Source organism: Variovorax sp. PCZ-1, from assembly GCF_018413605.1.
Taxonomy (GTDB): Bacteria; Pseudomonadota; Gammaproteobacteria; order Burkholderiales; family Burkholderiaceae_C; genus JANMDU01.
The window spans coordinates 286266-342213 of sequence record NZ_JAHCDN010000002.1; the positions used below are offsets into that span (position 1 = coordinate 286266).

Annotated in this window: 57 protein-coding genes and 2 tRNA genes (1 of these 59 running past the window's edge); 29 read left to right on the top strand and 30 right to left on the bottom strand. The window is 55.1% G+C overall.

Annotation, left to right across the window (positions count from 1 at the left end):
- The 6 genes in view from KIH26_RS11455 to rfbB are tightly spaced (at most 4 nt apart) and all read right to left on the bottom strand, a layout consistent with a single transcriptional unit that may run on beyond the window.
- Nucleotides 1-99 carry the beginning of a class I SAM-dependent methyltransferase gene (locus tag KIH26_RS11455; protein WP_213445334.1) on the bottom strand. Its footprint begins 747 nt before the window's first position, so only the first 99 of its 846 coding nucleotides appear in the window; its start codon is at nucleotides 97-99; its stop codon lies off the left edge, out of view.
- Entirely contained in the window at nucleotides 83-1423 is a 1341-nt protein-coding gene (locus tag KIH26_RS11460; protein ID WP_213445336.1) for an ABC transporter ATP-binding protein, read from the bottom strand. The genes KIH26_RS11455 and KIH26_RS11460 overlap by 17 nt, the downstream gene beginning before the upstream one ends.
- Nucleotides 1413-2231 carry an ABC transporter permease gene (locus tag KIH26_RS11465; protein ID WP_213445338.1) on the bottom strand — a complete coding sequence of 273 codons (819 nt, stop codon included), beginning with the start codon at nucleotides 2229-2231 and terminating at the stop codon, nucleotides 1413-1415. Before KIH26_RS11465 ends, KIH26_RS11460 begins: the two co-directional genes overlap by 11 nt.
- Entirely contained in the window at nucleotides 2231-2782 is a 552-nt protein-coding gene (gene rfbC, locus KIH26_RS11470) for a dTDP-4-dehydrorhamnose 3,5-epimerase (RefSeq protein WP_213445339.1), read from the bottom strand. The genes KIH26_RS11465 and rfbC overlap by 1 nt, the downstream gene beginning before the upstream one ends.
- 4 nt (nucleotides 2783-2786) lie before the next feature.
- Complete coding sequence (gene rfbA, locus KIH26_RS11475) at nucleotides 2787-3677, bottom strand: glucose-1-phosphate thymidylyltransferase RfbA (protein WP_213445341.1); 891 nt, start codon at nucleotides 3675-3677, stop codon at nucleotides 2787-2789.
- Nucleotides 3674-4744, bottom strand: a complete 1071-nt coding sequence (gene rfbB, locus KIH26_RS11480) for a dTDP-glucose 4,6-dehydratase (protein WP_213445343.1) — start codon at nucleotides 4742-4744, stop codon at nucleotides 3674-3676. Before rfbB ends, rfbA begins: the two co-directional genes overlap by 4 nt.
- Before the next feature lie 80 nt (nucleotides 4745-4824).
- Here rfbB and KIH26_RS11485 point away from each other — a divergent pair, with 80 nt between their 5' ends.
- From KIH26_RS11485 to priA, 7 genes are all read left to right on the top strand, one after another.
- Entirely contained in the window at nucleotides 4825-5463 is a 639-nt protein-coding gene (locus tag KIH26_RS11485; protein WP_213445345.1) for a lysophospholipid acyltransferase family protein, read from the top strand.
- 16 nt (nucleotides 5464-5479) lie between these two features.
- Complete coding sequence (locus KIH26_RS11490) at nucleotides 5480-6466, top strand: phosphatidate cytidylyltransferase (protein WP_213445346.1); 987 nt, start codon at nucleotides 5480-5482, stop codon at nucleotides 6464-6466.
- Between the two features lie 87 nt (nucleotides 6467-6553).
- Nucleotides 6554-7102 carry a crossover junction endodeoxyribonuclease RuvC gene (gene ruvC / locus KIH26_RS11495; protein WP_213445348.1) on the top strand — a complete coding sequence of 183 codons (549 nt, stop codon included), beginning with the start codon at nucleotides 6554-6556 and terminating at the stop codon, nucleotides 7100-7102.
- Nucleotides 7103-7190: 88 nt separating this feature from the next.
- Nucleotides 7191-7823, top strand: a complete 633-nt coding sequence (locus KIH26_RS11500; protein ID WP_249661171.1) for a c-type cytochrome — start codon at nucleotides 7191-7193, stop codon at nucleotides 7821-7823.
- 185 nt (nucleotides 7824-8008) lie between these two features.
- The gene (locus tag KIH26_RS11505; RefSeq protein WP_249661172.1) at nucleotides 8009-9235 is read left to right on the top strand and encodes a c-type cytochrome; all 1227 of its coding nucleotides are present in this window, start codon (nucleotides 8009-8011) and stop codon (nucleotides 9233-9235) included.
- Nucleotides 9236-9282: 47 nt separating this feature from the next.
- Nucleotides 9283-10416, top strand: a complete 1134-nt coding sequence (gene hemE, locus KIH26_RS11510; protein ID WP_213445352.1) for a uroporphyrinogen decarboxylase — start codon at nucleotides 9283-9285, stop codon at nucleotides 10414-10416.
- A gap of 359 nt (nucleotides 10417-10775) precedes the next feature.
- Nucleotides 10776-12869 carry a replication restart helicase PriA gene (priA, locus tag KIH26_RS11515; RefSeq protein ID WP_213445353.1) on the top strand — a complete coding sequence of 698 codons (2094 nt, stop codon included), beginning with the start codon at nucleotides 10776-10778 and terminating at the stop codon, nucleotides 12867-12869.
- 170 nt (nucleotides 12870-13039) lie between these two features.
- Here priA and pdeM read toward each other — a convergent pair whose 3' ends face one another.
- The 7 genes from pdeM to KIH26_RS11550 all read right to left on the bottom strand — a co-directional run bounded on the left by pdeM (nucleotide 13040) and on the right by KIH26_RS11550 (nucleotide 19664).
- Nucleotides 13040-13717: a ligase-associated DNA damage response endonuclease PdeM gene (gene pdeM, locus KIH26_RS11520; protein WP_213445355.1), complete on the bottom strand. Its 678-nt coding sequence runs from the start codon at nucleotides 13715-13717 to the stop codon at nucleotides 13040-13042.
- Between the two features lie 41 nt (nucleotides 13718-13758).
- A complete protein-coding gene (slmA, locus tag KIH26_RS11525) occupies nucleotides 13759-14397 on the bottom strand; it encodes a nucleoid occlusion factor SlmA (RefSeq protein WP_213445357.1) in 639 nt (212 codons plus the stop codon).
- Between the two features lie 34 nt (nucleotides 14398-14431).
- Entirely contained in the window at nucleotides 14432-15982 is a 1551-nt protein-coding gene (locus tag KIH26_RS11530) for an ATP-binding protein (RefSeq protein WP_249661175.1), read from the bottom strand.
- A gap of 9 nt (nucleotides 15983-15991) precedes the next feature.
- The gene (locus KIH26_RS11535) at nucleotides 15992-16699 is read right to left on the bottom strand and encodes a response regulator (protein WP_213445359.1); all 708 of its coding nucleotides are present in this window, start codon (nucleotides 16697-16699) and stop codon (nucleotides 15992-15994) included.
- Nucleotides 16700-16808: 109 nt separating this feature from the next.
- Complete coding sequence (gene argB / locus KIH26_RS11540) at nucleotides 16809-17708, bottom strand: acetylglutamate kinase (RefSeq protein WP_213445360.1); 900 nt, start codon at nucleotides 17706-17708, stop codon at nucleotides 16809-16811.
- Nucleotides 17709-17751: 43 nt separating this feature from the next.
- Nucleotides 17752-18564, bottom strand: a complete 813-nt coding sequence (locus KIH26_RS11545) for an ABC transporter permease (protein WP_213445362.1) — start codon at nucleotides 18562-18564, stop codon at nucleotides 17752-17754.
- Between the two features lie 173 nt (nucleotides 18565-18737).
- The gene (locus KIH26_RS11550) at nucleotides 18738-19664 is read right to left on the bottom strand and encodes an ATP-binding cassette domain-containing protein (protein ID WP_213445364.1); all 927 of its coding nucleotides are present in this window, start codon (nucleotides 19662-19664) and stop codon (nucleotides 18738-18740) included.
- A 51-nt stretch (nucleotides 19665-19715) separates the two neighbouring features.
- Here KIH26_RS11550 and asd point away from each other — a divergent pair, with 51 nt between their 5' ends.
- On the top strand, nucleotides 19716-20555 hold the full coding sequence (asd, locus tag KIH26_RS11555; RefSeq protein ID WP_213445366.1) for an archaetidylserine decarboxylase: 840 nt from the start codon (nucleotides 19716-19718) through the stop codon (nucleotides 20553-20555).
- Nucleotides 20556-21242: 687 nt separating this feature from the next.
- Here the strand turns inward: asd and KIH26_RS11560 are convergent.
- The 4 genes from KIH26_RS11560 to KIH26_RS11575 all read right to left on the bottom strand — a co-directional run bounded on the left by KIH26_RS11560 (nucleotide 21243) and on the right by KIH26_RS11575 (nucleotide 24553).
- Nucleotides 21243-22031 carry a hypothetical protein gene (locus KIH26_RS11560; RefSeq protein WP_213445368.1) on the bottom strand — a complete coding sequence of 263 codons (789 nt, stop codon included), beginning with the start codon at nucleotides 22029-22031 and terminating at the stop codon, nucleotides 21243-21245.
- A 63-nt stretch (nucleotides 22032-22094) separates the two neighbouring features.
- Complete coding sequence (locus tag KIH26_RS11565) at nucleotides 22095-22493, bottom strand: type II toxin-antitoxin system VapC family toxin (protein WP_213445369.1); 399 nt, start codon at nucleotides 22491-22493, stop codon at nucleotides 22095-22097.
- A complete protein-coding gene (locus tag KIH26_RS11570) occupies nucleotides 22484-22744 on the bottom strand; it encodes a hypothetical protein (RefSeq protein WP_213445371.1) in 261 nt (86 codons plus the stop codon). The genes KIH26_RS11565 and KIH26_RS11570 overlap by 10 nt, the downstream gene beginning before the upstream one ends.
- A gap of 273 nt (nucleotides 22745-23017) precedes the next feature.
- Nucleotides 23018-24553: an AMP nucleosidase gene (locus KIH26_RS11575; protein ID WP_213445373.1), complete on the bottom strand. Its 1536-nt coding sequence runs from the start codon at nucleotides 24551-24553 to the stop codon at nucleotides 23018-23020.
- Nucleotides 24554-24592: 39 nt separating this feature from the next.
- Here KIH26_RS11575 and KIH26_RS11580 point away from each other — a divergent pair, with 39 nt between their 5' ends.
- The 3 genes from KIH26_RS11580 to KIH26_RS11590 all read left to right on the top strand — a co-directional run bounded on the left by KIH26_RS11580 (nucleotide 24593) and on the right by KIH26_RS11590 (nucleotide 28278).
- Nucleotides 24593-25309, top strand: a complete 717-nt coding sequence (locus KIH26_RS11580) for an SDR family oxidoreductase (protein ID WP_213445375.1) — start codon at nucleotides 24593-24595, stop codon at nucleotides 25307-25309.
- A 168-nt stretch (nucleotides 25310-25477) separates the two neighbouring features.
- Nucleotides 25478-27019 (top strand): cation:proton antiporter, encoded by a 1542-nt coding sequence (locus KIH26_RS11585; RefSeq protein WP_213445376.1) that lies wholly within the window; start codon nucleotides 25478-25480, stop codon nucleotides 27017-27019.
- A gap of 8 nt (nucleotides 27020-27027) precedes the next feature.
- Entirely contained in the window at nucleotides 27028-28278 is a 1251-nt protein-coding gene (locus KIH26_RS11590) for a YbdK family carboxylate-amine ligase (RefSeq protein ID WP_213445378.1), read from the top strand.
- Nucleotides 28279-28334: 56 nt separating this feature from the next.
- Here KIH26_RS11590 and KIH26_RS11595 read toward each other — a convergent pair whose 3' ends face one another.
- A complete protein-coding gene (locus tag KIH26_RS11595; RefSeq protein WP_349627871.1) occupies nucleotides 28335-29465 on the bottom strand; it encodes an anhydro-N-acetylmuramic acid kinase in 1131 nt (376 codons plus the stop codon).
- A complete protein-coding gene (locus KIH26_RS11600; RefSeq protein WP_213446029.1) occupies nucleotides 29455-30771 on the bottom strand; it encodes a M23 family metallopeptidase in 1317 nt (438 codons plus the stop codon). The genes KIH26_RS11595 and KIH26_RS11600 overlap by 11 nt, the downstream gene beginning before the upstream one ends.
- 219 nt (nucleotides 30772-30990) lie before the next feature.
- On the opposite strand from KIH26_RS11600, the gene tyrS reads away from it, so the two are divergent.
- The 5 genes from tyrS to dtd are packed head-to-tail and all read left to right on the top strand — an operon-like array spanning nucleotide 30991 to nucleotide 33996.
- Nucleotides 30991-32256 carry a tyrosine--tRNA ligase gene (gene tyrS / locus KIH26_RS11605; protein WP_213445382.1) on the top strand — a complete coding sequence of 422 codons (1266 nt, stop codon included), beginning with the start codon at nucleotides 30991-30993 and terminating at the stop codon, nucleotides 32254-32256.
- On the top strand, nucleotides 32253-32750 hold the full coding sequence (locus KIH26_RS11610; protein WP_213445383.1) for a DUF3592 domain-containing protein: 498 nt from the start codon (nucleotides 32253-32255) through the stop codon (nucleotides 32748-32750). Before tyrS ends, KIH26_RS11610 begins: the two co-directional genes overlap by 4 nt.
- A 24-nt stretch (nucleotides 32751-32774) precedes the next feature.
- Nucleotides 32775-33026, top strand: a complete 252-nt coding sequence (locus KIH26_RS11615) for a D-aminoacyl-tRNA deacylase (protein ID WP_213445385.1) — start codon at nucleotides 32775-32777, stop codon at nucleotides 33024-33026.
- A complete protein-coding gene (locus KIH26_RS11620; RefSeq protein WP_213445387.1) occupies nucleotides 33023-33529 on the top strand; it encodes a hypothetical protein in 507 nt (168 codons plus the stop codon). The genes KIH26_RS11615 and KIH26_RS11620 overlap by 4 nt, the downstream gene beginning before the upstream one ends.
- Before the next feature lie 23 nt (nucleotides 33530-33552).
- The gene (gene dtd / locus KIH26_RS11625; RefSeq protein ID WP_213445389.1) at nucleotides 33553-33996 is read left to right on the top strand and encodes a D-aminoacyl-tRNA deacylase; all 444 of its coding nucleotides are present in this window, start codon (nucleotides 33553-33555) and stop codon (nucleotides 33994-33996) included.
- A 263-nt stretch (nucleotides 33997-34259) separates the two neighbouring features.
- On the opposite strand, the gene KIH26_RS11630 is transcribed toward dtd, so the two are convergent.
- The 6 genes from KIH26_RS11630 to KIH26_RS11655 all read right to left on the bottom strand — a co-directional run bounded on the left by KIH26_RS11630 (nucleotide 34260) and on the right by KIH26_RS11655 (nucleotide 39076).
- Nucleotides 34260-34335, bottom strand: a tRNA-His gene (locus KIH26_RS11630).
- 41 nt (nucleotides 34336-34376) lie between these two features.
- Nucleotides 34377-36308 (bottom strand): SurA N-terminal domain-containing protein, encoded by a 1932-nt coding sequence (locus KIH26_RS11635; RefSeq protein WP_213445390.1) that lies wholly within the window; start codon nucleotides 36306-36308, stop codon nucleotides 34377-34379.
- 76 nt (nucleotides 36309-36384) lie between these two features.
- Nucleotides 36385-36460, bottom strand: a tRNA-Val gene (locus KIH26_RS11640).
- Between the two features lie 24 nt (nucleotides 36461-36484).
- Nucleotides 36485-36757 carry an HU family DNA-binding protein gene (locus KIH26_RS11645; protein ID WP_213445392.1) on the bottom strand — a complete coding sequence of 91 codons (273 nt, stop codon included), beginning with the start codon at nucleotides 36755-36757 and terminating at the stop codon, nucleotides 36485-36487.
- Nucleotides 36758-37081: 324 nt separating this feature from the next.
- Nucleotides 37082-38167, bottom strand: a complete 1086-nt coding sequence (locus KIH26_RS11650) for a tartrate dehydrogenase (RefSeq protein WP_249661177.1) — start codon at nucleotides 38165-38167, stop codon at nucleotides 37082-37084.
- Between the two features lie 18 nt (nucleotides 38168-38185).
- The gene (locus KIH26_RS11655) at nucleotides 38186-39076 is read right to left on the bottom strand and encodes an alpha/beta fold hydrolase (RefSeq protein WP_213445394.1); all 891 of its coding nucleotides are present in this window, start codon (nucleotides 39074-39076) and stop codon (nucleotides 38186-38188) included.
- Between the two features lie 87 nt (nucleotides 39077-39163).
- Here KIH26_RS11655 and KIH26_RS11660 point away from each other — a divergent pair, with 87 nt between their 5' ends.
- A complete protein-coding gene (locus tag KIH26_RS11660) occupies nucleotides 39164-40078 on the top strand; it encodes a LysR family transcriptional regulator (RefSeq protein WP_213445396.1) in 915 nt (304 codons plus the stop codon).
- Nucleotides 40079-40140: 62 nt separating this feature from the next.
- On the opposite strand, the gene KIH26_RS11665 is transcribed toward KIH26_RS11660, so the two are convergent.
- The 5 genes from KIH26_RS11665 to KIH26_RS11685 form a co-directional block, all read right to left on the bottom strand.
- The gene (locus KIH26_RS11665) at nucleotides 40141-41076 is read right to left on the bottom strand and encodes a DMT family transporter (protein ID WP_503005202.1); all 936 of its coding nucleotides are present in this window, start codon (nucleotides 41074-41076) and stop codon (nucleotides 40141-40143) included.
- A complete protein-coding gene (gene pgsA, locus KIH26_RS11670) occupies nucleotides 41076-41645 on the bottom strand; it encodes a CDP-diacylglycerol--glycerol-3-phosphate 3-phosphatidyltransferase (RefSeq protein ID WP_213445398.1) in 570 nt (189 codons plus the stop codon). Before pgsA ends, KIH26_RS11665 begins: the two co-directional genes overlap by 1 nt.
- A gap of 38 nt (nucleotides 41646-41683) precedes the next feature.
- Entirely contained in the window at nucleotides 41684-42265 is a 582-nt protein-coding gene (locus tag KIH26_RS11675) for a hypothetical protein (protein ID WP_213445400.1), read from the bottom strand.
- On the bottom strand, nucleotides 42252-44213 hold the full coding sequence (uvrC, locus tag KIH26_RS11680; RefSeq protein WP_213445401.1) for an excinuclease ABC subunit UvrC: 1962 nt from the start codon (nucleotides 44211-44213) through the stop codon (nucleotides 42252-42254). The genes KIH26_RS11675 and uvrC overlap by 14 nt, the downstream gene beginning before the upstream one ends.
- 116 nt (nucleotides 44214-44329) lie before the next feature.
- Nucleotides 44330-45220 carry an SDR family oxidoreductase gene (locus KIH26_RS11685; RefSeq protein ID WP_213445403.1) on the bottom strand — a complete coding sequence of 297 codons (891 nt, stop codon included), beginning with the start codon at nucleotides 45218-45220 and terminating at the stop codon, nucleotides 44330-44332.
- Between the two features lie 109 nt (nucleotides 45221-45329).
- Between KIH26_RS11685 and KIH26_RS11690 the strand changes: the two genes are divergently transcribed.
- The 12 genes from KIH26_RS11690 to KIH26_RS11745 all read left to right on the top strand — a co-directional run bounded on the left by KIH26_RS11690 (nucleotide 45330) and on the right by KIH26_RS11745 (nucleotide 55912).
- Nucleotides 45330-46154, top strand: coding sequence for a helix-turn-helix transcriptional regulator (locus KIH26_RS11690; protein ID WP_249661178.1), 825 nt, complete (start codon nucleotides 45330-45332; stop codon nucleotides 46152-46154).
- A gap of 163 nt (nucleotides 46155-46317) precedes the next feature.
- On the top strand, nucleotides 46318-47955 hold the full coding sequence (locus tag KIH26_RS11695) for a carboxyl transferase domain-containing protein (protein ID WP_213445407.1): 1638 nt from the start codon (nucleotides 46318-46320) through the stop codon (nucleotides 47953-47955).
- A 9-nt stretch (nucleotides 47956-47964) separates the two neighbouring features.
- Nucleotides 47965-48474, top strand: a complete 510-nt coding sequence (locus KIH26_RS11700; RefSeq protein ID WP_213445408.1) for a DinB family protein — start codon at nucleotides 47965-47967, stop codon at nucleotides 48472-48474.
- 46 nt (nucleotides 48475-48520) lie between these two features.
- Nucleotides 48521-49594 carry a DUF4410 domain-containing protein gene (locus KIH26_RS11705; protein ID WP_213445410.1) on the top strand — a complete coding sequence of 358 codons (1074 nt, stop codon included), beginning with the start codon at nucleotides 48521-48523 and terminating at the stop codon, nucleotides 49592-49594.
- A gap of 4 nt (nucleotides 49595-49598) precedes the next feature.
- A complete protein-coding gene (locus KIH26_RS11710) occupies nucleotides 49599-50375 on the top strand; it encodes an enoyl-CoA hydratase/isomerase family protein (protein WP_213445412.1) in 777 nt (258 codons plus the stop codon).
- 27 nt (nucleotides 50376-50402) lie between these two features.
- On the top strand, nucleotides 50403-51113 hold the full coding sequence (locus tag KIH26_RS11715; protein WP_213445414.1) for a DUF4126 domain-containing protein: 711 nt from the start codon (nucleotides 50403-50405) through the stop codon (nucleotides 51111-51113).
- A gap of 5 nt (nucleotides 51114-51118) precedes the next feature.
- On the top strand, nucleotides 51119-53167 hold the full coding sequence (locus KIH26_RS11720) for an acetyl/propionyl/methylcrotonyl-CoA carboxylase subunit alpha (protein ID WP_213445415.1): 2049 nt from the start codon (nucleotides 51119-51121) through the stop codon (nucleotides 53165-53167).
- Between the two features lie 11 nt (nucleotides 53168-53178).
- Nucleotides 53179-53478: a hypothetical protein gene (locus KIH26_RS11725; protein ID WP_213445417.1), complete on the top strand. Its 300-nt coding sequence runs from the start codon at nucleotides 53179-53181 to the stop codon at nucleotides 53476-53478.
- The gene (locus tag KIH26_RS11730) at nucleotides 53475-54392 is read left to right on the top strand and encodes a hydroxymethylglutaryl-CoA lyase (RefSeq protein WP_213445419.1); all 918 of its coding nucleotides are present in this window, start codon (nucleotides 53475-53477) and stop codon (nucleotides 54390-54392) included. Before KIH26_RS11725 ends, KIH26_RS11730 begins: the two co-directional genes overlap by 4 nt.
- Nucleotides 54393-54463: 71 nt before the next feature.
- Nucleotides 54464-54961, top strand: a complete 498-nt coding sequence (locus KIH26_RS11735) for a YbaK/EbsC family protein (protein WP_213445421.1) — start codon at nucleotides 54464-54466, stop codon at nucleotides 54959-54961.
- Nucleotides 54962-55034: 73 nt separating this feature from the next.
- Nucleotides 55035-55274 carry a DUF1289 domain-containing protein gene (locus tag KIH26_RS11740; RefSeq protein WP_213445423.1) on the top strand — a complete coding sequence of 80 codons (240 nt, stop codon included), beginning with the start codon at nucleotides 55035-55037 and terminating at the stop codon, nucleotides 55272-55274.
- On the top strand, nucleotides 55271-55912 hold the full coding sequence (locus KIH26_RS11745) for a 2-hydroxychromene-2-carboxylate isomerase (RefSeq protein ID WP_213445425.1): 642 nt from the start codon (nucleotides 55271-55273) through the stop codon (nucleotides 55910-55912). Before KIH26_RS11740 ends, KIH26_RS11745 begins: the two co-directional genes overlap by 4 nt.
- Nucleotides 55913-55948: the final 36 nt, after the last annotated feature.

Consider the following 55948-nt stretch of genomic DNA (forward strand, 5'->3'; position numbering starts at 1 on the left):
TTGATCCGCCTGAGGAGAATCAAGATCAATATTATTCCATCCTGTCAAAATGTTTGACCCACATCCTAGGTGTAATTTCAGATTAGATATTGTCATCATTCAGTTCTCTGATTCTTAAGGAGTTACTCCAATATGCAGCAGCATAAATTTGCGGATGTCCTGCACTTGAGAGTACAAATTTGGTAGAAATAGGAACAAAGTCTATAACGTCTACCTCTCCAATAGCCATGTTGATTGGCTCCGACAGCATTGAAGAGATCACATAAGCTCCTTCACGAAGAAAAGCCGTGAATTCCCATTCCACAACATATATGTTACCTACTCTTGGATCAACTATATTCCTATCACCCTCTAAAGCCGTATCAGAGTAAATAATATCTTTACCATTCTTATCGCGTATGTGATAGGCCAAACCTAAGCTTGACACGCTTTTATGAATTCGGAGGACTTGTCTAAGAACTACTGTTTGTCCAAACTCAACAGTGTCTATGATTTGCCCGTCTTTGTTTGCTAAAGACACATTGATGAATTCTGCTACGCCGTTACTTATGCGCTGAAAGTAAGCATGCGACTTAAAAGCCTCAATACCGTCATTTAATTCAGAGCTATCGCTAGCAACTACTTTTGTATCAACCGGCATACTTTTGCCGGCTCGCTGGCTGTGTACTAGAGCAGTATAGTACTTCTCTACTGCTGTATTCACCTCCCCAAGATACAGACTTCGACCAGAATCTAACAATAAGGCGCGGCTGCAAAGAGATTTTACGGAGGCTGTATCGTGACTAACAAATAATACGGTAGAGCCTGATGCGATAATATTTTGTATCATCTTGGCGCACTTGGCCTGAAAATAAGCATCGCCTACGGATAGGGCTTCATCGACTACCAAAATATCCGGTTCGACGTGGATAGCCACTGAAAATGCCAATCGAACCATCATCCCGCTGGAGTAAGTTTTCACAGGCTGATCGATGAATTCACCAATATCTGCAAAAGCTATAATTTTGTCTAGACGTTGATCAATTTCCTCATTGGATAAGCCCAAAACAGCTGCATTCATGTGAATGTTCTCTAGGCCAGTAAACTCAGGGTTAAAGCCGGAGCCAAGTTCAAGTAGGGCTGCGATACGTCCTTTCGTTTGAATACTGCCTGTCGTAGGTGTGAGAGTTCCACATATCATTTGCAGCAAAGTTGATTTGCCGCTGCCATTACGTCCGATAATGCCTACTGTTTCCCCCTTTTTGACCTCAAATGAGATATCTTGTAGTGCCCAAAATTCCTTGTAGTAGCGTTTGCGCTCGTAGCCAAACAGACTTTGCAGTCTTGGAAATGCAAACTGCTTGAGTCTGTCGTTAGGCTGAGCATACATAGCAAAGCACTTGCTCAGATTTTCAACTCTAATAGCAATTTCTTTAGAGGACATCGGCGAAGCCCTTCCTAGTTTTTTGAAACCAAGCAAAGCCAAGCCAGCAAATAACAGCCGATGTGATCCAAGCTATGCCTAGTGTCAGGGCATCTGGTATCTTTCCCCAATAAAGTACATCTCGGCTAATTTCGATAATAGGTGTTAACGGATTGGCATAAAAGAGATAGCGATATGTTGCGGGTATAGCTTTGAGTGGAAAAAAAATGGGGCTTAGAAACATCAGTGCCGTAATCGCTACGCCAATGAATTGCCCTACATCGCGCAAGTAAACGCCAAGTGAGGATAAAAACCAAGACATGCCTACTACTAGAAAAACTAGCGGTAGGATAACTATGGGTAAGAAAACGATTGTCCAGTGCGGCAAACCAAAAAATAGAAGATATGCAGCTAACCAGACTAGCATGCTTATACAGGCGTGAAACACTGCGTTAGCAACGATTACCCAGGGCAGTATTTCTAACGGAAAAACCACTTTTTTGACATAATTAACGTTAGACACAATTAAGCTCGGTGCACGGCTGATGCTTTCTGAGAAGATTGAAAAAACTATCAGCCCAACAAAAAGTATTAGTGCGAATTCTGTCTTCGAATCGCTAACAGGATTCCAGCGTGCTTTGAAGACCTCGCTGAAAATAAACGTATAGACGGCTAGCATGCACAACGGTAGTACAAAAGACCATGCAATACCAAGAAACGAGCCTTTATACCTGAGCTGCACTTCGCGTTTAACGCAAACTAGAATCAGTTCTCGATTGCGTATTAACGAACTCAGCATTTCAGATGGTGAAGCGGGAAATTGTTTCATTAATTGAATGTATCTGCATCAAACAAGCCTGATGCGGTTCGATCTTTGTCGGAGAGTAGGATTTGCAAGCCAGACGGCCAATCGACTCCTATACTTGAGTCGTTCCAGGCGATACTGCGTTCAAATTGTGCGGCGTAAAAGTCTGTGGTTTTGTACAAAAACTCCGCAGTGCCAGAAAGCACGAGAAACCCATGAGCGAATCCTTCTGGAACCCATAGCTGTTTCTTGTTCTCTGCACTTAAGTGCACGCCCACCCATTTCCCGAAATTGGGTGAGCTTTTGCGGATATCAACCGCTACGTCAAAGACCTCTCCTTGTGTGACTCGTACGAGTTTACCTTGGGGTTGGTGCAGTTGATAGTGCAGGCCACGCAATACGCCTTTGGAGGATTTAGAGTGATTGTCTTGAACGAAATTGCGTTCTAAGCCTGTGGCTTGTGCAAAATCGCGAGCACTAAAACTTTCGAAGAAAAAGCCGCGCTCATCGCCGAAGACTTTGGGTTCGAGGATGAGGACTTCGGGTAGTGCGGTTGGCGTAACTGTGTAAGGCATAAATCTATTTCAATAAACCCAAGAGGTACTGGCCATAGGCGTTTTTCTTCAATGAGTCTGCTAAAGCGTGTAAACGATTGGCATCAATCCAGCCAGAGCGGTAAGCAATCTCCTCTGGGCAGCACACTTTAAGACCTTGGCGGTGCTCAATGGTGGCAATGAATTGACTGGCTTCCAGTAGACTTTCATGCGTGCCGGTATCAAGCCAAGCGTAGCCGCGTTGCATGATCTGCACATTCAGCTGTTCCATTTGTAGGTAGGCATCGTTGACTGCAGTAATCTCTAACTCGCCGCGCGCGCTGGGCTTGACCGATTTGGCAATCTCGACAACTTGCTTGTCATAAAAATACAGACCGGTCACAGCATAGTTGCTCTTGGGAACGGCGGGCTTTTCTTCAATGCAGTTGGCTTTGCCCTGTGCATCGAACGCTACGACGCCGTAGCGCTCGGGGTCTTTGACATGGTAGGCGAAGACTGTGGCTCCTTGGGCTTGTTGGTCAGCCGCACCAAGTAAATGTTGAAAATCATGGCCGTAGAAAATGTTGTCTCCAAGCACGAGAGCGCTGGGGGAGTTGCCAATAAACTTTTCACCGATGATGAAGGCCTGTGCTAGACCATCGGGGCTGGGTTGGATGGCGTATTGCAGGTTAATGCCCCACTGGCTGCCGTCACCCAAGAGTTGTTGATAGCGCGGCGTGTCTTGCGGGGTGCTGATGACGAGAATATCGCGTATGCCTGCGAGCATGAGGGTGCTCAAAGGGTAATACACCATGGGCTTGTCGTACACCGGAAGCAGCTGCTTGCTGATGGCGAGAGTGGCGGGGTGTAAGCGTGTGCCTGAGCCGCCGGCGAGGATGATGCCTTTACGGTTCGTAGGCTGGCTTGCGGTGCTCATGCTGCATCCTTGTATTGTTTTTGCAGCCAATCGCGATAGCTGCCGCTTTGTACGTGGGCTACCCAGTCTGGGTTGTCAAGATACCATTGCACAGTTTTGCGAATACCACTGTCGAAGGTGTCAGCGGGTTTCCATCCCAGTTCTTGGTGGATTTTGCTAGCATCGATGGCGTAACGGCGGTCATGGCCTGGGCGATCTTGCACATAAGTGATTTGGGTGCTGTAGCTTTTGCCGTCTGCGCGAGGGCGCAGTTCATCAAGTAAAGCGCAAATGGTTTTGACAATTTCTATGTTGGGCTTTTCGTTCCAGCCGCCGATGTTGTAGACCTCACCAGGACGACCCGCTTCCAGTACGCGGCGGATGGCGCTGCAATGGTCTTTGACGTAGAGCCAATCACGGATTTGCATACCATCGCCATACACGGGCAGGTGTTTACCAGCCAAGGCGTTAACGATCATCAGAGGGATGAGCTTCTCGGGGAAGTGGTAGGGGCCGTAGTTGTTGGAGCAATTGGTTGTCAGCGTGGGTAGGCCGTAGGTGTGGTGGTAGGCGCGCACGAGATGATCGCTGGCAGCTTTGCTGGCGCTGTAGGGGCTGTTGGGCTCGTAGGTGTGTTTTTCGGTGAAGGCGGCGGCACTTGGAGCGAGTGAACCATAGACTTCGTCCGTAGAGACATGCAGATAGCGAAAACTTGATTTTCGCTCGGCCGCTAGGCTTGACCAGTAGCTGCGAACAGCTTCGAGCAAGCGGAAGGTGCCAACAATATTGGTTTGGATGAATGCTTCGGGGCCGTGGATTGAGCGATCGACATGGCTCTCGGCAGCGAAGTGCACGACTGCGCTGGGCTGGTGCTGCTGAAGGAGGGTTGAGATGCGCTCGGAGTCGGCAATATCAGCTTGCACGAAGATGTGATCGGGATCATCAGCCAAGCTGCTGAGATTCTCTAAATTGCCCGCATAAGTGAGAGCATCAACATTCACAACGGCTTGGCTTGAGGCAGCCCGCCAGTCCAACACGAAATTAGAGCCAATGAAGCCTGCTCCGCCAGTCACTAGAATTTTGCTCATATGCACCACTTAATTTATTTGTCATATTTTAAGGGAGATCGATGAGATAGCGGGCGCTTGCCAGCGGTTAACATCCTGAGATGCTTGCAAAACTGATGAGTTTGTTTTTATTGGGTTTGGTGCGCCTGCTTACAGGTGCACAGGCGCGCTGGCATGGGTGCCCGCCCAAGGCGGAGCAGCGCATCTATTTTGCCAATCACCAAAGCCATGCTGATTTGGTGATGATTTGGGCTGCTTTGCCCTCCGAGCTGCGTGGCATCACGCGGCCGATTGCAGCCAAGGACTATTGGACGAAAACGCCTTTTAAGCATTGGCTCACAAGCAGGGTATTCAATGCGGTGTATGTGGAACGTGAGCGCAAGCCTGATGAGAGCGGTGTGTTCAGTGATCCGCTCGCGCCTTTGATCGAAGCGCTGGCCAATGGTGATTCGATTATTTTGTTTCCAGAGGGCACACGTGGCTATGAAGAACTGCCTCAGCGCTTTAAGAGCGGCTTGTATAACCTAGCGCTCAAATTCCCCAACGTCGTGCTCGTGCCAGCTTGGATCAACAATATTCAGCGTTTGCTACCCAAAGGCGAAGTGGTGCCCGTGCCGGTATTGTGCAGCGTGACGTTTGGCGCGCCTATGCAGGTGATGCAAGCGAGTGGCCAAGTAGAAGACCATGCCGCCTTCGCTGAACGCGCGCGCGATGCTGTGATTGCTTTGCGTGACGTATGAGGCGAGGTAAGAAGCGATGAATCAATATCTGCGCACGCTTTCAGCCTCCCAGCAGGTGGGACTGCTTTTCATTGTGGTGTTTGGCCTGCTTTTGTTGACTTCGCTCGTGCTGTTTGCTTTGGCATTTCGTGAGCGTGAATCCGATCAGGGCAAGGTATGGGCTGAGGAGATCAAGCGACTGTCTGGGTTACTTCAGACTTCATGGATGGTGGCCTTGGTGTTTTGGCTGGGCTGGGTGCTGGGCGAGACAGTAGCCACCTGGCTGTTTGCCATCATTGCGTTCTTTGCGCTGCGAGAGTTCATCACGCTTTCACCCACGCGACGCGGCGATCATCGCAGCTTGATTCTGGCTTTCTTTATTGTGTTGCCAATTCAATTTGGGCTTGTGATCACGGAGCATTTTGAATTGTTCACGGTGTTCATCCCGGTCTATGTGTTTTTGGCAATTCCCGTCGTGAGCGCACTGGCTAACGACCCGCAGCGCTTCTTGGAGCGCAATGCCAAGCTGCAATGGGGCATCATGGTCTGTGTGTATGGCATGAGCCATGTGCCAGCGCTGCTGCTGCTGGATTTTCCGCGTTGGAATGAAGCTAAAAATGCTTTTCTCGTCTTTTTCTTGGTGTTTGTTGTGCAGGTGTGCATGGTGGTGCAACATGTCATGCAGCGTTGGCTGAAGAAAAAGCCGCGCGCACCGCTGATCAGCACGAGCTTTACTTGGACGAGTTTTGCGATTGGCGTGGTAGCAGGCGGCTTGGTGGGCGGCTTGCTGGCAGGTATCACGCCGTTCAAGCCTGGCCAAGCTCTTGGTATGGCTTTGATTGCGTGCACGGCGGGTAGCTTAGGGCATTTGGTGATGAAGGCCCTAAAGCGCGATCGTGGTGTGACGAATTGGAGTGGCGCTCCCTCCGTCACAGGTGCGACGGGCTTGCTTGATCGTGTGGATGCCTTGTGCTTTGCCGCACCCGTGTTCTTTCATTCGGTGCGCTGGTATTTCGGTTTATGAGCAATTTTTATAAGCATTTTGAGCGTATCGCCGGCGTAGATACTGCGCGGAGTGCTATGTATTTCATAGTAGGCTTGGCTCTCTGAGATGCGCATACTCGGCATCGATCCTGGCTTGCAAACCACGGGCTTTGGTGTGCTGGAGATCCATGGCGGGCATTTGCATTACATCGCCAGCGGCACGATCACCACCACACACCTGGATCGTGGCAACTTGCCAGCGCGGCTCAAAGTTTTGTACGACGGCGTACGCGAAGTCGTGGCCACTTATCAGCCTGAGCAAACTGCTGTCGAAATTGTTTTTGTGAACGTGAACCCACAGGCCACGCTCTTGCTTGGCCAAGCACGCGGCGCATGCGTCACGGCACTCGTCTCGCTCGATAGGCCCGTGGCTGAATACACGGCCTTGCAAATGAAGCAGGCCGTGGCAGGGCATGGCAAAGCGGCCAAGACTCAGGTGCAAGAGATGGTGATGCGACTGCTCAAACTGCCTGGTTTACCCGGCAAAGATGCCGCTGATGCGCTTGGCTTGGCCATCACGCACGCTCACGCTGGGCAGGCGAGAGCTCGCTTAGCTGCAGCCACACAACTTGCACCGCGCGCGCATGCGGCTTACAAAGCAGGGCGCAGTTATTAAGCGACACGGCTATCATCGGACAGTGAGATTCGTTTTCTTTTTTCTGCTCTGGGTCGCGTGTGGCTTGGGTCCTGCGAACGCGCAAAACATGGCCAAGCGCATGCAAGCCTGCACCACTTGCCACGGCGCGGGCTCGACCGCAACTGTCGGGCGCACTGCCAATGAAGTGTATTTCCCGCGCATTGCTGGCAAGCCAGCGCCTTACCTTTACAACCAACTCGTCAATTTCCGTGATGGTCGTCGGCATTACGGCCTCATGGTGGGCTTGGTCGAGCATCAAAGCGATGCGGCTTTGATGGAGATGGCGCAGTATTTTGCGCAATTGCAGTTGCCTTATCCTGAACCGCAGGCGCCACCTGCTGGCACGTCAAGCGCGGCGATGCAACGCGGGCAGCAATTGGCTTTGCGTGGTGATGCCAGTAAGGGCATTGCATCATGTGCGAGTTGCCACGGCGCGGCTTTGCAAGGTGATCGCTCCTATCTCAGCATTCCAGGTTTGCTGGGGCTTCCACGCGATTACTTGGCCGGGCAGGTGGGCGCTTGGCAAACGGGTATGCGCAAAGCGCATGCACCTGATTGCATGGCTCAGATCGCGCGCAAGCTCACGCCCGAAGATGTGAATGCGGTCGTGACTTGGCTTGCCGCGCAGCCTGTGCGCTTGCCTTCGCAAACGAGCGCGCCTGCGCAGAGCCTGCCTATGCCTTGTGGTGGTGTGAAGTGAAGTTAAAGTTTTGGCAAAGCGCCTCGCTGCGCAAACGCTGCTTGATGATGGCAGGTGCCGCCTTGGCTGCGTTGGGGATCGCTAGTGTTGTTCTCGTTACTATTGAATTAGTAGCATTCCGCGCAATCACTACGAAGGCAAATGGCCTAAAGAGCCTAAAAAATGAAGAATCAAGCCAGCTTGTGATGCAAGGAGAATATCTGGCTCAGCTTGGCAATTGCGCTGCTTGCCATACAGCTCGCGGGGGTGAGCCGTTTGCAGGTGGCAAAGCCATTCACACGCCCTTTGGTGCAGTCTATGCGAGCAACATCACACCTGATCCTGTGCATGGCATTGGCAGCTGGAGCGCGGAGGCTTTCTATCGCGCGATGAAGCATGGCGTGAACGCACAAGGCCGTCTGCTCACGCCCGCCTTCCCCTACACGAATTACACTTCCATCAGCCGCGCAGACAGCGATGCGCTTTACGCCTATTTCCAGCAGGGCGTCAAGCCTGTGGCGCAGGCAAGCCGCGAGCATGAGCTGGGGTTTCCGTTCAACACGCAACTGGCTCTTGCTGTGTGGCGTGTGCTCTTTTTCTCGCCAGAGCCAGATACTATTAATTCAATAGCACTTCGCGCAGATTCTATGCCGGCGAATGACCCAAAAGGCTTTAAAAACGAAGTGGAACGAGGCCGCTATATCGTCAATGGTCTTGGCCACTGCAGTGCCTGTCATGCGCAGCGCAATGCACTAGGCGCAGTCAGTAGCGATGGCTTGCTCTCAGGCGCGCTCATGCCCATGCAAGACTGGTACGCACCCTCGCTTCATGCGCGCGAGGAGGCGGGTGTGCAGCATTGGCCGCGCGAGCAGATTGTGGCTTTCCTGAAAAACGGTGTAACGCAAAATGCATCCGCACTCGGCCCCATGGCCGAAGTGGTGGCCAAAAGTACGCAGTATTGGCGCGATGAAGATTTGCAAGCCACAGCGGCTTATCTGCAAAGCCTGCCGGTGTATCCTGCGCCGAGCAAAAAAGCCGCGAAAGTCTCGCCGCAAACGCTAAGCCAAGGCGCGGCGCTCTATGCCCAGCATTGCGCGACTTGCCATGGCGAGAACGGCCAAGGCATTCAAGAAACGGATGGGCTCGCGCAACAAGGCATCCTCCCATCCGTCACAAAGATTCCGGCTTTAGCAGGCAACCGCGCAGTCAGCCTCTCCAGCAGTGCCAACCTCGTGCGCATCATCCTCGCGGGCGGCTATGCACCCAGCACAGCAGGTAATCCGCGCCCTTACGGCATGCCGCCCTTCGTGCATGTGCTCACGGATGACGATATCGCTGCAGTCACCACCTACATACGCGCCAGTTGGGGCAATCAAGCCAACGCCGTGAGTGCATCAGAGGTGGTGGCTCAAAGGCGTGGTGTGCTGCAATAAATAGTGGATCAAGTGTCGAACCAGTCACGGGCAGGGATAATCCACCCATGACTTCTGATTTCTCACAACTGCACAACCCCACCTTCCTCCAAGCCTGCTTAGGCCAGGCCACCCCCTACACCCCCATGTGGCTGATGCGCCAAGCCGGGCGCTACTTGCCAGAATACAAGGCCACACGCGCCAAAGCGGGCAGCTTCATGGGGCTGGCCACGAACCGTGATTACGCCACGGAGGTGACCTTGCAGCCTTTGGATCGCTACGACTTGGATGCGGCGATTTTGTTTTCTGACATCTTGACTGTGCCGGATGCGATGGGCTTGGGGCTCTCGTTTGAGACAGGCGAGGGGCCGAAATTTTCTTCTCCGATTCGTGACGAAGCTGGCGTCAATAAACTGGCTGTGCCCGATATGGCCAAGCTGCAGTATGTGTTTGATGCAGTGTCTTCGATTCGCAAAGCCTTGGTGTCGGGCGTGGGTGATGGCGGCAAGCAACGCGTACCCTTGATTGGCTTCTCAGGCAGCCCATGGACGCTGGCTTGCTACATGGTCGAAGGCGGTGGCAGCGATGATTTCAGGCTCGTCAAGAGCATGATGTATGCGCGGCCAGATTTGATGCATCGCATTCTTGCGATCAACGCCGATTCAGTGGCCGCTTATCTCAATGCGCAGATTGATGCAGGCGCGCAGGCCGTGATGGTGTTTGATAGCTGGGGCGGCGCGCTCTCGCATGCAGCGTTTGCACAGTTCAGCTTGGCTTACACACAGCGCGTGTTGCAGCAACTCAAGCGCACAGACGCTGACGGCAATACCGTGCCTCGCATCGTGTTCACCAAAGGCGGCGGCCTCTGGCTACAAAGCATGCGCGATTTGCCTTGTGAGGTGATTGGCTTGGATTGGACATGCAGCTTAGGCAGCGCACGCGAAGTGCTGAGCGGCACGGGCAAAGCCTTGCAAGGCAATATTGATCCGAATATTTTGTTTGCGCCACCAGAAGCGATTGCAAAAGAAGTCGGCGCAGTGCTGGCTGACTTTGGTGCGCCTCATATGGGCGCTGGCTCTGGGCAAACGCATATCTTCAATCTCGGCCACGGCATCAGCCAATTCACACCGCCTGAACACGTGAGCGCATTGGTGCACGCTGTCAAGACACAATCGCGCGCCATGCGAGAAGGCGCGCGGTGAGCTATCGCTTTTGTAGCAAAGTAACCAGTCGCAGTGTGGGCATTCTTCAGGTCACGCGCTGATCACTTATGCACAAAAATCGTGTTGCGATGCAAAAAAACACATGCGCTCGATTTGCCAACGCTACGATTGCTGTAGCGCACGTAAGTGATTGATTTAAAAGGATTTTTGGATTCTGCTGGATTTTGAGGCAAACTGTACAAAGCCTTATTTCATGCGGGTTTGCGCCCGGCCCGATAGAGATATCAACAAAGTTATCCACAGAACACTGGGACACATGACAAATCCATGACAGATCAAGCACTTAGCACCACTTTCGCATGAAATCCTGAGAAATGCCCGCTAAAACTGATTCACACATGAGGCACATCCTGCAGGTGGCAGTTGCTGCACCTGCACACAGTGATTTGCCACCCACTCTGAGCTACACAAGTGAGCATGCGCTTGGCTTTGGCAGCTTGGTGCGCGTGACTTTGGGCAAGCGCGAGGTGCTTGGCATCGTTTGGCAAGAAGCGGAAAGCGCAAACTCGGATGCGCAAGAAGTGAAACTCAAAGCTATCGAAGGCGCGCTGGGAGATATTGCCCCATTGAATACCCCATGGCGTGCGTTGATTCAATTCGCTGCACGCTACTACCAGCGCTCACTCGGTGAAGTCGCGCTGGCAGCCCTGCCGCCGCAATTGCGCGAGCTTGATGCCACGCAGCTGGCCAAGCGCTTAAAGCGTAAACCCAAAGAAGCGGCAGCCAGCGATGAAGCAAAGAATACTGCAAATTCAGTGGCTCTCAGCGCAGAACAATCGTCCGTCATCGAACAATTCTTCGCTGAAAAAACCGCCGCTCAACCCTGCTTGCTTTTCGGCAGCACAGGCAGCGGCAAAACCGAGGTGTATTTGCAAAGCGTCGCGCGCGTGTTGTCTGAAGATGAAACAGCGCAAGTGCTCATCATGGTGCCTGAGATCAACCTCACGCCCCAGCTCCAAACGCGTTTTACCGAGCGCTTTGCAGGCGAGGTGATTGCAACGATGCACAGCGGCATGACACCCGCGCAGCGCCTCAAAGCCTGGCTGCAGGCGCACAGCGGGCAAGCCCGCATCATCCTCGGCACACGCATGAGCATCTTCGCCAGCATGCCGCACCTGCGCTTGATCGTGGTAGACGAAGAGCACGATGCCAGCTACAAATCTCAAGATGGCGCGCGGCATTCAGCGCGTGATTTGGCAGTGATGCGAGCAAAGCTGGAGACGGAGCATAACGAAAAACCTTGTAAAGTCATGCTCGGCTCGGCCACGCCATCGCTGGAGAGCTGGCAAGCTTGCGAAACCGGCAGATACCAAAGGCTTCAGATGCCTTCGCGCATCGGCAACGCGCTCCTGCCCAAGCTCAAATTGGCCGACATGCGCCTCACGCCACGTGGCACCCTCTTTGCTCCGCAGCTGATTGCCGCGCTGCAAGAGCGCATCGCGCGCGGCGAGCAATCGCTGGTCTTCCTTAATCGCCGTGGCTACGCGCCCGTACTCGCCTGTGATGCCTGTGGCTGGAAATGCGAATGCCCGCATTGCAGCGCCTATCGCGTCTTCCACAAAACTGATCGCACGCTGCGCTGCCATCACTGCGGCCATACCGAGCGCGTGCCTCGAGCCTGCCCTGAATGCGGCAATATGGACATTCAACCTGTGGGGCGCGGCACGCAGAAGATTGAAGAGCAATTGGCCTTGGCTCTCGGCTCAGATACCCTGCGACCTGACGGCAGCCCGATCGTGATCAGCCGCATTGATGCAGATACGACCAAGCACAAAGGCGAGCTTGAAGCGCAGTTGGCCCAGGTGCATGCGGGCGATGTGGATGTGCTGGTGGGCACGCAAATGATCACCAAAGGCCATGATTTCCGACGTATCACGCTCGTCGCAGCGATAGATGCCGATGCGGCGCTTTTCTCCAGTGATTTCAGAGCGCCCGAGCGCTTGTTTGCTCTGCTGATGCAAGCCGCAGGCCGAGCTGGGCGTGATGCATCATCCACTGCTGCGCACATGTGGGTGCAAACGCGGCATCCTGATCATCCTTTGTTTGCCTCGCTGGCCAAACACGATTATGCTGGCTTTGCCGCGCAGCAGCTGAGTGATCGAACGCAAGCGCAATTGCCGCCATTTTCCTTCCAAGCCCTGCTGCGCGCCGAGGCCCGTACGCAAGTCGTGGCACAAGCCTTTCTGCAAGCGGCGCTGGAGGCCGCAGGCGATTTGGCGGGCGAACAGGTGGGGGCTTTCCCGCCCGTGCCCATGAGCATGCAGCGCGTAGCCGATGTGGAGCGCGCGCAAATGCTACTCGAGAGCCCATCACGTGTGGCACTGCAAAACTTTCTCACGCAATGGCTGCCTGAGTTACGTGCGCTACGAAGCTTGCCGCAATGCAAGGGGCTGATCCGCTTTGCGGTGGATGTGGATCCGTTGCTGATTTGAGGTTTTTAGCTGGCTAAAGATAAGAACGCAAAAGACGCAAAAATGACGCAAAAAACGCAAAAATTCAGACAATAAAATTATTCGCAAACCATGAAAACTTGTAGAACTGATTTTACTTTTGCGTCTTCTGCGTACTTTTGCGAATTTTGCGTTCTATTTTTTTAAACAGCTTAAACCTTCCGCACAACATCCCCGGCAACAGCATAAACAGCATCCGAATCGCGCCGCTCAATCGGATGCATACCCGTGAAGCTGCCGTAGGCGGGCAAGATGCCTACAGGTTGCTGCGCCTCATCGCCCATCCAAAAGCAAGGTAAGCGCAGGCGATCTCTGGCTTTGCCTTGCAGGGTGATGCATGGATGCAGATGGCCGGCGAGCACGTAATGCTGATCTATCGTTTGCGGATGGTGGCACAGCGCGAGCGAGCCTAGGATCAATGGCTCATTCACGATGGAGAATCTCAGCGCAGCAGGTGGATCGCCCGCTTTATCGTCATGGTTGCCGCGTACGAGTGTGATGGCCAATTGAGCATGTTGCTCACGCCAAGCGGCTACGACATTTTGCGTGGCAGTTGCATGCGCATGGCGAGAATGAAGAAAGTCACCCAAGAAGATCAGATGCTGCGCGCCTGTGGTTTGCAGATCTTGGCTGATAGCAGTCAAGGTTTCATTCGTCGTGCCGCTGGGCACAGGCACACCGAGTTGGCGGAAGCTGCTGGCCTTGCCGATATGGGCATCGGCAATCAAGAGAGATTGATGTGCAGGCAAATATATCGCACCGCTGGGCAGCAGATGCATATCTTCATTCTTGACTCGGATTTTTAGATGAAAACCTTCATTCGCCGGCATAGATACTGCGCGAGATGCTATCTAAATAATAGCGTTTGGCATCAACCCACTAAACGCGCCAAGCTCGCATCCAAATGCTCTGTCGGCATGCGCTTGAAGCCTGATCGCGCGTAGCGCTGCAATCTGCCCATGCAAAAAGCGGTGAGCACCGAGGCTTGCGCTTGCGCCTCAACCGTCGGTGTGGCACTGCCGGCTACCAGATCGCGCAAGCTCTGCTTGAAGTGGCTTTCTAGCTTGTCAAAGAGTTGATTCATGCGTTCTTGCAGGCGCTCGTTTTCAAACACCAGCGCATCGCCCGTCATCACGCGGCACATACCAGGATTTTTTTCGCCGAATTGAAGCACCATGGCCATCGTCTTGCCTAAGCGAGCCCTGGGGTTCTGCTCACGTTCGGCGATTTGATTCACGAGACTGAAGACGCTGCTTTCAATGAACTCGATCAAGCCTTCAAACATTTGCGCCTTACTGGCGAAATGGCGATACAGCGCCGCCTCCGACACATCGAGTTTGCCTGCCAACGCAGCTGTCGTCACGCGCTCTGCGCCCGGGCGTTCGAGCATGCTGGCCAAGGTTTGCAAGATCTGCACACGTCGCTCGCCCGGCTTGGGGCGCTTGCGAGCCGTGCCGTTTGCGGCTGCAGTATCTTGATCGGTGGAGGAGGGTGTTTCTACTTCTGACATGAAAAACATTCTCGCACAGCTTTGCGTCAGTTCTTCAGGCTCCAGCTGGCCGAGCATGCAGGTAAACACTCACCAGCAAGCCGCGTGCCCCAAGCAAAGCAAGAGGCTCAGCATCATCCAATTTGAGTTGGGAGCCATGCAACTTGGCGATTTCTTGGGCAATGGCCAGCCCCAAGCCATTGCCTTCCCCGCCCGTGCCTTGTACGCGATAAAAACGCCGCAAGACTTTCTCACGTTCCTCCGGCGCAATGCCTGAGCCGTTATCGCGCACTTGCAATAGAAAGCCTGTTTGATGGGGTTTGGCGATCAAGGTGACCTGTGCCGTGCTGTTGAGCGAGGCATTCAGCTTATGGGCTTGTGCTGTGTAGCGAATCGCGTTATCGCAGAGGTTGGTGAGCAGTTCGCGCAGCAGCCATTCATGGCCAGGCACGATCATCGGTGCACTGCGGTCAATCTCTAAGCCGAGATCAATGCCGCGCTCGGTGGCGCTGTCAAATTGCTGCTCCAGCACATCAGCACACAGCTGCGCGAGATCGACACTTTGCATGATGGCTTGACCCATGCTGTGCGCGTCTGCGCGCGAGAGCGCGAGCAATTGCGTGGCCAGCTGAGAAGTACGGCGCGTAGCATCGCGCAAGCGGATCAGCTCATTTGCTCTCAAAGTGATAGCACCTTGCGCAGGTTTGTTGACGGCTAGAGAGCTTTTTTCATCATAAATATTGATGTGAGATGCCTGTGCAGACTGCACCCATGCCTCCACCTGAGCTTGCAAGCCCGCCAGCGGCGTGCGCAGTTGGTGCGCTGCATCGGCGATGAAGCGGCGCTGCGATTCGCTTTGTGCATTCACCAAACCAAAGAGTCGGTTGAGCGATTCCACGAGTGGGCGCACCTCGGGCGGCGATTGCGCGCTATCGAGCTCACTCAAATCGCGCGGCGAGCGCTGCTCGACGGCGCGCGTGATGTCAGTCAGCGGCTTGAGTGCGCGTGCTACCGCCCAGCTCACCGCGAAGATCACGGCTGCAATCAGCAAGCCATTCGGAAGCAGCACTTTCAGCAGCAGGGAGCGCAGCCAACTTTGCCGCGCATCCGAGCCATCGGCCAGCAGCAGCACATATTCGCCAGCGGCGGTGTCGGCGCGCTGCGCCATGATGCGATACATCACGCCCCCAGTTTCTTCACTGTGAAACTCGGGCTCAATCGTGGCCGGAGTGGGAGAGGAAAGCCATGAGGGCCCGATGATCACGCGGCCATCCACAGTAGCCACGCCCCATTCAGCTTGCCCAGTGCGATCCTTGATGAAATCTTCAATCGCTGGTGTGAGCAAAACCACCGGCGGATCGTCCGGCTTGCTGCCTTCAGCCACGATGGAGCTCGCCAGCAAGGGCGAGAGACGCTGCAAATTCAAATCCTGCTGAATCGCTGCAGTACCAGCGGCACGAAAATCCAACCAAGCGCTGATGCACAGCAGCACGACAAGAGGCACCAAAAGCATCACCAACAGACGGCTGCGCAGACCAGCCATCATGCTCTCGCCTGACTCAAGGCTCGGCGATATCCAGCGTTGGAATAAAGCGCGAGGGCGCATGCTCAAGCCTTAGGCGGTGCTGGGTTCGCTGTCAGCATCAGAGACGAGCTCCAGCCGATAACCAAAGCCGCGAATCGAGCGCAGCGCCACGCCATGCGGATCGAGCTTGCCACGCAAGCGAGAGATATACACCTCCACCGCATTGGCCGTGATCTCTTTATCCCAGCCCGTGAGTGCGGCCAAGATTTTTTCTTTGGCCGCAGGCTTGGGCGCTTGGAGCATCAGGTATTCCAGTACCGTCCATTCGCGAGGCCCAAGTTCAATGGGCTGCTGTCCCTTGTCTGTTTGCGCATGGGCTTGGCGCATCGCGGTATCCAGCGTGATCGGGCCAAAGCTGATGGAGCTGGAGGTGGCAGCCTGAGAACGGCGCAAGAGTGCACGCAGCCGCGCCAGCAGCTCAGGCAGCTCGAAGGGCTTGACCATGTAATCATCTGCACCGTAATCCAGCCCCTGCACGCGGTCTTGCAGCGCATCGCGCGCAGTGAGTATCAATATCGGCATGCTGTGGCCGCTTTTGCGCAGCGTTTGCGTCAGCTCCAAGCCATCCATCTTCGGCAAACCCAGATCCACAATCGCTGCATCGAAACTATCCGCTTTCACAGCCTCCAGCGCCCGCTCTCCCGAGCCCACCCAATCCACCGCATAGCCTGCGCCAGAGAGCCCCAGCTTGATACCGCTGGCGAGCATCACATCATCTTCGACGAGTAAGAGGCGCAAAACTTGTCTCCAAAAAGCAGTGTCTGTGCAAGCGGCCTCAGCGGATCTGGCTTTGCCAGGCCGCCAGAGGCGCCCCCTGGGGGGAGGCGCCGCAGGCGCTTCGGGGGGGTTAGTGAGATCTGATCATTGTTCCGTAGGCTTGGTCGGTTAATATTTCAAGCAGCATCGCATGCGGCACACGCCCATCCACGATGTGCACCGTATTTACGCCGCTCTTGGCCGCATCAATCGCGCCAGCGATCTTCGGAATCATGCCGCCGGAGATCGTGCCGTCGTCGATCAGTTCGTCAATGCGGCGCGCCGTGAGCTCGGTGAGCAGCTTGCCCTCTTTGTCGAGCACGCCGCTGATGTTTGTGAGCATCATGAGTTTTTCCGCTTGAAGAACTGTTGCCAATTTAGCAGCCACCACATCCGCATTGATGTTGTAGCTCTCGTTCTTCTCGCCAAAACCAATTGGGCTCACCACAGGAATGAAAGCATCGTCTTGCAAGGCTTTGACCACACTTGGGTCAATCGACACGATCTCGCCCACCTGGCCCACATCGTGCTCAACCTTGGGGTCTTTCATATCGAGCATGCGCAGTTGCTTGGCGCGAATCAAGCCACCATCACGCCCCGTGAGGCCCACAGCTTTGCCGCCCGCCGCGTTGATCAAGCCCACAATATCTTGCTGCACTTCACCTGCCAGCACCCATTCCACCACCTCCATCGTCTCAGCATCCGTCACGCGCATGCCTTGGATGAATTTGCCTTCTTTGCCCAAGCGCTTCAAAGCCGTTTCAATCTGCGGCCCACCGCCATGCACTACCACCGGGTTCATGCCCACGAGTTTGAGCAACACCACATCTTCCGCAAAATCCGCCTGCAACTCAGGATCGGTCATCGCATTGCCGCCGTATTTGATGACGATGGTTTTGCCATGAAATTGGCGAATGTAGGGCAGCGCCTGCGCGAGAATTTCAGCCTTGTCGCGCGGAGCAATGTGGGTGATGTCGGGGGTGGTGGTCATGGTCGCCTCAAGATCGATGATGGAAAAGATTGTAGGTTCAAGTTCAAGCTTTGAAACGTTTTCTGATCAGCGCCAAACCAATCCACAGTGCCAGCACAGCAAAGATCAGCAGGATTGTCAGGTGTTTGACAGGCGAGGCAGGCATTTGCCCAATGAAGAGTGGGCGCACGAGTTCCACTGCGGCTGTGAGCGGCAGGAAATCCGTGATGGTTTGTAGCCAAGCGGGCAGCTGCGTGCGGGGAAAAAATACGCCGCTGGTGAATGTCATCGGCACGAGGAAGAGCGTGAAGTAGTAGGTGAAAAAATCGTAGCCTTTGGCCAGCGCCGTGAAGATCAGCCCCATGCAAGCGAAGCTGAAAGCCACGATGGCGACGATGGGCAGAGCCAGCAACACTTGTGGGTGCTTGACGATACCCAAGCCAGCCATCACGCAGAGTATGGCCAGCGTTGTGAATACCGCTTTGAATGTGGCCCACAGCAGTTCGGAGATCACCACATCATCCAAAGTGATCGGCGCATTCATGATGCCATCCCACGTCTTTTGCACAGCCATGCGCGAATAGCCGGAGTAGAGAATTTCAAAGCTGGCAGCATTCATCGCACTGGTGCACATGTAGCCGCTGGCCACGAAAACGAGATAGGGCATCGCTGTGCCTTGCCAATCGACTGCACCTACGAGCGTGCCCAAGCCATAGCCGAAAGCCACGAGCGAGATGAGTGGATCAGCCGTGTTGCCCAAGAGGCTAGGCCAAAAGAGCTTGCGCCACACCAGCAGATTGCGCAGAAACACGGGCCACCAGCGCATGGTGATGCTGGGTATGCGCCAGATAGAGGTTTGATTGATTGCGTTTGTCATGGTGTTATGGGTCAATTGCGATGAAGGTAACGCGAAAAGCGCAGAAAGGGCGCAAAAAACGCTAAAAAATACAAGAAAACTATTTCGGCGAACTCAACCAGATTGCAGGTCATTTTTCGCGCTTTTCGGTCTTATTTTTTGCGTTTTTCGCGATACATAGTCGCTCAAGTGATCTAACCATCTTCCCGAATCTGTCGCCCCGTGAGCTTCAAAAACAGATCTTCCAAGTTGGCAGGCCGATGCAAGGTGCGCAGCATCGGAAAGGCTTGCAGCGCTTCAAGCATCGGCTTTGAATTGCGGGTGTAGAGAAACAGTGTTTCGCCGCTGACTTCCACACGCGCGGCATGTTGCGTCACGCTTGCCTCATGCTGCAAAGCCAAAGCACCCACGCCATACACCTCAACCACATCCGGCTCCAAATGCTGCGCAATCAGCTCGCGCGGCCTGCCTTCTGCGATCTTCTTGCCATGATCAATCACGAGCAAGCGATGGCATAAGCGCTCAGCCTCATCCATAAAGTGCGTGGTGAGCAAAATGGATTTACCCTGCGCCGTGAGCATTTGCAGCCGCTCCCACATCAGATGCCGCGCCTGTGGGTCCAGCCCGGTGGTGGGCTCATCAAGCAGCAGCAGATCAGGGTCATTCACGAGGGAGCGTGCGAGCGAGAGCCGGCGCTTCATACCGCCCGAGAGCTCGCCGGGCTTAGCGCCCGCCTTGCTCGAGAGCGAGGCAAACTCCAGCAGCTTCGGAATGCGTGGCGTGATCTGCGCTTTGTGCATGCCGAAATAGCGGCCATACACGAGGATGTTTTCCTCCAGCGTGAAATCCGGATCCAGCGTGTCAAACTGGCTCACCACACCCAGCCGCGCCTTGATCGCGCTCGCATCACGTGGCATGCGCATGCCCAAAATCTCAATCTCGCCGCTATCGGGCGCAGTCTGCCCCAAGCTCATGCGAATCGTCGTCGTCTTGCCCGCGCCATTGGGCCCAATCACGCCCAGGCATTCGCCCGCGGCAATCTCAAAAGAGAGGTCTTGCACCACATGATTGCTGCCAAAGTGTTTATTAAGATTTTGAACGCGGAAAATCGGTTGAGTCATGCTTCTATTTTGCTCCTAGAATTTGAGGAGTCATCAAAGAGAACCAGAATCATGTCAGATCGCCTAGCCGTCCTCCCCCAATATTTGTTACCGAAAAAATTGCTCACGCAATTCATGGGCAAGCTCGCCTCTACAGAAGGCGGAAGCACGACGACTGCCGCCATCAACTGGTTCATCAAGCGCTACGGCGTGAACATGGCCGAAGCCTCGAACCCCGATCCCGCCAGCTACAAAAGCTTCAACGAATTCTTCACCCGCCCGCTCAAACCCGGCGCCCGCCCGCTCGCGAAGGCCGATTACGTTTGCCCAGTTGACGGCGCGATCAGCCAATTCGGTCGCATCGACAAAGATCAAATCTTCCAAGCCAAAGGCCACAGCTATTCCACCACCGCACTCGTGGGCGGCGATGCAAAATTAGCCCGAGAATTTGAAGGCGGCCATTTCGCCTGCCTCTACCTGAGCCCCAAAGACTATCACCGCATCCACATGCCCGTCGCCGGCACGCTGCGCCAAATGATCTATGTGCCTGGCGATCTCTTCAGCGTGAACCCCACCACAGCACGCGGCGTGCCCGGCCTCTTCGCCCGCAACGAACGCGTCGTCTGCGTCTTCGACACAGCCCACGGCCCCTTCGTCAACGTCCTCGTTGGCGCAACCATCGTAGGCAGCATGGCCACCGTCTGGCACGGCCAAGTCAACCCCCCACGCCTGCCCGATGTGACCACTTGGAATTACAAACCCGGTGAACACGTCTACAAACAAGGCGATGAAATGGGCCGCTTCTTGCTCGGCTCGACGGTGGTGATGCTCTGGCCTGAAATGCCGATGAAATTCAATCCAGCGTGGCAGCCAGCGGGTGGGATTCGGATGGGTGAGGCAATGGCAGAATGATGTTCACTCAGTGGGTTCTTTTGTTTGTATGGTGTGGATTGCCGTCGCTAGCGATGATTTGGCTATGTTTTCATATGTTTCGGAAGCCAAATTTTAGATGGTACGCAGCTGCTGCATTTATTTTTGCGATCACTTACTCAGTTGTCATCTTGATCCCTAATATTTCTGTTGGGCTGTTGCAATGGGCTATACCGTCTACACAGCACAGATTGGTGATCCCAGCATTAACTGGATGGTTACTGCCTTTGACGGTTTTTTGGGTTAATCTATTTATCGCTTTATTTTGCTACGGAATTGCCTTGAGTAGCACAAATCGATCAATGGGCAGTAAATAGGCTGCTTGCTTACATAGTGCATGAGCTAAATAGAATCACTTTAGTATTCTGTTGGTGTCTGGACTTTCAGATTTCTCGCCGGCATAGAATATGCGTGGAGTGCTCATCTTTTAATAGTAATGCGGTCATCTAAACATCGCTTCGCGTCACACACCACCCGCTCGCCTGCCACGTGACGTGCCCGAAAAAGCCGAGGCCTTTCTTCGTGTAGCGCTCTGTGCCGCAAGCGACGAGCTCCCACCATACGTAGCGATGATGAGATGGTTAGCCGCGCCCGACCAGCGAAAGGCTTCGTTTTTTCAGACCCATCACGTAGCGGGTTGAGAAAATTGAGCCTTGATGTTCATGCGTCTTAGTTTGGAGCTAGTTTTTTTATTGCCGAAGAATCAGCACCGGGTTTTGTCAGCTCAGAGCTGCCCTTAAATAACAAATTTGGCGGTCCCGAAGGCTTAGTGGCAGGCGCAGCTGTTGGCGTTGATGCTGGCGCGGGAGATGGTGCTGCGGGTGCAGGAGCAGTTTGATCCGCGTTTACGGAAGATTGGTTATTGGACATCGATTTTTCCTTCGAAGGTGTTGAGTTTGGAGCTACAAGGCGAACTAGGTGAACTTTCTCTTCAGCCGAAACCTTATTGTGCGCGTAAATCAGAGCGGTTGGAAGCAGTAGCGCGATCCCTAGAGCAATGGCAGCAGTAGAGCGATGTAAATAGTTACCTCGAACAATATTATTTTGACCATTCCAATCAGAGGCCTCAGCGATCTTTAAGTTAAGGTAATCGTGAAAATCATTATTAGATAGATATCTAGCCTCAATTGAGCTGCTACCGTTCTTCAAATGCCAGTTATAAAGTTCTTCACTGTGAAGTAAAAGGTCTTGAGATCTAGGTAGTTTCTTCCACTCGTAGTTCCAGAATGAACGAAAGATGCTGTGTATGGAGAATACTATGGCAATTAAGGTTGCAAGACCGAAGATGGCAAACAGATAGGTTGAATATTCGAACTCGTAGCGAAAATCAACTGAAATTACGGATAAGGCACTAGCAACAACGGTGATGCCAACTAAAGGAATATTTGTAGCTGCGGTTAGGCTGTTTCGCTGTTCTAGCTCGAAGTCGTATTGCTTACGTAGGAGTTCTGCTTGCATATCGCACTTTATCTATTTGCAACTCAAAGTCAATCGAAGAGTCGTATTGAAATACAAGAGCTATTAGGCTGAAATCAGCTCAATCCCTTGCACATGCTCGAAATGTGCATCTAAGGAATACAGCGGAAAGCCGACATGCATGACGCAAGCAGCGATCCATAAATCGTTGGTCGGAATAGGCGTTCCTTCTTTGCGAAGTTGGTCAAAAATCTTGGCGTAGCAGCGCGTGACGGGTTCATCAATCGCTATTACATGCACATGTTGTGATGCTAAGAATTCCTGTAGCAACAGCTCGTTCTGAGCAGCCTTGCTTCCCTTGGCAAAACCTGCTCTCAGCTCGCCGAGTACGGGTGCGGGAAGCCAGATGTGATCTGCTTGCGCGATGCGCTTGATCGCGGCGGCTTTACCAGCTAGAAAGGCGGAATACGTGTTGGTGTCTAGGCAGAGATTGCTTATCTCCACAGATCGGCCTCAATCTGGTTGAAGCTTGTCGTGGCGGCATTGAATTCACGCAAGTCTTTGCTATTCCAGCGGCCAGCGAAGGCAGCTAGATCGTTGCGCTGCCCCGGCTTGGCCACGGCGCTGCTTTGCTGCAAGCCTGCAGCAATGTATTGCTGCACAAGTTTGTTCACACTGGTGGCGCGTTTTTTGGCCTCGCGCTTGAGGGCGGCGCCTAGGTTGTCGTTTAAATCACGGATGATGAGTGCGGTCATGATTGTTACCTCGCTGACGTAATGATATCATGATAGCAATTGAGATGCTCAAATTCAAGCAACGCGCCAACCACCTCAATCCGCTGCGTGATGAGCCTGAAAAAACGAAGCCTTTCGCTGGTCGGGCGCGGCCAACCATGTAATCATCGCTACAAAAGATCGCAGCTCGTCGCTTGCGGGCAAGAGCGCCTGACGAAGAAAGGCCTCGGCTTTTTCAGGCGCGTCACGTGGCAGGCGAGCGGGTCGAGTCCAACAGACGAAAACCAACCAAGCTTACTGAAACGCCACCTCAGCAAAGCTCCGCAATTTGCGACTATGCAATTGCTCAGCTCCCAACTCGCGTAGGATTTCAACTGCTCTCATACCAATCCGCAAATGCTGATCCACACGATCGCGGTAAAACTGATTCGCCATGCCGGGGAGCTTGATTTCGCCATGCAAAGGTTTGTCGCTCACGCAGAGGAGCGTGCCGTAGGGGACGCGGAAGCGGAAGCCGTTGGCGGCTATGGTGGCGCTTTCCATATCTAGGGCGATGGCGCGGCTTTGGTTGAAGCGTTGGCTGAGTTTGCGCATATCCAGCAGCTCCCAGTTGCGGTTGTCTGTAGAGGCGACTGTGCCTGTGCGCAGGAGTTGCTTCAATTCGCCTTTTGGCAGCTGCGCGACTTCAGCCACGGCTTGCTGCAGCGCGACTTGCACTTCCGCGAGCGCGGGGATGGGCACCCAGAGCGGGAGATCTTCATCGAGCACATGATCGTCTCGCACATAGGCATGCGCGAGCACGTAGTCGCCCAGGGCTTGGCTGTTACGCAGGCCGGCGCAATGGCCGAGCATGAGCCAGGCATGGGGGCGGAGAACGGCGATGTGATCGGTGATGTTTTTTGCGTTGGCCGGGCCCACGCCGATGTTGACCATGGTCACGCCGCTGTGATCTTTGCGCACGAGGTGATAGGCGGGCATTTGCGGCAGGCGCGGGGGCTCTTTGCCTAATGCATCTAATTCTTCAGCGGTCAGGCCAACTCTGCGCATCACCACATTGCCGGGGGCGACGAAGGCGATGTATTCGCTATTCGGATTCGCCATCTCTTGGCGGCAGAGATTCACGAATTCGTCGATATAGAACTGATAGTTGGTGAGTAGCACGTAGTTTTGAAAATGATCGGTGCTGGTGGCTGTGTAGTGGCGCAGGCGGTGCAGGGAATAATCAATGCGTGGGGCGGTGAACAGCGAGAGTGGCTGGGCGCGGCCTGCGGCTTCGAAGGTGCCGTTGGCGATATCGTCATTCATCGCGCCGAGATCGGGCAGATCAAATACATCGCGCATCAGGGCGCGGCGTTCGGGCGGGATGTTGCCTTCAACGTGATCGTGATCAGCGAATGAGAAATGAATGGGGATGGGTTCGTTGCTTGTGCCCACCTCCAGCTCGCCGCCGTGATTTTTTAGCAGCAGATCAAGCTGCTTGAGCAAGTAGCCTTCAAACAATTCTGGCTTGGTGATCGTGGTTTCAAAGGTGCCAACGCCTTGCACGAAACCAAAACTTAAGCGCTTCGATGCTGTGGCTTGGCGAGTGAGGCTTTGCGTGCGCAGTCGCACGAAGGGGTAGCAGGCGCGCACGCGGCCTGCTTTGAGTGTGCCGGCGACGAAGGCATCGAGGCTGCTGCGCAGATGTGCGAGGCTGTTGTCGTAGATCGCTTGGATTTGTTTGACGGCGGCTTGCGCGTCTGTGAATCGCCCCGGCGCAATGAATGGCGCGGTCAACGTTCCGTTGATGGGGGCATTCAGTGTGTTGTTGTGAGTATTTGAGTTTTCCATGCAGAATGATACGCACTTTTGTATGACAGGCGATATGAGATGGCAGATAACGGCAATACGGCGCTGGTGATAGGCGCTTCGGGTGGATTGGGTACGGCATTGAAGGCGCATTTGCTCTCAAGCGGGGCTTTCTCGCAAGTGCTGGGTTTATCGCGTAGTGTGAGCGAGGCTGGCGCGCCTTTGCTGGATGTGACTGATGAGGCAAACATTGCAGCAAGCGCTGAATGGCTGAAAGAGCTGTGCGCTGCGAAGCCGCTTCGCTATCTGATCGTGGCCACCGGCTATCTGCACCAAACAGGCCAAGGCCCTGAGCGAAGCTTGGCGCAGTTGGATGCGGCGTATCTCAGCCAAATCTTTGCCATCAACACCATCGGCCCTGCGTTACTACTCAAACACTTCGCACCTTTGTTGCCACGCGATGGCGAATCAAAAATAGTTTTCATCTCCGCCAAAGTCGGCAGCATTGGCGACAACGCTTTGGGTGGCTGGTATGGCTACCGCGCCTCCAAAGCTGCGCTCAATCAAATCGTCAAAACCGCCTCGATTGAGCTGGCGCGGCGCAACAAGCAAACCTGCTGCATCGCCCTGCATCCCGGTACGGTGGCCACGCAGCTGTCTGATCCTTTCAGCAAAACCGGCCTCAACGTGCGTGAGCCGGCAATTGCTGCACTAGAAATATGTCAGGTGATTGACAGACTTAGAGCGCAAGACAACGGTCGATTCGTGGATTATCGTGGCCAGGCTTTGCCTTGGTAGAACTCTTTTTTCATCGTATTTTTAAAGCGAAAATAGCACTTCACCGGCGTAGATACTGCGCAGAGTGCTATTAAATCAGTAGTAAATAAAAGTCTAACAAACTGTATCTGTTGACCACTCTTACATTCACATTTCGCATGTAACCAAGCCTCCCAGTATGGTGAAGGTATGAATACTTGGTTAAGCAATTTTCAGGAAAACGTGCTTGCTAGCCTAGAGCCTTGGATGCCTTGGGCGGACGATGTGGTGAAAGCTGTGAGCACCTGGCTCGCGCAAATGCCAGCGGTGGTGTGGATCGGCGCAGGGCTGTGGTTGGCCATGCGCGTGGCCGATCGCGTGCAGCGCTGGGGCGGGCTGCGCAGCACGGCTTATGGTGGCTGCGGGCTTTTGATCGCTTTGCTGGCTTTGTTTGTATTGGATGCCGCGAGTTTGCAAGCCATGGCAGAGCAAACGCAGTGGCTGTTTGATATGGCGCTGGGCTGGGTGCTTTTTACGGTGGGCCAGCGGATGGATATGCGCTGGCTGCTGCGCAACAAAGCGCTGGCGGCGACAGCGGTGCTTGAGTTTGCCGTGACGGCGCTGGCCACTGCTGGCTTGCTCATCATGCTGGGGCTGGCCTGGCCTGCGGCAGCAGTGGCGGGCATTTTGGCGGCGCATAGCTCGCCCGTGGTCTTGAGCAGTTTCATGCCTGATTGGCAGGCTGATGGGCAGATCAGCGCGCGTGGATTGCATTTGGGCGGCATCAATACGCTGCTGGCCGCGCTGTGCCTGCCGCTGCTGCTGGTGATTGCAGAAGCTTGGCAGCAAAGTGCTGCGGCCAGCTCGGGATCGGGCATCACGCTCACCGCACCCTGGCCGAGCTTTCCCTTATTTCAACGCAGCGGCTGGGATTTGGCGCAGCCGCTCTTACTGCTGATTTTGAGCTTGGCTGTGGGCACGGCTTTGGGGCGCCTGCTGGCGCGGCATGAGCAGACGGCCAAGCGCAACGCTCGCACTGCCAATGGCGCGAATGTGGGCAGCGACAGCATGGGTTTGGTGGCCGCAGCTTGCGTATGCGCGGGGCTGGCGCAATGGTGGGGTGCGCCCGCTTGGGCGGCTTGTCTTGCCCTCGGCTTGGGGCTGCGCAGCCCCTCTGGCACAGCCTGGCGAGAAGGACAGGGCTTGCAAACGGCGCTGACGGCGATTTCTCAATTGCTGCTCTTTGCACTCTCTGCGCTCACGCTCGTGGCACTGTGGATGCAAGGCATAGCGCGCTTCACATCGCTGGATGTCGCTTTAGGCATGATGATTCCCATCGTGGCGCTGATCATGCTGCTGCGCTTAGGGGGCAAGCTGCTCGTGTGCACACTCACCGCGCGCTGGGCAGGCCTGCGCTGGCAGCAGGGCTTTGCGCTGGGGCTGGCGATGCAACCGCTTTCCATGACTGGGCTGGCGCTGCTCTTGCTCGCTTGGCCTGCGCTCATGCTTGGCGATGCTTTGCTGGCTTGCAGCTTGGTGGTGGCACTGCTGCTCTCTGATTGGCTCTCGCCGCTCTTGCTGCGCACGCTGCTGCAGCGCTGCGGAGAAATTGCACCCGAGGAGATTGCGGGTCTGAACAGCCGCAGCAGCACGCAGCCAACGCGGGTGGATACGACAGAGATGCCATCCACATCTTCGCCAGCTACAGCCTCGCAGCTGGCAGCGCAACACGCGCTGATGACCCCTATGTAGAGCACATCATGCTGACTTTCACACCTTCTCAACCTTTCACTGTTGGCGTCGAACTCGAACTTCAGCTCTTGCATGCACGCGAAGGCACGCTCGCGCGCGATGCGCCAGATTTGATCGCGCTGCTTCATCGCAGCAAAGACGGCTTTGATCGCTTCAAGCCCGAGATCACCGAGAGCATGATCGAGCTCAACAGCTCGGTGCATCACCAGCATGCCACTTTGCTTGAAGAGCTGCGTGAGCTCAGAAGCCGCACCGTGCAAGCGGCTGATCAGCTCAACATCGCCATCAGCGGCGGCGGCGCGCATCCTTCCGCGCTGTGGCGCGAGCGGCGTATTTATCCCACCGAGCGCTTCTTGCATGTCTCGCGCTTGTATGGCTATCTGGCCAAGCAATTCACGGTGTTTGGCCAACATGTACACGTGGGCGTGGGCTCGGGTGATTTGGCGATTGAGCTCACGCAGCGCCTCCTGCCCTATATCCCGCATTTCATCGCGCTCTCCGCAGCCAGCCCGTTTGCGCAAGGGGAAGACACTTCATTTGAAACCTCTCGCTTGCATGCGGTGGCCATGTTCCCGCTCTCGGGCCACATGCCGCGCTTGAAAGATTGGGAAGATTTCAACGCCTACTTCAGCGAGATGCAAAGCTACGGCATTGTGGAGAGCATCAAAGATTTTTATTGGGATATTCGTCCCAAGCCTGAATACGGCACGGTGGAGGTACGCATCTTTGACACGCCGCTCACGGTGGAGATGGCAGCAGCTCTAGGCGCATTGGTGCAAACGCTCGCTGTCCATCTGCTCAATTCCGATGCCGAGAAAGCCACGCCCGTGGGCGATCTGGCGAGCACGCGTGTGTATGGCTATAACCGCTTCCAAGCCTGCCGCTTTGGCTTTGATGCGCAGCTGGCCAACCCGCATGCGCGCCCGATTGAGCAGATCGGTGCGTCGCGTGGCGCGCGGCAAAGTGTGCATCTGGGAGAGAGCTTGCTCAATCTCCTCGCGCGCTTGATGCCCGTGGCTGCGCAGCTGGGCACGGTGCGGCCGCTCATGATGCTGCAAGAGCTCACAGCTGCGCATCAAAACGGCGCAAGCTGGATGCGCGCGATGCAGGCGCAGTGTGGTGATTTGCGTGAGTTGATGGTTCGGCAGGCCGAGTTGTTTCGTGGGGCTGCCGATCAATCTGCCAAGCAGCCTGCGAAGAGCTTGAATGCAGCGCCCGAAATCAAACGCGAGCCGCGTTTGGAGTTGGTGGGGACTTAAGGTTACTCCGTTCGCCCTGAGCTCGTCGAAGGGCTTGCTGAGAGGCTTCGACGGGCTCAGGCTGGATAGATACCGCCAAGAATGCGAGCGCCGCGAGCGCCTGTGACGCTCGTGAGCGGCAGTGCAACTCGCTCCACACATTGCTTTGCCAGCCATGCAAAAGCCACAGCCTCCACATCTTGCGGCGGCAAGCCACGCTGTGCGCTGCTGATCACGTTTGTTTCTGGCAACAAGGCTTGCAAGCGCTGCATGAGCGCCGTGTTGAACGCGCCACCGCCGCAGACGATCAGCTCCTTCAAAGTTTGATTGCTCTGTTTTTCATAGCTGCTTGCGCAGGTGGCGATTGAGCTGGCGGTTAGTTCGAGCAATGTTCTTTGAATATCTTGGGGCTTGGCATCGGCAAAGTTCGCCAGATGTTTAGCAAGCCATTCGGGGTTAAACAAATCCCGCCCTGTGCTCTTCGGGTAAGGCAAAGCGAAGTAAGGCTCCTCCAGCATCTGCTCCAAAAGCGCGGAAATGATCTGCCCGCCCGCGCCCCAAGCGCCGCCTGCATCGAAGCTCTGCCCGCCATGTTTGTGAATCCAAAAATCCATCAGCGCATTGCCCGGCCCGCAATCAAAGCCAAGCGTGTTGCCATCGCTTTGCAACACCGTGAGATTGCTGATGCCACCGATATTGAGCACGCCCACCGTGCTCTCTTGTGCAAACCAAGCGCGATGAAAGAAGGGCGCCAGCGGCGCGCCTTGCCCACCGGCGGCCACATCGCGGCTGCGCAAATCCGCCACCACATCGATGCCCGTGAGTTCGGCGAGCAAGGATGGGTTGCACAGCTGAATCGTGTAGCCCGTGCCATCAAACATCTGAGGCCGATGCCTCACGGTTTGCCCATGTGCGCCGATGGCGCGAATGTCTTGGGGCTTGAGGCCAGTCTTAGCAAGCAGTGCATTCACGGCTTGCGCATAGAGGCGCATGAGCGCATTCGCAGCGAGCGCGGCGGTGTGCAATTCGTCTGCGCCTGAGCTATTCAAAGCCATCAGGCTTGCTCTCAAATCGATAGCTATCTGCGCAGATTCTATGCCGGCGACATGCGGTTTTTGCTTTGAAAAATCTACCAAAGCCGCATCCACACCGTCCATTGACGTGCCGGACATCAGCCCGATATAAAGTCTTGATTCGTTATTGCGCACTGGCCAATTGCAAGCTGGCGGCGGCTGCGAGCTTGAGGCGCACGTCTTGCGCCAAGCTGTTGAATGCAGGGCGAGAAGCAGCGCTGAGTTGCACGCTTTCGCTCTGCTTGGCCAGCGTCATCGGGTCATGGTGAACGCCATTGACGCGGAATTCAAAATGCAGATGCGGCCCGGTGCTCCAGCCGGTGGAGCCCACGGTGCCGATGTTTTGCCCTTGGGCGACGGCTTGGCCCTTGCGCACGGCAATCGAATGCATATGGGCGTAGAGCGTGCTCTTGCCATCGCGGTGCTTGATCTCCACCACATTGCCATAGCCGCGCTGCACGCCCGCAAAATCCACCACGCCATCGCCTACGGAGCGAATCGGTGTGCCGGTGGGTGCGGCATAGTCCACGCCATTGTGCATGCGGAATTGCCTTGCAATCGGATGCATGCGGCCACCAAAGCCGCTGGTCATGCGGGAGAATTCAAGCGGAGAAGCCAAGAAGGCCTTGCGCATGCTGTTGCCTTCCAGTGTGAAATACTGGCCTTTGGCCGCACCCGGCTCATGGAACCACACAGCGGAATAGGTCTTGCCCGCGTTCACAAAATCTGCCGAGAGCACGCGGCCAGCGCGCAGTGGTTCGCCATCGGCTTCCAAGCTTTCATAAACGACGCTGAAGCGATCGCCCTTGCGCAATGCGCGGATGAAATCAATATCGCCCGAGAAAATCTCCGCGAGCTGCACGGCCACGGCATCGGGGATGCGGGATTCATCGGTGGCGGCAAAAAGCGAAGATTTGATCGTGCCGGAAGCCAAGCGCGTGTTGGCTGTGAGTGGCGCTGTCTCCAGGCGGCTCGTGATCTGGCCATTGCTGCGCTGGATCAGCAAACGCTGGAAATTCGCGCTGTCATCAGGCGTCCAGCGGGCGGTCAGTTGAATGAGCGCGTTGTTCGCATCGACTTCGGCCGTCACGCTACGGCCAGGGCGGCTCAGAAGCACTTGGCGCGCAGTCGCGTCGCTCTTTATGAATTGCGCAGCGCCCGCATCGAGAATGCCCAAGCGGCGTAGCAGGCTGTCAGCGGTGTCGTTGCTGCGTGTGCTGTCGCTGCGGTAGAGCACGAAAGGCGCAATAGGTGCGCCCGTTAGTGTTTGCGCTCCCTCGGGTCTTGCTGCGGGCTCCACGCTCTCGACGATCTGGCGCACAGGCACGCTGCTCGGATCGGGCACGAAGGTAGCCACGGCAAAAGCGGTGGCGCCTGTGCCCAGCAAAACGCTGCCCAAGAGCGCGAGCACGCGGCGTGGGTGGCGCTGCAGCATTTGCATCACGGTGTGAGCTGCATCGATCGTTTGATCAGCGGCAGAAGAAATCAGGCTCGAAAAACTCAAAACTACAATCCATCAAGCGGGTGAAACGAAATTCACCTCAAAAACCGTAAATTGCCTGCCACATTCATACGTTGATGCGGCAGCCACGTAAAATTTGTCTTAAATCAGCGTCGAAGTATAACGTAGCCAACATCGGCTTCGAGCGGGAAAACACTTATGAATCAACCACTTACAACTAATCATGCATCCAGTAAAGCAGCCGCAGAGCCGCCTAGCGATGCCGTTCGTCACGCCATGGCCGTGAGCCTGCGTGGGGTGGAGGAGCTCATCCCGCAGGAAGAGTGGCTTAAAAAGCTGCAAAAGAGCGAAAAAACCGGTATTCCGCTGCGAATTAAGCTGGGGCTTGATCCCACTGCCCCCGATTTACATGTCGGTCACACCGTCGTGCTCAACAAAATGCGCCAGCTCCAAGATTTGGGGCACACCGTGATTTTCCTGATCGGCGATTTCACCAGCATGATCGGCGACCCATCCGGCCGCAACTCCACCCGCCCGCCGCTGACCCGCGAGCAGATCGAAGAAAACGCAAAAACTTACTACAAGCAAGCCAGCCTCGTGCTGGACGCCGCAAAAACCGAAATCCGCTACAACAGCGAATGGAGCGACCCGCTGGGCGCGCGCGGCATGATCGAGCTATCCGCTAAATACACCGTCGCCCGCATGATGGAGCGCGATGATTTTCACAAGCGCTTCACCACCGGCCAAAGCATCAGCGTGCATGAATTCCTCTACCCCCTGATGCAAGGCTACGACAGCGTGGCCTTGAAGAGCGATTTAGAGCTCGGCGGCACCGATCAAAAATTCAACCTGCTCATGGGCCGCCACCTCCAGCAAGAATACGGCCAAGAGCCGCAATGCATCTTGACTATGCCCCTGCTCGTCGGCCTCGACGGCGTGGACAAAATGAGCAAAAGCAAAAACAACTACATCGGCATCACTGAAGCCCCGAATACCATGTTCGCCAAAGTCTTGTCCATCAGCGATACCCTCATGTGGAATTGGTACGAGCTGCTCAGCTTCAAATCTTTGGAAGATATTGCTGCTTTGAAACGCGAAATAGAAGCAGGCCGCAACCCCAAAGAAGCCAAGGTGATGCTCGCCAAAGAAATCACCGCGCGCTTCCACTCAGCTGCCGCCGCAGACGCAGCAGAACAAGACTTCATCAATCGCAGCAAAGGCGGTGTGCCTGATGACATTCAAGAAGTCAGCGTGTCACTCGGTGGTGCAACCGAAATGGGCATAGGCGCCCTACTCAAAGCCGCTAAGCTCACAGAATCCACCGGCGAAGCCAACCGCCACATCGATGGCGGTGCAGTCCGTGTGGATGGCACAGTCATCAGCGACAAAGGCTTGAAACTCGGCGCGGGGACGTATGTGATGCAGGTGGGGAAGAGGAAGTTTGCGAAGGTCAATGTCAGATGAGGCCGCACATTGGATTGTTGATTGCTGCACTGCTTTTGAGCGGAGTATCGGTGGTTTCTTGGGTCGACTATGTCAAACGCATCGAAGGCCCAGTGATTCTCCGTAGCGATTCAAATCTGACGAGCATCCCTGGACGCTCTATTGCAGTGGATTGCAGGAAGTATTATTCAAAGGGAACGACTGGACGGTTGCTTGCTGAACCGAATGTCCAGTATTCATATTCATTCAGTGGAATTACACACCAAGGCTACCGGCATTCACGGACACAAAAATATCAGCTTATGACACCGGAAGAGTGTGACGAGTTCGCGAGAGAATTTCTGAAAAACCGTTCAGTTAATGTGTGGATCGATCCAAGCAATCCAAGCTACGCGGTGCTCAATCCACATCTTCCTTTCCCGTGGATCGAGGTTTTTGCAGCATTGGGCGGATTATTAGCTTTTATCAGCTCTGGCTACCTGAAGCTTGCTCAAAGTCGTAGGGCATCGACTTAGATAGCGCATCGATCACATGAGACTATGCAAGTTTTAATCCAATGTGTCATCCAAGCCAGCGTCAAGGTTGAAGGCCAAACCATTGGTGCAATCGAGCAAGGCCTGCTGATCCTGCTCTGCGCAGAGCGGGGCGACACGGATGCACTAATCGAAAAAATGCTAAGCAAAATCTTGAAGCTGCGCATCTTCAGCGACAAAGCCCCCAAGCTCGGAGCAGACTCGTATGTGATGCAGGTGAGGAAGAAGAAGTTTGCGAAGGTGAAACTAGAACAATGAAGCCGAATGTAGTTACTTTTGATGCTCGCAAAACCGTAGTTGGAAAAGTTTTTGCAGCGGCTTTAATTGCGAGTTTTTTGTTTGGCTTGTATTTAATTGGGCACTCAATCCTTTCGTTGGTCGAGAGAAGAACCGTTGATGATTTGATGCAGCTTGAAGGCAAAGTCTTAAAGGGCGAGATTGTCAATTACGAGTCGCATCAGAGTGCGAGGCGTGGCAGGTTCTATTGGTTTCCTGTGATTCGTGTCAGTGCCGGAGCTGGTGTAGTTGAATTCATAGATAAGCACACATTTTTCGACTCCAAGCCGAAAAAGATGAATGAAGTTCAGCAAATGGTCATGGTTGAATTTTCGGCTAAATACGCTGTTCTGCGAGTTCGCGAGAGTTACCAGGCTGATAAGCCAAGACTCGTCCGAAACGATTTACTCATGCTGCTCCTAGCATTGATTATGAGTTCATGGTTTCCCATAGCTTGGTTTCGTGGACGAAGAAATAGGAACTAGAACCATAGTTGTACGGTGTTTAGATGCAATCGATTCTCCAGCGCGTTCAGCAGGCCAGCGTCAGCGTTGATGGTCAAACCATCGGTGCAATTGAGGAAGGCCTGCTGATCCTGCTCTGTGCAGAACGCGGCGATACGGATGCGTTGGTCGAAAAAATGCTCACCAAAATCTTGAAGTTGCGCATCTTCAGCGATGAAGCAGGCAAGATGAATCGGTCAGTGCAAGATGTGGGTGGCGGGCTGCTGATCGTGAGTCAGTTCACGCTGGCAGCTGATGTGAGTGGTGGCAATCGCCCGAGTTTTACGAATGCCGCGCCGCCTGACGAGGGGCGCAGGTTGTATGAGTTGTTCGTTACGCAAGCCCGCGCTGCTCACCCCATCGTTCAAACCGGCCAATTCGCCGCAGACATGAAAGTCTCGCTGATCAACGACGGCCCCGTGACCATCCCCATTCGGATGGCGGCGTAATCAAAATCTCCGCAAGCCGGCAGTGGTTGGGTTATCTCCCGTAGAAAAATAAAGGGGGAGGCACGCGCGAAGCGCCAGCCGGAGGACATTTTCGTAGGGGGATAGCCCAAGCGCTGCCAGCGTCGTGATGATTCAGCACGCAACATCAAGATTACTATTAATTCAATAGCACTCTGCGCAGTATCTACGCCGGCAAACAGCCTAAAACGCTTAAAAAACACAAAGAAAAAGCCCTTGAGCAGAACTCAAGGGCTTTTCAATTTTGGGGTGGCTGATGGGGCTCGAACCCACGACAACAGGAATCACAATCCTGGACTCTACCAACTGAGCTACAGCCACCGTAGAGACAAGATTATAACCTTGCCGCGCTTGGATTCGGTTTATTGCGTTGAAGCCGTGAGATCATCTTTCTTAGGCACGGGCTTGGCCACCTTGAATTCCACCTTGAAGCGCGTTTTGAGCGCTTCGTAATAAGCCAAGGCTTCAGCATTCGTCCACCAGGTGGTCACTTGTTTGCGGTCTTCGGCCACATTCGCGCCTTTGGTGTCGCGCTCCATTACTTTGTTGACGCGCAGCACGGCATAGCCTTGTGCGCCCAAATCCACACCCTTGATCACCGGCAGCTTGGTGGCATCGGCACGCAAAGCAGCTTCGATGATGGGGGTAGGCAGGCGCTGGGTTTGCTCGCGGGAGACGATAACGGCCTCTGGCAGCGTGGCACTGGCTGGATTGGCCTGCCAAGTGGCAAGCTTGGCTTGGCCTTCCTTCTTGGCCAACTCCGCGCCCAGCTGAGCTACCACACGCTCGCGTACGCGATCTTTCACTTCCGCCAAAGGCAGCGTGCGCGCAGCGGTGTATTGCACGATACGGCCAGAGATCATTTGGCTTGCGCCGGTTTCGACAGCTTCAGTATTGCGCTTTTTCTCGACCGAATCAGCGGAGAAAAGGGCATTCAAAAAGCGGGTATTCGCCAAGGGGCCAGTGACGCCGGGGCCGGGGATGCGTTGGATATTGGCGACCGTTTTGACTTGCAGGCCCAAGCGGTCTGCAGCTGGCTTCAAGCTCTCTGCCTGCTCATACACGGCATTGGTGAAGCCTTCGGCGAGCTCGGCGAATTTCTTCTGCGCTTGCTGCTTCAAAAGATCTGCCTCGATCTCAGGCTTCATCTCTTCAAAGGTCTTTTGCTTGGCGGCCTTGATATCCGTCAAGCGGATGATGTGATAGCCGAAATCGGATTCAACCACCGAGCCGATCTCGCCTTTTTGCATCCCGAAAGCAGCATCTTCAAAAGGCTTGACCATCGCGCCACGCGCGAAAAAATCCAAATCGCCACCGCTGGCGGCTGACCCTGGATCTTGCGAATTTTTCTTGGCCACATCGGCAAAGCTGTCTGGCTTGGCTTTGACTTCAGCGAGCAAAGCCTCAGCTTTGGCCTTGGCCGCAGAGCGTTCGGCGGCTGGCGCGTTTTTGGGTGCTGTGATCAAGATGTGGCTGGCGCGGCGCTCTTCTTGGCCTGAAAGGCGAGCTGCGTTTTGATCGTAATAGGCCTTCACATCTTCAGCTTTGAGCGTGATGCCTTTTTTGGCAGCTTCCAAATCGAGCACCACATATTCAATGCTGGCGGATTCTGGGGCTTGGAAGAGCTGTGGATTGGTTTTGTAGAACTGATCGAGCTGCTCATCGGTGGGCGTGGCTTTGGCGGCAAATTCTGCGGTGCTAAAGCGCTGCACCTGGATATCGCGGCGCTCAAAATAGGCGGCGAGGGTTTGATCGATCAATGCGGCGGAATTGAGCCCGGTGGTGTTCACGCCCGCAAGCACTTGGCGCATGGACAAATCTTGGCGCACGCGGTTTTCAAAGCCTTCAGGCGAGAGGCCTTGCGCACCCACGAGCTGCTTGTAGCGCTCGATATCAAGTGAGCCATCGCTCTTGCGAAGCGCGGCAATGCTGGGGTTCTCGCTCAAATCTTTGGCCAAGCGCTGATCGCTGGTCGTGAGAAATTGCTTGGCAGCTGCCGCGGCCATCACGCGCTCGCGTACGAGACGCTCCAGCGTGGCGTATTTGGCCTCTGGAGAATCCAGCAGCTTGGGATCGAGATTGGGCATGCTTTGGCGCAGGCGCTCAACTTCTTGCTTGTGAGCCTCATCCCATTCGGGTTGGCGAATGTCTTGGCCATCGACGCTGGCAACAGGTGTGCCTTTTTCGTTGAAGCGGGTGTAGCCATCAATGCCCACCAATGCGAATGCAGGAAAGATCAGCAGAAATAGCAAAAACTGCATGACCCGGGTGTGCTTGCGGACGTAATCAAACATGGCGACGAGGCTCGAAAATCATTAAACAAAAAAGCAAAAAGGCGAACTTGCGTTCGCCCTGTTTTGCTGTGATGGGTGGTGGGTGATGACGGGCTCGAACCGCCGACCTACGCCTTGTAAGGGCGCCGCTCTACCAACTGAGCTAATCACCCCATCTCAAAAACTTGTGCTTCGATTCAGTTCAGCGCATCTTTGAGCGCTTTGCCTGGACGGAATTTTGGCACACGGGCAGCCTTGATTTTAATCGCTGCGCCGGTGCGTGGGTTGCGACCTGCACGCGCAGCACGTTTACCCACGGCGAAAGTGCCAAAGCCGACGACAGACACGGTGCCGCCTTTTTTCAACGTGGTCTTGACAGCGCCCAGCGTGGCTTCCAGTGCACGCGTGGCGGCGGCTTTGGAGATATCAGCCTGCTTGGCAATGTGTTCGATCAGATCTGTCTTGTTCATTGTGACTCCTCGGGAGAGATGCGATGCATGAAAAAATAAATTGTGGGCGACTGCTTGATCGGTTGAGATTTACGCAGACGCGGATTGGGATTCTATGCGCATTTCTGAGCGGAAAGCATGCTGCTGCACAGCATTTTTTGTGTTTTAAATCACGCAATGAACGCCCGCAAACCCAGATGTGGTGCGGGTTTGCGGCTTACATGCCACGGGCGTGCTCGCAAATGCATATGTTTTCACAAAGCACTTGACGCGCACAAGAAACAAGCATTAAGCAAGGCGATCTGGGCGTGCAGCCCATTGCCATGATGACGCCTGGCCGCTGTTTTACAAAGCAGCTGCGATGGCCTTGCCCAAATCCTGCGTGCTGGCGGTGCCGCCCATGTCGCGGGTGAGCGGCGCATGGCTGCCGGGCTGCATGACTTTTTCTACCGTCGCGAGAATGGCGTCATGTGCGGCCTTGTAGCCCAAATGATCCAGCATCATCGCGCCTGCCCAAATTTGGCCAATCGGATTGGCGATATTTTTACCAGCGATATCGGGGGCAGAGCCATGCACAGGCTCAAACAAGGATGGGAATTTTTTATCCGGGTTCAAGTTCGCACTGGGTGCGATGCCAATCGTGCCGGTGCATGCAGGGCCGAGATCGGAGAGGATGTCGCCAAACAAATTGGATGCGACGACCACATCGAAGAAGCTGGGGCGTTGTACGAAATGGGCGGTGAGGATATCGATGTGGAATTTATCGACATTCAAGCCGGGGTAGCCCTTGGCCATGTCTTCCACGCGCTCATCCCAATACGGCATGGAGATCGAGATACCGTTGGATTTGGTGGCGCTGGTCAGATGCTTCTTGGGGCGGCTTTGTGCCAGCTCGAAAGCGAATTTCAAGACACGATCCACGCCGATGCGCGTGAACACAGATTCTTGCAAAACAAATTCGCGTTCGGTACCCGGGAACATCCGGCCGCCAATACTGGAATATTCGCCTTCGGTGTTTTCGCGCACGATATAAAAATCAATCTCGCCCGCTTGGTAGGGCGTACCGTCGCGCTTGACGACCGGCGCAATCACGCCGGGCATCAGCTTGGCGGGGCGCAGGTTGATGTATTGATCGAATTCGCGGCGAAACATCAGGAGCGAGCCCCAGAGCGAGATGTGATCTGGGATTTTGTCAGGCCAGCCCACTGCGCCGAAGAAGATGGCATCATGGCCGCCGATCTGATCCTTCCAGTTATCGGGCAGCATCTTGCCGTGTTTTTCGTAGTAATTCCAGCTGGAGAAATCGAAATGATCGAATTTCAGATCGATACCGAATTTACGCGCGGCTGCATCCAGCACGCGCACGCCCTCAGGCATCACTTCGGTACCAATGCCGTCGCCGGCGATCACTGCGATGCGGTGTTGTGTCATGATAAGTTTCCTAGTAGGTTAAGAAGAAAAAAAGTGATGAACTTCGGCCAACAATTCTCGAGGCGCCTCTTCAGCGATGTAATGGCCACATGACAGGGCGCGGCCAGTGACATGTGTGGCACGCTCCCTCCAGAGCTTGAGAACATCAAAATTCGCGCCGACTGCGCCATGCTCGCCCCAAAGCACTTTCAGGGGTACAGAGAGTTTTTTGCCAACAGCGATATCCGCACGATCGTGCTCCAAATCAATCGTGGCGCTGGCGCGGTAGTCTTCGCAAATGCCGCGTGCGCTGCCGGGGATTTGGATGCAGCGCTCGTATTCAGCAAAGGCTTCGGCGGCAAATGCCGCAAGCCCCGCATGGCGCTTGCCCATCACCGAGCGGATGTAGCGTACTGGGTCGCTTTCAATCAGCGCTTCTGGCAAAGGCTGAGGCTGGATCAGGAAGAACCAATGCCAATAGGCGGTGGCAAAAGCTTGGCTGGTGTTGTCATACATGCCCAGCGTTGGTGCGATATCGAGCAGCATCATCCGCAGCACTTTCTCGGGCCGATCGGCTGCGAGGCGATGCGCCACGCGCGCGCCGCGGTCATGCGCGAGGATGTTGAATGTTGAAAAACCGAAATGCTGCATCACGAAGGCGGCATCTTGCGCCATCTCGCGCTTGCTGTAAGCAGCGTGCTGAGCGTCTGACTCGGGTCGACTTGAATCGCCATAGCCACGCAAATCCATCAGCACCAGTTTAAAGCGCTTAGCCAGCTCAGGCGCGACTTTGTGCCACATGGCATGCGTTTGCGGATGGCCATGCAGCAAGAGCAGGGGCGGGCCTTCCGCTGGCGCAGCCAAAGCTGTGCGGCCTTGCAAGCGGGTGCCGTTGCGCTCAATCGTGAATGGGGTGAATCCGTCAAACATGGTGTGATTGTGCGCTACGCTGAAGCTAGGATAAAGCAATAATCAAGCAATTGATTGCTGCTTTTTTGGAAATAATACAATCGCTGAATGGAACGCGCTGATTTGGAACTCGTGTTGAGCATCCGCGATGCGGGCTCGCTCACGGCGGCTGCCGCACAGCTGGGTATTGCCTCGCCTGCGGTGACAAAGCGCTTAGCTGCGCTGGAGGCCAAGCTTGGCCTGAAATTGTTTTATCGCACCACGCGCAGAGTAGCCGCCACAGCGGAGGGCGAGCTGCTGTGCGAGCGTGCTGCAGGTTTGCTCGCTGGATTCAGCGAAGCGGAAGAAGCCCTACGCGATCAGGCGCGCGAGCCTTCGGGGCAGATTCGGCTGGCTGCCACCTTTGGCTTTGGCCGCATGTGGCTGGGCGCAGCGCTGTCGGATTTTCAGATGCTGCATCCCAAGGTGCATATTGATCTGCAGCTCACCGAGCGCTTGCCTGATTTAGCAGCCGAAGGCTTTGATGCGGCCGTGTGGCTTTGGGCTCCGCAGGCAAATCGCACCAACCAATGGTCTGCTACTTTGCTTGCCAAGAATGAGCGCGTGCTGGTGGCTGCGCCCAGTTATGTGAAGGCGCGAGGCAAGCCGCGCAGCCTGGAGGATTTGCAGCAGCACGATTGCTTGCAAGTGCGCGAGAGTGATACGCCCAGCGGCACATGGCTTCTGAGCAAAGAGGCTGAGAAAAAGCCTGCTCAAGCGATCAAGGTCAAAGGCGCGTTGGTGAGCAATTCTGGAGAGCTGGTGCGCGATTGGTGTGTGAGCGGGCGAGGCATCATGCTGCGCAGCTTGTGGGATGTCGCGCCGCTGATCGCCTCAGGTCAACTCGTGCGCCTGCTGCCGGGCTATGCGATGCGTAATGCGAATATCCAATGGCTCGCGCCTTTTCGCGCGCAAACGCCGCAGCGTGTGCGCCTGCTGCGAGAGCATTTGATGATGCGATTCAAGGCGCGGCCTTGGGAATAGCGCTATCGCATATTGCTATTATTTGAATAGCAGCTTGCGCAGTTTCTACGCCGGAGAATGGCTTATTTTTCTTGTGAATTAGCGGTAGCAGCGGGCTTGATTACCAAATACACACCCGCGGCGGTGACTGCTGTGCCAATCAAAGTGAGCGCAGTAATCGCCTCACCAAACAGCGCCCAAGCCATCAGAGCCGTGGCAGGTGGCACGAGGTAAAGCAGGGAAGTGACGCGCGTGGCCGCGCCGCGTTGGATGAGCAAATACAGCAAGGAGCTGCCGCCCAAGGTGAGCACGAGGACGCTCCAAGCCATGGCACCGAGAAGCGGTGTGTTGTAGGCGCCGGATGCTGTGAACCAGCGAATGGGCTCGGTTTCTAAAAAGGCAAAAGGCAGGGTGATCAGTAAGGCCGCGCCGAGTTGGATGGTGTTGGCGGTGCGCACGTCCGTGGGTTGCACGAAGCGTTTTTGATAAAGCGCACCTGTCGTCATGGAGAGCAGGGCGATCACGCAAAGAAACACATTCCAAGCCGTGGCTTCGCCGCCTGCGCCGAATTTGCGGCTCATCACAAGAATGAGGCCGATGAAGCCCAGCGCCAAGCCTGCCCATTGCCTGCGGGAGACTCCTGCCCCCAAGCCTTGCTGGCGCGAGACATGTGCCACCCAAAGCGCTGTGAGCACGGGCTGAAAATTCACGATCAATGCGGAGAGGCCCGCGCCGATGCCAGCTTTGACCGCCATCCACACGCCGCCCAAATAGCCCGCATGCATCAGCAATCCTGTGACGGCCAAATGCAGGCATTGCTTGCGGTCTGTAGGCCACGCTGCTTTGACCAAGGCAATCCACACCAAGAAGCAAAAGATGGATAGCGCATAACGCACAGAGAGGAAGGACAGCGGCGGCGCATGCGGCATGCCGTATCGTGCGACCACATATCCTGTTGCCCAAATGATCACAAAGATGCCTGGCATGGCGCGCAGCCATACACTTTGCTCGCGCTCCATCACTTCACGCGAGCGCGGATTTCCGGCAAGGCTTTTTGCAGGTAATAGACCATGCTCCAGACGGTGAGGATGGCGGCGATCCAGATCAGCCAGGTGCCCCATATGCTGGTGTCGATCAAGCCAAAGAGCTTACCGTTGTAAAGCAAAAACGGAATCGCCACCATTTGCGCCGTGGTTTTGAGCTTGCCCAGCATGTGAACGGCGACGGAGCGCGTCGCGCCAATCTGTGCCATCCATTCGCGTAATGCGGAAATCGCGATCTCGCGGCCAATGATGATGAGCGCAACAAATACATCGGCGCGCTGCATATGCACAAGTACAAGCAGGGCAGCGCAGACCAAGAATTTATCTGCAACAGGATCAAGGAAAGCGCCGAAGCTGGATGTTTGATTGAGCTTGCGCGCCAAATAGCCGTCGAGCCAATCCGTCAATGCAAAGACGACAAACATCACCGTAGCCACAAGATTTTGTGTGGCCACAGGCATGGTGTTGGAGTAATACACGCCCACGATCAGCGGGATGGCGACGATACGTGTCCAGGTCAGGATCGTGGGGATGGTGAAAAACATAGCTCCGAGGATACATGCCTTAGCTGTCGCAAGGCTGATCAACGCCCTTCCACGATGGTGATGAGCTGGAATTTGTTGTCGTCGTTGTACAAAAACGTCTCGTTGAACTGCCAAGGCTGGGGCAGATTGCTTACGGGGCCGTAGTTAGCCACGCGGCGGGCCGCTGCCAGAGCCATTTCGTTCACATGCGGCGAGACTTTGGAGCCGCGCATGAGATCCAGTGCGCGCACCGAGCCATCGGCATGGAGCATGACGGTGACGGTGGCGATGCCGTTCCATTGCGCCGGCTGTGCGCCGGTGAAATTCGCGCCGGGGTTGGCGGCGATGATCGTTTGCGCGGCACGACGACGGTAATCCGCCCAATTGGCCACGAGCGGCAGGCGCGTTGCGCCAGGAACCACGGCCACAGGTGGCGCTGGCGTGGTAGCCACGGGCGGGGGAGCGGGCGAGTGTGGGGGGATGGGGCGGCTTTTGCAGCCTGCAAACAAGAGCGTCAAGGCCGTCAGACCACCTGCGATTACTATAGATTTGGTAGCACTCCGCGCAGATTGCGTGCCGGCTAGATCGTGATTTGTAGGCTGATTTTGCTTCAAAAGTGGTATGGTTTTAATGCAAGGCACGATATATCTCCTGGGCGAGTTCTTTGGATATGCCATCCACCGTGGCGATGTCTTCCACGCTGGCGGCAGCCACGCCCCGGATGCCTCCAAAGCGCTGCAAGAGTTTCGCACGTCTTTTGGCTCCCACGCCAGCGATTTCTTCTAATTTGCTACCACCTGTGCGAACTTTCGCACGCTGCGCCCGCATGCCGGTGATGGCAAAACGGTGTGCCTCGTCTCGGATTTGCGCGATCAGCATGAGGGCGGCACTGTCTTTTCCAAGATACACTTTTTCGCGGCCATCGGCGAACACGAGCTCTTCCAAGCCAACTTTTCGGCCTTCACCTTTTTCTACGCCCACCAGCAGGCCAAGATCCAAGCCCAGGGCTTCAAACACTTCCTTGGCCGAGCTGATTTGGCCTTTGCCGCCGTCGATCAACACGAGATCGGGCAGTTTGGCTTCGTTATTTCTCGCTGCTTCGATGAGCTTGCTGTATCGCCTGGTCAGCACCTGCTTCATCGCCGCGTAATCGTCGCCACCGGTGATGCCCTCGATGTTGTATCTGCGGTAATCCGCGCTCTTCATCTTGTGGCCTTCAAACACCACACAGCTGGCTTGGGTGGCTTCGCCGGCGGTGTGAGAGATATCAAAGCACTCGATGCGCAGCAGCGATAAATCTTCCAGCGCGAGATCAAGCGCATCAGCTAGCGCCCGCGTGCGCGACTGCTGCGATCCTTCCTCGGCGAGCAGGCGGGCAAGCTGAATATCCGCGTTCTTTTGCGCCATCTCTAGCCAAGCTTTGCGCTGCTCACGCGGTTGGTGCAGGGCGGTGATCTTGATGCCAGTTTGCTCCGTGAGCAAGCCGATCAACTCGGTATCCACCTTCTCGCTCAAGATCAGCACGGGAGGTGCGGGTACATCGATGTAGTGTTGTGCGATGAAGGCTTCGAGCACATCGGTGGTACTCGCATCATCCACATGCGCGGGGAAATAAGGCCTGTCGCCCAAATGCCGCCCGCCGCGCACCATGGCCAGATTCACGCAAGCCTTGCCGCCTTGCACTTTGGCTGCGAGGATGTCCACATCTTTGTCTTCAGCGGTGTCCATCGCCTGTGTGTGGAGCACGCGAGAGAGGGCGGAGATTTGGTTGCGCAATTCGGCGGCAAGTTCGAACTCTAATTTTTCAGCATGCGCCATCATCGCGGTTTGCAGCTCATCAAGAATAGCCTGCGTTTCACCGCGCAAAAAGCGCTCCGCATTGTTCACGTCTTGCGCATAAGCTGCTTCATTGATATGGCTCACACAGGGCGCAGAGCAGCGCTTGATTTGATACAGCAAACAAGGCCGCGTGCGGTTGGCAAACACAGTGTCTTCACAAGTGCGCAGCTTGAAGACTTTTTGCAGCAACTGAATCGTTTCTTTCACGGCCCATGCGCTCGGATAGGGCCCGAAGAACCGATGCCTTTTATCGACAGCGCCTCGGTAATACACGATACGCGGGAATTCTGTGGGGACTACACTTTTGATAGCATTTGGCGCAGGTTCTATGCCGGCGATTGGCATTTTTTTCTTTGAAACCGCCTGCCCCGTGAGCTTCAAATAAGGATAGCTCTTGTCATCCCGAAACAAGATATTGAAGCGCGGATTCTGCGTCTTGATCAGATTGTTTTCCAGCAGCAGCGCCTCAGCCTCAGAGCGCACCACCGTCGTTTCCATCCGCACGATCTTGGAGACCATATGCCCAATGCGCGTGCCGTCATGGTTCTTCTGAAAGTAGCTGGAGACGCGCTTCTTCAAACTCTTGGCTTTGCCCACATACAGCAAGCCGCCTTGCGCATCGAAATAGCGATACACGCCGGGCAGCAGGGGCAGTGCGGCGACTTGTTCCAGCAGCTCGGGGCTGTGGCTACTTTGCGGCTGGGGTGCGAGCTCAATGCCTTGATCGGCGGCAGATTTGGTTTTGGGCATATGGATCTGCATTGGATTTTGTCAGATTTAGACAAGCTCAATCGGTTTTGAGCATCATCCTGGCTCATATATGCCTTCGCACTTACTCCTCTAAAGGCAAAAGCACCTCCTGCTCTTCAAGCAAAGTAAGCGCTGGTGAGCATATCTTCCAGTAAGCCAATGTTCTGCGGCTGCCAGCCTAGGCTTTGCTGGGTGAGCTCACTCGAAGTGGTGTTGTTGATGCCTACAAAGAAGGCCATCCAACCGAAGTGGCCAGCGGCCTCTGCTGCGGATATGCTGCGTACGGGGATGCCCAGCCCATCACCAATGGCTTGAGCGATCTCGCGCATCGGCACGCCTTGCTCAGCCACGCCATGCAAGCGGCTGCCGGGTGCGGCTTTTTCCAGTGCCAAGCGAAACAGCCGAGCGGCATCGAGCCTGTGCACAGCTGGCCAGCGGTTGCTACCATCGCCAACATAGCTTGCGACCCCTGTGCGACGCGCGACATCAATTAGCGCAGGCACAAAACCATGATCGCCTTGACCATGCACTGAGGGCGGAAGCCGTACCACACTCACTCGAACGCCGCGCTTTGCGGCTGTGAGCACAACTTCCGATGCCGCGCGGATGATGCCTGGTGCATCGGGGGATGGCTCATGGGTCTCATGACCCATACGATCTGCTGCAAGGACAGTGGTGCCGCTAGTTGCAACCAGGGGCTTGTTCGTGCCTTCTATGGCGAGCGCTATTGCTTCGAGTGCACGCTGGTCGGCCTTGGCATTGGCTTCGTACTGCGAGAAATCATGATTGAAGGCCGTGTGAATCACGCCATCACACATCCGAGCGCCAGCTGTCAAACTTTCAATGTCTGACAAATCGCCTCTGTGAGCTGCCACACCCAGTTGCTTGAGCGCCGCCGCAGAAGCATCGCTGCGCGCCAAACCAACGACCTCATGACCTGCACCCAGCAGCTCTTGAACAATCGCCGTACCAATAAAGCCCGTGGCTCCTGTAACAAACACCTTCATCATGACTCCTAGTCAAATTGATCGAACCCGTACAATAATTTCAATCACATCGCTTGAACAGCCGAGAGCGCATACAGGTATGGCCACTAACACGATATCGAGCCCGGTCATGAATTTGGGTGAATTTCTGCGCGATCGTCGTGCGCGCTTGCTACCCGCTGCAGGGGCGCAGAGTCGCCGTCGCACACCTGGCCTGCGGCGTGAAGAAGTGGCCGCCCGCGCTCATGTGAGTGTCACTTGGTACACATGGTTGGAGCAAGGACGTGGTGGCCCACCCTCTGATCTTGTGTTAGAGCGATTGGCAAGAGCCTTGGAACTGGATGCGGCTGGCCGTGAGGTCTTGTTTCTGCTGGCACAACAGCGTCCGCCCAAACCCCAGCCGAGTGCTTTGCCAGTTGTCACGCCCTCTCTGCGTCGCGTGTTGGATGCAATGACAACAAGTCCAGCGATCGTGAAGACAACGACTTGGGATATCGTGGCTTGGAATGATGCTGCCCTCGCAGTCCTGTCTGACTACCCCTCGCTGTCGGTCAGCGAACGTAATGTACTCAGGCGTTTGTTTGGCAAAGATAGATCGCAAGATTGGCTGCCCGAATGGGAGCTGGATGCGCGTTTTGCAGTGGCCGTTTTTCGTGTGGATATCGCTCGCGCAGGCGATGGCTCGCAAGCGGCTGCTTTGGCGGCTGAGCTTCAGGCACAAAGTGCAGAATTTCGCAGGCTGTGGGCAGATAATGAGATGCGCATTCCCGGCGTTGGACTGAAGCGGCTTGTTCACCCAATTGCCGGCCCACTTGCTTTGGAATACTCGGCCTTTTCCGTCGATGGAGAGCCTGGTCTGACGATGTTGGTGTTCACGCCCTCCACATCTGCTGATGCTGCCGCCATCGCTTCTTTAATTGCCAAAAAACCGCAGCGCTCGCCCATACTGGCATAAGTTGGTTGGGGATACGCTTTCTGCGGCGATTTTTGCTCGCAGTGGCTTAATGTCCGTCCTCTGTGGATATCTGGAGGATGATGCTAGAAGGTGGTATTTTTGAGATACAGTTGACGTTTACGTAAACGTCAATCAAAAAACTTTTTAGCCTTTTGAGACAAACATGCCCGTTTTAAGCACCCAATTGAGCGCCCGCTCCGCACAGTTCCAGGCCAATGCCGAGGCAATGAAAGCTGTGACGCAGGATTTACGAGACAAGATTTCTCAAGCTCAGCTCGGTGGCGGCGAGGCGGCGCGCGCCAAGCACACGGCAAGAGGCAAGCTGCTGCCGCGTGATCGTGTGCAGAATTTGCTCGATCCGGGCACGCCGTTTTTGGAGATTGCACCGCTGGCGGCTTTGGGCATGTATCCCGACAAAGATGGCTCAGATTCCGCGCCCGGCGCAGGTGTGATCGCCGGCATTGGGCGCGTGAAAGGCATTGATTGCATGATCGTCTGCAACGATGCCACCGTGAAAGGCGGCACCTATTACCCGCTCACCGTGAAGAAGCATTTGCGTGCGCAGGAGATTGCGCAGCAGAATCGCTTGCCTTGTATTTACCTCGTCGATTCGGGCGGCGCGAATTTGCCGAATCAAGACGAGGTGTTCCCTGATCGCGATCACTTTGGCCGCATCTTTTTCAACCAAGCGCAGATGAGCGCGGAGGGCATTGCGCAGGTGGCTGTGGTGATGGGCTCATGCACGGCGGGCGGCGCGTATGTGCCCGCGATGAGCGATGAGACGATCATCGTGAAGAACCAAGGCACGATTTTTCTCGGTGGCCCGCCACTGGTGAAAGCTGCTACGGGCGAGGTAGTGACGAGCGAAGATTTAGGTGGCGGTGATGTGCATACGCGGCTCTCAGGCGTGGCGGATCATTTGGCGAATAATGATATGCATGCACTCGCCATTGCGCGCGATGTGGTGAAGAATTTAGCATCAAATCATGCATTAGCTGGCGTAAATACTGCGCAAAGTGCTATTGAAATAGTAGCGCCGAAATATCCCGCAGAAGAACTCTACGGCGTCATCCCCACCGACACGCGCAAGCCATTCGACGTACGCGAGATCATCGCCCGCATTGTGGATGGCTCCGAGTTTGACGAATTCAAAGCCCGCTTTGGCACCACACTCGTCACAGGCTTCGCCAAAATCGAAGGCATGCCTGTGGGCATCATCGCCAACAACGGCATCTTGTTTTCCGAGAGTGCACAAAAAGGCGCGCACTTCATCGAACTCTGCTGCCAGCGCAAAATCCCGCTCGTCTTCCTGCAAAACATCACCGGCTTCATGGTCGGCCGCAAAGTGGAAAACGAAGGCATCGCCCGCCACGGTGCGAAGATGGTCACGGCAGTAGCCACGGCCAACGTGCCGAAATTCACCATCATCATCGGCGGGTCTTTTGGCGCAGGCAACTACGGCATGTGCGGCCGTGCCTACTCGCCCCGTTTCTTGTGGATGTGGCCAAATGCCCGCATCTCAGTGATGGGCGGGGAGCAGGCGGCGAGCGTCTTGGCTACCGTGAAGCGCGATGGCATCGAAGCCAAAGGCGGAAACTGGAGCGCCGAAGAAGAAGAGCAATTCAAAGCCCCTCTGCGTCAGCAATACGAAACCCAAGGTCACCCGTATTACGCAACAGCGCGTTTGTGGGACGACGGCATCATCGACCCCGCAGATACCCGACGCGTGCTCGCATTGGGCTTGGCCGCAGCCAAAAATGCGCCAATTCCTGAGCCGAAATTTGGCGTGTTCAGGATGTAAAGTGTGGCGATGAACCCCACTCAACACTTTCAAACGCTCGCACGCTACAACGTATGGGCAACACATCGTCTGCTTGAGGCGGTAGAGCAACTTAGCGATGAAGATTACCGTCGTGATGTCGGTTTGTTTTTCAAATCCATTCACGGCACCCTCAATCATTTGCTGGTGGGCGAACACATGCTCTGGTATCCGCGCTTTGCGCGGGGTGAATCTCCCAAACTCAATCTCGACGATGAAATTGAGCCTGTGCGTGAGCGCCTCGCGCAAGCACTGCGTGGCGGTTCGGGTAACTGGAAGCCCTTGATCGAATCTTGGCCTGCAGAGCGCTTTGAAGGCAAGCTCTCCTACACCACTACAAAAGGCCAAGCCGTTTCACTTCCTTTTACAGCAACGCTCGCACATGTGTTTAACCACGGCACGCATCATCGTGGGCAGATCACAGCAGCGCTTACCCTGCTGAAACAACCTTGCCCCGTGTTGGATTTGGTTTATATGTTGGTTGAGGACAGTGCTCGCTAATGAGCTTAATGCACAATAAAGTTTTATATCTATGAGGAGAGAATTGATGATTCGGAGTGCTTTGGAGAAGTTGGCTCTTGTTTTGATGACGGTGCTGATCGTTGGATGTGCAGGTACGGTACAACGCGACAGCAATGCTGGATCAAAAAGAATAGCAGATGCGACGTACAGTGATGTGAAGGTGAGCCTGACAGATGGCGCTCGTGCGCTTCAGGCAGATAACGTGCAGTTTAATGTGCGTGATTTGAGCGACTATATCCGTCGTCGTTTAGAGGCCAGCAATGTTTTGCGTTCAGATGGCACGCATCGCGTTGAGGTTGTGATTGAGAGTTTTAGGGTGCGTTCAGCTGCTGCAGCGGTGCTTTTCGGTGTGATGGCTGGAACTGACAACATCGAAGGTCAAGTCAAGGTATTCAATGCTGCAGGCAGACAAGTGCATGGCTACACCATCAATACATCCTATGGCTTAGGTGGCTGGGCTGGTGGCGCAGATGGCACACGCATGTCATGGCTTTATGACAAGTTCTCAGAGCTAACTGTTGCTGAGTTGATTGGCACAACGCCTGCCAATGCGATAGCCAAGCCAGACCCAATCAAATCAACCGCTCGAAGCGTTACAAGTAGTTCATCCAACGCTCCTGCAGCTATTGCCATCACACCAACTGGTACGGCCCATGACAAGCCAGTTGCTGCGAGCGCTAGCTCAAGTTCGGTCGTGAGCAGTCAATCAATCACCAGCGTTTCCAATACTTCTGGCGCAGTGCCTCAGCCAAGCATGATGGCAAGTGGATTTGCAAATATCAACGATGTTGACGCCATACCTTATATCAGCGACAGAGGGCGTGAGGGTTATCGTGACTGGCTCACCAAGTCAACCCCCAGAGCTTTTGTGATTTCTGATAAAGGCCATTGGTCAAGTACTTGGGGAATCAACCCGCAAAACCCAGAAGACCCGAAAGATCCTTCTGAGCGTGCTTTGCAGCGATGCGCCAAAGCAAGTGGAGCCGCTTGCAAGCTCTATGCCGTGAATGGTGCGGTTGTATGGAAAAAAGAAACCAGCACTGTGAACTCTGCAGTGTCGCCCACACCAGCTGGTGAACCATCCGACAAGAAGCCTTGAAGATATGAATCTTCGGATCGATATTCGTTCGCATGTTGCGTGCATAGCGCTCAATCGCTCTGACGTACGCAACGCTTTCAACGACGAGGTGATCGCTGAGATCACGCAGGCGTTCAAAGAGTTGGGCGCGCGCGATGATGTGCGCTGCATCGTGCTTGCTGCCGAAGGCACGGCATTCTGTGCAGGCGCCGATTTGAACTGGATGCGGCGGATGGCGGATTACTCGCGTGAGGAGAATCTTGCCGATGCGGGCAAGCTGGCTGAAATGCTGCAGGTGATTTATGAATGCCCGAAGCCGACGGTGGCGCGCGTGCAGGGGGATGTATATGCAGGTGGGATGGGGCTGGTGGCAAGTTGCGATGTGGCTGTGAGTGTGGATACGGCGGGCTTTTGTCTGAGCGAAGTGAAGCTTGGTTTGATTCCAGCGACGATCAGCCCTTATGTGATTCGCGCTTTGGGCGCTCGTGCTTCGCACCGTTACTTTCTCACGGCGGAGCGCTTTTCTGCGCAAGAGGCGCATCGCTTGGGGTTCGTGCATGAAGTGGTGGCCGCCGATCAGCTTGATGCTAAGGTGGATGAAATCACCCAAGCGCTGGGGAAAAACAGCCCAAATGCGGTGAAAGTGTGCAAAAAGTTGGTGCAGGACGTGGCGTATGCTGAAATCAGTCAACCATTGATAGCAAAAACGGTTGAGGGGATTGCAGACATCCGCGCGAGCGCCGAGGGGCGCGAGGGCGTGTCTGCTTTTTTGGGCAAGCGCAAACCATCTTGGTTAGCGTAAGCTGAGCCTCATACCAGGAGACACGCCATGGACATGATTCTTCAATACCTGCAGCAGATCATGCAAGGCATTTTTTCGTCGGGCGGCGATGTGGCGGGCACTGTGGGCAAGGTGGTCGGCAAGCTCGATACAACAGCATTGGCAGCGCTGGCCGCAGCGCTGGGTTGGGCGGCTGGTATTCGGCTTTATCTTGTGGTGTTTCTCACGGGCTTGGCGGGTTTTATGGGTTTTATCCCACTGCCATCCGGACTAAGCGTTTTACAGCACCCGGCCATGCTCATGGGCAGTGGCTTCATGGTGTTTGTGGAGTTTTTCGCTGACAAGATTCCAGGGCTCGATTCGCTCTGGGACATGGTGCATACCGTGATTCGCGTGCCTGCGGGCGCGGCGCTGGCGGGTGGTGTGTTTGGTGCGGATAGTGCGACGATGGGCACGGTGGCAGCTTTGCTCGGCGGCACATTGGCAGCTACCTCGCACGCTACTAAAGCCACGACACGCGCGGCGGTGAACACGTCGCCGGAGCCGTTTTCAAATATTGCTGTGAGCTTGCTGGAAGACGGTTTGGTGATGTTCATGCTTTGGTTGGCGACCAATCACCCCGTAATTTTTGGCATCACGCTGCTGATCATTCTCGTGCTCTCTGTGTTGCTCATCATCATGCTGTGGAAATTTTTGCGTATGGTGATTCGCAAAATTTCGAGTTTCTTTTCTGGTTCACCTCAACCTACTTCCGCTTGAGTTTTATGTTCACAAAAATTCTGATCGCAAACAGAGGCGAAATCGCTTGCCGAGTGGCAGCAACTGCTCGCAAAATGGCTATTCAAACGGTGGCCGTGTATTCCAAAGCGGACGCGCAGGCCAAGCATGTGGCAGCTTGCGATGAGGCGGTGTATATCGGCGAAGGTGAGGGCAATTCGCCCAAGGAAAGTTATCTGCGTTGGCAGGCGATTCTGGCTGCGGCCCAGGCCACGGGCGCGCAGGCGATTCACCCGGGCTATGGGTTTTTGAGTGAGAACGAAGATTTTGCGCAAGCCTGCGCGGATGCGGGGCTGGTGTTTATTGGTCCGCCGCCATCAGCGATCAAGGCGATGGGCTTGAAGGCGGAATCCAAGCAGTTGATGGAGAAGGCGGGTGTGCCGTTGGTACCGGGGTATCACGGCGCGAACCAGGATGAAGCTTTGCTGCAAAAGGAAGCGGATCGTATTGGTTACCCGGCTTTGATCAAAGCAAGCGCCGGCGGTGGCGGTAAGGGCATGCGGATTGTGGAGCGCTCGGAGGATTTTGCTGCGGCGCTGGCATCATGCAAGCGCGAGGCGATCAATAGCTTTGGTGATGAAGCGGTGCTGATTGAAAAATATGTGCAGCGCCCGCGCCATATTGAGATTCAGGTGTTTGGCGATGCGCATGGAAACTATGTGTATTTGTTTGAGCGCGATTGCTCTGTGCAGCGGCGGCATCAGAAGGTGTTGGAAGAGGCGCCTGCGCCGGGCATGCCGCAAAGCATGCGCGAGGCCATGGGCAAGGCGGCTGTGGATGCAGCGCGGGCGGTGAATTACACCGGCGCGGGCACGGTGGAGTTCATCGTGGAGCAGCAGGGCGGCTACGATGCTCCCGACAAAATGAAGTTCTACTTCATGGAGATGAACACACGCTTGCAGGTGGAGCATCCTGTCACTGAAGCAATCACCGGCTTGGATTTGGTGGAGTGGCAATTGCGTGTGGCATCAAACGAGAAACTGCCCATGCGCCAAGATCAACTTAAGATCAACGGCCATGCGATTGAAGCGCGGATTTGCGCGGAGAACCCGGATAACGGTTTCTTGCCTGCGACTGGCTCGCTCAACGTCTATCGCAAACCATTGCACTCTGCTTTTGAAAGAAGTGATTTGCGTATCGACGACGGCGTGCGCCAAGGCGATGCGATTTCGCCTTACTACGATTCGATGATCGCCAAACTCATCGTGCATGGCGCTACGCGCGAAGAGGCGCTCGCAAAGCTTGATCGCGCCTTGAGCGAGACGCAAATCGTCGGGCTTGCAACAAATGTGCAGTTTCTGCGACATGTGGTCAAGAGCGATGCGTTCGCGCAGGGGAAGCTGGATACCGCGCTGATCCAAAGAGAAGAAAAGGTTTTATTCCATCAAGAAAAACTGCCACTCGCCGGCGTCATATCAGCGTGGATAGCTCATGTATTGATAGCAGAGCGTGCCAGCCAAACGAGTGACCCATTCAGCAAACGCGATGGCTGGCGGCCTTTTGGCATCACCACACGGCGCTTTGCGTTTGAGTGGCACGATCAGCCTGTGCAAGCTGAATTGTCGTATCTGCACGATGGCGCAACGCTGCTGCACATCACGCAAGCTGATACCAAATTGCAAGGCCTGCTGACTTGTGAGCAAGATGCCACTGTTGAAGACTTGGATGTGAAAGTCAGCTTTGCGGATCAACGCTTCAAAGCCTCTGTGCATGCTTCTTCACATGAAAAAGGGCAAGTAGCCAGCATATTTACTGCGCAAGGTGCTACACAATTGATAGTGATAGATCCTTTCATCCAAATCGCAGAGGGCGGCGCTCAAGCAGGTCGGCTCACTGCGCCGATGCCTGGCAAGCTGGTTTCATTTGCCGTGAAAGCGGGTGATACAGTAAAAGCAGGGCAGACATTGGCCGTGATGGAAGCCATGAAGATGGAGCACACGATTGCCGCGCCCAAAGATGGTGTGGTGTCGGAAATTTTATTTGCGCCTGGTGATCAGGTGAGCGATGGGGCTGAGCTGATCAAGCTCGCTGCATAAGGATGCAAGCTTTGCTGCAACTTCTGGGCGTGATCGTGGTGCTCGCGGCGATTGCGCCCGTGGCCATGGCAGGCGGCAACATGATCGCTGCCTTCATGGCTGGGCGGAATATTGTGCAGTGGCTGAGCATCACCGTGCTGTGCATGCTGGCCGTGGTGGGCTCGGGCATGCTTGCGCTGCGTGTGGTGTTGCCGATGCTCTCGGGTATGGCCTTGCTTGCACCGCTTGTCTCTGCACTGGTGTTACTCGCGCCGCCTTGGGCTATTTGGATCGCAGGTAAACGCTGGATGGAAAAGAAAGTTTCGCAATGACATTGCCTTCAAAAGTCAAAATCATCGATGTAGGCCCACGCGATGGCCTGCAAAACGAAAAGCAGCTGATTGATGCTGCAGTGAAGATTGAGCTCGTGCATCGCTTACAAGCTGCTGGCTTGCGCGAAATTGAAGTGACGAGTTATGTGAGCCCCAAATGGGTGCCGCAGATGGGCGACAACGCTCAGGTGATGGCTGGCATCTCTCGTCAAGCGGGTGTGCTTTATTCAGTGCTCACGCCGAATCTCAAGGGCTTTGAGGCTGCTGTGGCTGATCCAAAAATCAAGCCGCATGAAATCGTTGTCTTCGGTGCGGCAAGCGAAGCTTTTAGCCAGAAGAATATCAATTGCTCCATCGCTGAAAGCATTGAGCGTTTCGCTCCTGTGGTTCAAGCTGCGAAGGCGCAGGGTATTGCCGTGCGCGGCGCGATGAGCTGCACCGTGGGCTGCCCGTATGAAGGCGAGATTGCGCCATCGAGAGTGGAATATCTCGCGGGGCTCATGAAGGGCATCGGCGTCGAGCGGGTAGATGTGGCCGACACGATTGGTGTGGGTACTTCTGCTCAAGTACAACGTGCTTTTGAAGCGGCGCTCAAGCATTTCACAATGGATCAGGTCTGCGGGCATTTTCACGACACCTACGGGCAAGCTTTGGCCAATACTCTTGCTGCGCTGCAAATGGGTGTGTGGAATTTTCAATCGTCTGTGGCTGGCTTAGGCGGCTGCCCATATGCCAAAGGCGCAACAGGCAATGTGGCCACGGAAGACTTGGTGTACATGCTGCATGGTATGGGCATCGAGACGGGCATTGATCTGGATAAACTGATCGACGCAGGTGTGTTTATCAGCACTGCTTTAGGACGTAAACCGAATTCTCGGGTTGCCACGGCATTGATCAACAAGCGCGGTACTTGATCATGCATACTATGAATTTAGTAGCAGCTTGCGCAGATTCTGTGCCGGGAAATCACTGATTTTCTTTAAAAATGCAGCTTCCAGACGCTACCCAACGCATTGCCTCGCTCTTGAAAGAAGCCGGCCATCCGAATGCGCCCGTGATGCTCGATGATGCGGCGCGCACGGCTCAGCAAGCCGCAGACGCCTTGAATGTGCAGCTGGGCCAAATCGCCAAGAGCATCATCTTTCGCCGCAAGCCCGATGATGTGGCCGTGCTCGTGATCACTTCGGGCGACAGGCGTGTGGATGAGAAGAAGGTACAAGCCTTGGTGTGTTCAGAAGCTCAAAAACTCTCCCGCGCTGATGCCGATTTTGTGAAAGCCAAAACGGGCTTTGCTATTGGCGGTGTATCGCCGATTGGCCATTTGCATCCGCCCGTGTGTTTGATCGACCAGGAGCTAGTTCGTTTTGATGTGATCTGGGCGGCAGCAGGGCATCCGCACGCGGTGTTTGAGCTCACGCCTGTACAACTGCGCCTACTCACGCAGGCGCCGATGCATGATGTGGCGCAAGCTGCCACGATGTGATGATTACTATGAATTTAATAGCACCTCGCGCAGATTCTACGACGGCGAGATGCTATTTTTAATATAAATATCTATGTCTACTCCCTCCCCATGCATCTCCGTCTGCCAGATGGACAAAACCACCGGCTGGTGCAAAGGCTGCTATCGAACCATCGAGGAAATCATTGCTTGGGGGCAGGGCAGTGAAGCGCTTAAAACATCGGTATGGCAAGCCTTGCCAGCACGCCACCGCCAGGCAGATTTCCTGGAGGCTCACCTCAATCGCGCCCTGATGGACGCTTGTGGAAACGCGTCTGCGAAAGAATCCGTATGAAGCACATCACTTTTCACTTTGACGTGATCTCGCCATACGCCTACCTCGCGTTCGAGCAGTTGCCCAAAGCGCTCGAAGGTATCAGCCACAGCGTCACTTACAAGCCTGTGCTCTTTGGCGCGATCCTGCAGCATTTTGGCCAGCTGGGGCCGGCGGAGATTGCACCCAAGCGCACCTGGACGTATCGGCAGATCAACTGGCTGGCCAAGCAGCAAAGCACGCCCTTGCAGATGCCCTCAAGTCATCCTTTCAATCCGCTTGGCTTGCTCAGGTTGGCTTTGGCTTGCGGCAATGCTGGCGCTTGCAACCGTTATGTGACCGAGGTGCTCTTTCGTCATGTGTGGCAAGGCGGCTTGGATGCAGGCGATGCGCAGCGCTTGCTTTCGCTCACCGATCAGCTCCAGCCAGCCCGCGCGCCCGACGATGCCGCTGTGAAAGCCGAGCTCAAAGCCAATACCGATGCTGCCATTGCACGAGGCATCTTTGGCGTGCCAACGATGGAGGTGGATGGCCAGCTTTTCTGGGGCTTGGATGCCTTACCGATGCTGCGAGCCTACCTGCAGGGTGATGATTGGTTCAGCAGCTCAGCCTGGGCAAAAGCCAGTGATTTGCCAGCGGGCGTGGTTCGAAAAAGATAGCAAAAACTTTCCGCTGCGGCGCACCAAAGGGAAGTC

Bases quoted from the DNA above. Each gene is read 5' to 3' on its own strand.
- KIH26_RS11460 (WP_213445336.1), bottom strand. From the start codon at position 1,423: ATGTCCTCTAAAGAAATTGCTATTAGAGTTGAAAATCTGAGCAAGTGC.
- KIH26_RS11465 (WP_213445338.1), bottom strand. From the start codon at position 2,231: ATGAAACAATTTCCCGCTTCACCATCTGAAATGCTGAGTTCGTTAATA.
- rfbC (WP_213445339.1), bottom strand. From the start codon at position 2,782: ATGCCTTACACAGTTACGCCAACCGCACTACCCGAAGTCCTCATCCTC.
- rfbA (WP_213445341.1), bottom strand. From the start codon at position 3,677: ATGAGCACCGCAAGCCAGCCTACGAACCGTAAAGGCATCATCCTCGCC.
- rfbB (WP_213445343.1), bottom strand. From the start codon at position 4,744: ATGAGCAAAATTCTAGTGACTGGCGGAGCAGGCTTCATTGGCTCTAAT.
- KIH26_RS11485 (WP_213445345.1), top strand. From the start codon at position 4,825: ATGCTTGCAAAACTGATGAGTTTGTTTTTATTGGGTTTGGTGCGCCTG.
- KIH26_RS11490 (WP_213445346.1), top strand. From the start codon at position 5,480: ATGAATCAATATCTGCGCACGCTTTCAGCCTCCCAGCAGGTGGGACTG.
- ruvC (WP_213445348.1), top strand. From the start codon at position 6,554: ATGCGCATACTCGGCATCGATCCTGGCTTGCAAACCACGGGCTTTGGT.
- KIH26_RS11500 (WP_249661171.1), top strand. From the start codon at position 7,191: ATGGCCAAGCGCATGCAAGCCTGCACCACTTGCCACGGCGCGGGCTCG.
- KIH26_RS11505 (WP_249661172.1), top strand. From the start codon at position 8,009: ATGCAAGGAGAATATCTGGCTCAGCTTGGCAATTGCGCTGCTTGCCAT.
- hemE (WP_213445352.1), top strand. From the start codon at position 9,283: ATGACTTCTGATTTCTCACAACTGCACAACCCCACCTTCCTCCAAGCC.
- priA (WP_213445353.1), top strand. From the start codon at position 10,776: ATGAGGCACATCCTGCAGGTGGCAGTTGCTGCACCTGCACACAGTGAT.
- pdeM (WP_213445355.1), bottom strand. From the start codon at position 13,717: ATGCCGGCGAATGAAGGTTTTCATCTAAAAATCCGAGTCAAGAATGAA.
- slmA (WP_213445357.1), bottom strand. From the start codon at position 14,397: ATGTCAGAAGTAGAAACACCCTCCTCCACCGATCAAGATACTGCAGCC.
- KIH26_RS11530 (WP_249661175.1), bottom strand. From the start codon at position 15,982: ATGCGCCCTCGCGCTTTATTCCAACGCTGGATATCGCCGAGCCTTGAG.
- argB (WP_213445360.1), bottom strand. From the start codon at position 17,708: ATGACCACCACCCCCGACATCACCCACATTGCTCCGCGCGACAAGGCT.
- KIH26_RS11545 (WP_213445362.1), bottom strand. From the start codon at position 18,564: ATGACAAACGCAATCAATCAAACCTCTATCTGGCGCATACCCAGCATC.
- KIH26_RS11550 (WP_213445364.1), bottom strand. From the start codon at position 19,664: ATGACTCAACCGATTTTCCGCGTTCAAAATCTTAATAAACACTTTGGC.
- asd (WP_213445366.1), top strand. From the start codon at position 19,716: ATGTCAGATCGCCTAGCCGTCCTCCCCCAATATTTGTTACCGAAAAAA.
- KIH26_RS11560 (WP_213445368.1), bottom strand. From the start codon at position 22,031: ATGCAAGCAGAACTCCTACGTAAGCAATACGACTTCGAGCTAGAACAG.
- KIH26_RS11570 (WP_213445371.1), bottom strand. From the start codon at position 22,744: ATGACCGCACTCATCATCCGTGATTTAAACGACAACCTAGGCGCCGCC.
- KIH26_RS11575 (WP_213445373.1), bottom strand. From the start codon at position 24,553: ATGGAAAACTCAAATACTCACAACAACACACTGAATGCCCCCATCAAC.
- KIH26_RS11580 (WP_213445375.1), top strand. From the start codon at position 24,593: ATGGCAGATAACGGCAATACGGCGCTGGTGATAGGCGCTTCGGGTGGA.
- KIH26_RS11585 (WP_213445376.1), top strand. From the start codon at position 25,478: ATGAATACTTGGTTAAGCAATTTTCAGGAAAACGTGCTTGCTAGCCTA.
- KIH26_RS11590 (WP_213445378.1), top strand. From the start codon at position 27,028: ATGCTGACTTTCACACCTTCTCAACCTTTCACTGTTGGCGTCGAACTC.
- KIH26_RS11600 (WP_213446029.1), bottom strand. From the start codon at position 30,771: ATGCAAATGCTGCAGCGCCACCCACGCCGCGTGCTCGCGCTCTTGGGC.
- tyrS (WP_213445382.1), top strand. From the start codon at position 30,991: ATGAATCAACCACTTACAACTAATCATGCATCCAGTAAAGCAGCCGCA.
- KIH26_RS11610 (WP_213445383.1), top strand. From the start codon at position 32,253: ATGAGGCCGCACATTGGATTGTTGATTGCTGCACTGCTTTTGAGCGGA.
- KIH26_RS11615 (WP_213445385.1), top strand. From the start codon at position 32,775: ATGCAAGTTTTAATCCAATGTGTCATCCAAGCCAGCGTCAAGGTTGAA.
- KIH26_RS11620 (WP_213445387.1), top strand. From the start codon at position 33,023: ATGAAGCCGAATGTAGTTACTTTTGATGCTCGCAAAACCGTAGTTGGA.
- dtd (WP_213445389.1), top strand. From the start codon at position 33,553: ATGCAATCGATTCTCCAGCGCGTTCAGCAGGCCAGCGTCAGCGTTGAT.
- KIH26_RS11635 (WP_213445390.1), bottom strand. From the start codon at position 36,308: ATGTTTGATTACGTCCGCAAGCACACCCGGGTCATGCAGTTTTTGCTA.
- KIH26_RS11645 (WP_213445392.1), bottom strand. From the start codon at position 36,757: ATGAACAAGACAGATCTGATCGAACACATTGCCAAGCAGGCTGATATC.
- KIH26_RS11650 (WP_249661177.1), bottom strand. From the start codon at position 38,167: ATGACACAACACCGCATCGCAGTGATCGCCGGCGACGGCATTGGTACC.
- KIH26_RS11655 (WP_213445394.1), bottom strand. From the start codon at position 39,076: ATGTTTGACGGATTCACCCCATTCACGATTGAGCGCAACGGCACCCGC.
- KIH26_RS11660 (WP_213445396.1), top strand. From the start codon at position 39,164: ATGGAACGCGCTGATTTGGAACTCGTGTTGAGCATCCGCGATGCGGGC.
- KIH26_RS11665 (WP_503005202.1), bottom strand. From the start codon at position 41,076: ATGGAGCGCGAGCAAAGTGTATGGCTGCGCGCCATGCCAGGCATCTTT.
- pgsA (WP_213445398.1), bottom strand. From the start codon at position 41,645: ATGTTTTTCACCATCCCCACGATCCTGACCTGGACACGTATCGTCGCC.
- uvrC (WP_213445401.1), bottom strand. From the start codon at position 44,213: ATGCCCAAAACCAAATCTGCCGCCGATCAAGGCATTGAGCTCGCACCC.
- KIH26_RS11685 (WP_213445403.1), bottom strand. From the start codon at position 45,220: ATGAAGGTGTTTGTTACAGGAGCCACGGGCTTTATTGGTACGGCGATT.
- KIH26_RS11690 (WP_249661178.1), top strand. From the start codon at position 45,330: ATGAATTTGGGTGAATTTCTGCGCGATCGTCGTGCGCGCTTGCTACCC.
- KIH26_RS11695 (WP_213445407.1), top strand. From the start codon at position 46,318: ATGCCCGTTTTAAGCACCCAATTGAGCGCCCGCTCCGCACAGTTCCAG.
- KIH26_RS11700 (WP_213445408.1), top strand. From the start codon at position 47,965: ATGAACCCCACTCAACACTTTCAAACGCTCGCACGCTACAACGTATGG.
- KIH26_RS11705 (WP_213445410.1), top strand. From the start codon at position 48,521: ATGATTCGGAGTGCTTTGGAGAAGTTGGCTCTTGTTTTGATGACGGTG.
- KIH26_RS11710 (WP_213445412.1), top strand. From the start codon at position 49,599: ATGAATCTTCGGATCGATATTCGTTCGCATGTTGCGTGCATAGCGCTC.
- KIH26_RS11715 (WP_213445414.1), top strand. From the start codon at position 50,403: ATGGACATGATTCTTCAATACCTGCAGCAGATCATGCAAGGCATTTTT.
- KIH26_RS11720 (WP_213445415.1), top strand. From the start codon at position 51,119: ATGTTCACAAAAATTCTGATCGCAAACAGAGGCGAAATCGCTTGCCGA.
- KIH26_RS11730 (WP_213445419.1), top strand. From the start codon at position 53,475: ATGACATTGCCTTCAAAAGTCAAAATCATCGATGTAGGCCCACGCGAT.
- KIH26_RS11735 (WP_213445421.1), top strand. From the start codon at position 54,464: ATGCAGCTTCCAGACGCTACCCAACGCATTGCCTCGCTCTTGAAAGAA.
- KIH26_RS11740 (WP_213445423.1), top strand. From the start codon at position 55,035: ATGTCTACTCCCTCCCCATGCATCTCCGTCTGCCAGATGGACAAAACC.
- KIH26_RS11745 (WP_213445425.1), top strand. From the start codon at position 55,271: ATGAAGCACATCACTTTTCACTTTGACGTGATCTCGCCATACGCCTAC.